The sequence below is a fragment of the Thalassospira sp. CA1 genome, assembly GCF_059052855.1.
In genome coordinates, this window is sequence record NZ_JBZCIA010000001.1 from 57,672 (window position 1) to 114,680 (window position 57,009).

Consider the following 57,009-nt stretch of genomic DNA (forward strand, 5'->3'; position numbering starts at 1 on the left):
GCGGCATGCCTCGGTTGCTTGCGACGATTGATGATCTGCATGCCGCCAGTGCACGATTTTTATTTTCGGGCTTTCGCATGGAATGGGAAGCCCCTACCGATCAGGACCACCGTGCGATCCTTGCCGCACTGCGCAGCAATCAGATTGATGTCGCTGCCGCCACCCTTGCACGGCATGTGAAATGGATTGGTAATAAATCGAGCAAAACGGCGCGCCCGCAAACCCCTGCCTGACGACACGTCCCCGAGATCAAATTTTCTCCATGTCTGCCTGGTTTCCGGCCCCAAAGGGAAGGAACGACGCGCGAAGGTGCCGATTCAGGACGACGCGCACAGAAAATGCGTGTCTCAGCCATCCCTATCGCGCTCGAGCTAAAATTTTATAGATAATATTTATGATGTAAAATCAATGCATTAGATTGCTTATACGTGGATTCAGTGAAGAATCACACCTTTCCTTCGATTTTGCAGTTGATTTCAGCACTCGATCCCTGCGTAATTATCATAGAAAACGTCATTTTATAGATAATTTGAATTCAAGGCGTGCCAGAAGGGATCAGTGATCCCTCGCCGTGCTGGTAATCAGTATCGAAACGGATGCTCGAAATCACATCGCACCGTGATCCTGCTCTGCCAGAAAGGCGCTTTCGGCAAGCCTTGTCGGGTTCAACCCCCGAACCCGTGCCGCCCGCACGGGTTTAATTGGCGAAGCTCTCTATCCGTGGGGGCTTCGCCACTTTTCTTTCGTGATGTCGGGAGAGTTTTTGGCGCCAGCGGGGCGCTGACGGTGCAGTGCCTTAGTTCGCCTCTGCAGTCTCGCGCGGCTGATAGATGAAGCCGTGGGCTGGATACATGCTGCCGAATGTGCCAAGCGTGTTCATCATCCGCACTTCGGACCAGTCATTGTTGGGGGATACATCAACAACCGGCTGGCGGTAGTGCACCTTGCCGCGGGTACGCGAATCGCTGCCCCAATTAGCATGGTTTACAAGGATCTTGCGGCTATCAAGGATGGCTGAAACCACGGCAACGTGGCCCAGTTTCAGTCGCGATGTCTTGCGAAGCGCAAGGACGGCACCGATTTGCGGGCGGTTACCGCGCTGGAAGTTCTTCTGCCCGGCCTGCGCCCACCATGTCCAGGCATCGCCATAAATCTCGATACCGGATACTTCGCGGGCATAGGGCACGCATTGCAGGAACTTGTTGGTCGGGGCGAAACTGTTCAGGCGTGAAGACGGCAGATTGACGCTGGCAAGGGTCTGAACCGTGTCACTTGGCATCGGGCCGGACGCACGTGGTGCCGAGTTACCAGTGCTAAAACACGCCGAAAGCAACAAACACAGTCCGACAATACCAAGCAAACGCATCTGGAAATCCCCGATCCTCTCACAATGAGCCACCATAGGTCGGCAGGCCTTAACAATCCTTTACCGCAATGCACCCGAACGCGCCAGCGCCCCGATGCGATAAAGCCGCCAAAGCCCGACACAGGCCGCACACAGGATCAAAACGCCAGAACCACGCGCCGTATATTGAATGTCACCGGCCTCTGAAATCGCGCCAAGAAGCGTCCCGCCCAGCGCCATGCCACCAAAGCTGGTCGCACTCCAGAAACTCATCACCCGACCCCGCAGGCGATTATCAACCGTCAGCTGCAAGGCTGTTTGCGATCCCACCCCGACAAGGGTCAGACCGCCGCCCGTCAGGGCGACCAACGGCACAGCAAGCTCGTACCACGGCGCAAAACCAAGGCCGGTCATGCCGACGGCGGCGGCAAACGCCCCAAGGATGGTCACCTTTTGATAGGCAATGGCATCTGATGAAATCCGCGACAGGATAAAGGTCGATGTCACCGCCCCGATCCCCGCACTTGATGCCAGCATGCCAAGCCCCGTGACCCCGCGGTCATAAACCGCCTCGGCAAAGACCGGCATCAGTTCAACCATGCCGGTCCCGACCAGCGAGACAAAGCAGGACAGTGCCAGAACCGATCGGATCATCGGGTGATTGAGCGCATAACTTGCCCCATCGACAAGCGATGTCCAGATACGGCGGCTTTTGGCATCGGGCGCGCGTTCCATGTGAATGGTCACCACCGAAATGACAAACACCATCGGAAGATAACTGATCGCGTTGATCATAAAGGCCGCCCCGGTGCCCCAGGTGGCAATCACCACCCCACCAACTGCAGGCCCGACCAGACGTGAGATATTGAAATTCATCGCCGCATAGGCGACCGCGCGGTTCATGAAGGCACGCGGTACAATCACCGGCACCAGCGACAACCGGATCGGCGTCATTGCACTGCCAAGAATCCCCATCGATCCGGCAAGTGTGACCATCCACTGTAAAGTCATCATGTCGGCATAGGACAGCCCCATCAAAAGGAACGAAACCGCAGCCTGCCCAAGATTAAGCAACATGGCCGTGCGCCGCAGATCGACCCGATCGGCCATCACGCCGAAAATAGGCCCAAGGAAAAAGGCCGGGGCAAAATTAAGCGCGGCAATCACACCGGTCCAGAAGGCAGATCCAGTCAAAGACCACGCCAGCCAAGACATGGCAATTTTCTGGATCCACAATCCTTGTGTCGTGATGCATTGCCCGAAAAGAAACAGCACGAAGTTACGATCGGAAAAAATCGATCTTTGTCCGCCATCCTGATCAGAGGCGGGCACAGAATCAGGATTGTTTTGGTCCGAGCCTTTGGATGGATCTGGGGCAGGGTCGGGAACGGGCACAAGGCCTCCAATCATCGGTGGGCGATCACAAACCGGGGTTGCGGTCATCATATTGGTGGCAGAGGATATGACCGGCCCGGATTTGATGGAAACCAGCGGGCAGACTAGCACGCCGATGTTTCATCATACGAAAGACGTGCCGTTCTGACACCAATTCGTGACAAATCGAAGATTGCACGCCTTCCAAAACCGGGGATTGCAACACATATCTATCTTAACCGACACGTTATAAAAAACTGATAAAATCGTCCAAGAAACCAACGCCTTATACTGGGTTAGACCTCCGGCCGGGATATTTCCACGCATGGTTCAGACATTCCGCGATATCGAACGTGAAAAGTTCGCCATCAATCCGAAGACCTGCGAATGGACCCTTCGCGCGATGACGGCTTTGCGGGCCAATATCGACATCAATATCAAGATGCACGGGCCGCGCGACCATCTGTCGCAGGGCGACATTTTCATGTTCAATCACTTCGCCCGGTTTGAAACATTTATCCCGCAATACCTGATCGCGCTTGAAACCGGGGTCTATTGCCGGTCGATCGCATCGGGCGAGTTTTTTGTCCAGGACAATACCTTTTCACGCTATCTCCGGGCGCTTGGCGGGGTTCCCAATAACTATGAGCGCCTGTTGCCGTTTCTGGCCGAGGAAGTCCTGCGGGGTGGCAAGGTGGTTGTCTTTCCCGAAGGCGGCATGGTCAAGGATCGCCGGGTTCTGACCGATATACGGCCACACCCCAAACGCCCTGATTACAGCGTCTATTCCAGATCTGCAGATACCAGGCGCGCCCACCATACCGGTGCAGCCTTGCTTGGGCTTTGCATTGATGGCTTCAAGATCGGCCTATCCACCCTGATTGATCGGGGCAAGACCGACGAACTCAACCGTTGGGCCGACCTTCTGGAACGCAGTGAAGATGACCTGCGCGCGAGCCTTGCCAAGCCGACCTTGATGTTTCCGGCCAACATTACCTTCCATCCGCTGCGCTTTGATCAGAACCTTCTGGCGCGGGCGGCTGACATGTTTACCGGCGGGCTGAGCCCCAAAATGGCCGAGGAAATGATCATCGAAGGCAATCTGATGTTCAAGAAGACCGATATGGACATCCGGTTGGGCGATCCGGTCAATCCGCGCGATCAGTTTAATTGGCTGGACCGCAGGCTGCTTGCCAAGCGGGTTGAGCAGGCCACCTGCATTGATGATCTGTTCAAGCCGGCCAAGACCCTTGAAAAAATCACCGAACGCGTCCCGCAATTTGCCATCACCCGGCATATCAAGCCGCTGCGCGATCATTGCATGTCGGTGATGTATTCCAATCTGACGATCAATGTCAGCCACCTGGCATCGCGCCTGATCATGATGTGGCTTGAGGATGGCGTAACCGAAGTTGATATAAGCCACTTTGACAGAACCCTTTATCTGGCGATCAAGAACATCCAGCAGGCCGAGAATGTCCATCTTCATCGCGGCATGCGCAATCCGGCGGACTATGTCGGTATTTTTGAGCTCAATTGTCCGCAAATCCGCTTCTTTATCGACAGTGCAGTTCAGCTTGGCCTGATTGAACGTCGCGATCAGAAATATTGCTTCCTGCCAAAATTACAGGCGGAGGCGACGTTTGATCAGATCCGCATGGACAACCCCATCATGGTCTATGCCAACGAAATGGCCCCGATCCATGCCGCTTGGCAGGCCCTTGAACGCGCGCGGATCGAGGTCGACCACCTGAGCCCGACCGATATTGCCCATCGCCGTTTTGATGATGAAATTCTGGCTTGGCAGTGGAACCACACCAAGTTCCAGAAACCGAAATATGACGCAATCAACGCCCAGGAAACCGCAACGGCTGACAGCCGCCCCTATTTGCTACTGCCCAACGGACAAAAGCAGTTTACCTGTGGCGTGTTGCTTGTGCATGGCTTTTTGGCATCCCCGGCGGAGCTTCGCGAACTGGGCGAAAAATTTGCTGCCATGGGTCATGCGGTGATGGGGGTTCGTCTTGCCGGGCACGGCACATCACCCCATGAGTTGCAAAAACGCAAATGGCCCGATTGGCTGGCATCGGTCCGGCGCGGCTATGAAATCCTGGCCCCGTTTTGCGATCAGGTGATCATTGTCGGATTTTCAACCGGCGGGGCGCTATCAGTCATTCATGCCGCTGATCACCCTGAAAAACTGCGGGCACTTGTCCTTGCCGGAACGCCGCTTAAATTCCGCAATCGAAATCTGATGTTTGTCCCACTGCTTTATGGTGCCAACAAACTGATGGGATGGATGCCATCCGCGCAGGAACTGCTCAGTTTCCGGCCCAACGAGTCCGAGCATCCCGAGATCAATTATCGCAACATTCCGATCGGCGGACTGCATCAATTGCGCCAGACCGTGGCCGAGATGCAGCGGCGCCTGCCGGATCTCGATTGCCCAACCCTGATCCTGCAGGGCGATGGCGACAAGGTTGTCGATCCGGCCAGCGCAACCATGATCCGGCGTCTGGCAACCAACGCCAGCGACATTGATGTCCAGATGCTGAAATCCGATCGTCACGGCATCGTTAACGAAGACATCGACGGCGCACATGACCGGATTATCGCCTTTGTGCTAAGCCACTGCGGCCTGCAGGACGCTCATACAGAAGCCATCCCCGCAGAGTGATACTGCCGTCTGTTTTTCTTGACGAAAAATCTGACGCATCATAGTTTGGATCCATGGATACAAACTTGATCACAACAGCACTTCGCGAAGAGATCGAAGCTGGCAGCTTGCCCCCCGGCACGGTGCTTAAGCAGGAGAATCTCGCCGCGCGCTTTGGCGTAAGTCGCCAGCCGATTCGCCACGCCCTTGAACGGCTTCACGAATCCGGTTTGCTCGAAAAACGCCCGGATAGAAGTCTTGCCGTCACTGGACTGCGCAGCAAAGACGTGCAGGAGCTTTGTCAGATTCGCATTTCGCTTGAGGTCAGCGCACTTGAGCTGTCTGCACCTAACCTGAGCCCATCAGCACTGCGTAAGGCGCGTCGCCTGAACGAAGATCTGTTTGAAGAAGAAGATCCGGACATGCTGGCAGCGCTTGATCAGGAATTCCACGCGACCCTGTATGGCGCATGCGGCAATCAAAGGTTGCTGTCGATGATCGATGGATTTCGCGGAGAGGCCAAACGTGCCTACGCCCTGCAACCCAAGGGGTCACGACCGCGAAGCGCGTTTTATGAAGAACATCAGCAAATCCTCGCCGCCCTTGAGGCCTGGGACATTGCGACTGCGCGTAAGGTTTTGACCACCCATATCGGCGTCACGGCCGGAACCCTGATCCCGATTGATAAGTCCTGAAGACCAAGGAGCCCCACCATGAGCAGTTTTGGCGCAGAAGTCACCTGGAAGCGCAAGGAAAGCGAGGTTTTCACCGATCGCCGCTATTCGCGTGGTCATGTCTGGCGCTTTGATGGCGGGGTCGAAGTTCCGGCATCTTCATCCCCGCATGTGGTGCCCCTGCCGTATTCCTTGGCAGAAAATGTCGACCCGGAAGAAGCCTTTGTCGCAGCGCTTTCAAGCTGCCACATGCTGTTTTTCCTGCATTTCGCATCCGATGCCGGGCTTTTGATTGATGCCTATGTCGATGACGCCAGCGGCATCATGGAAACGATGGATCGCAAGACCATGATCACCAAGGTCACCTTGAAGCCAAAGGTCACCTATGGTGGCACCGCACCAGATGTTGCGCTTGAGGATGAGCTGCATCACCGCGCCCACGAAGCTTGTTTTTTGGCCAATTCGGTCAAGACCGAGGTCGTGACCGAGCCGGTCCGCTAAACCCAAGTTTTGTAAACATCCTAAGCTTCCAACGGTTTCTGCGCGCAGATGGCATAGCGATGCTGTGCACCGCGTTCCAAGCCCTTGGCGAAGCTGATGTGTTTTTTCTGCGCGCTGTGAATGCGTTTCAGATCGAAATCCACCGCAATCGGATCGAACCCGGTTTGGCGCAGCATTGCCTCAACAGCATCTGCCCGTGCCCCGTTTGAAAAATGCACGCGGGCCAGAATATCTTGATGGGTCTGCATCTGTGCAATCGCCTCGACCGGTTTTCGCAAACCAAGGGTTTCAAGGAAACCAGCCATCGCCTTGTTGAATTTCGTCGCCCAGGTCGGGGAGACAAAATCACCATCAACCACCAGAAGCTTCCCACCGGGTTTCAGTACACGGAACCATTCGGCAAAGGCCACAGCCGGATCAACCAGCGTCCAGACCAGATGACGGGTGACGATCACGTCATAACTGTTATCTGCCTCAAGGGTATTTTCCGCATCACCCAGCAGGAAGGTGATTTTTGATCCGCGTTGCCTTGATTTGGCGCGCGCCTTTTCAAGCATTGCCTCCGACCAGTCCATGCCGGTCACGTTAAATCCAAGATCATGCATCAGATGGCTGATAACCCCGGTGCCACTTGCCAGATCAAGCGCCTTGCGTCCGTCACCCTTGCCGAAATGACGTTCAAACAAGGTATGCCACGCGCTGCGTTCGGCTTCTGAGAAAATCTCGTGGCCGGGTTGCTCGTCAAATGTGGCTGCACGCATTGACCAATATTCCTTGATCTCTTCGCGCAGGTTGAAGTTGCTGGCCTGATTCATGGTCTTGATGCTCTCTTGGCGGAATACCCGGATTTCTGCGGGCTAGTTAAATCTCACAGCGATAATTGCGCAATCACTAAAAAAATGATTTGCATTATCATTGCGAAAAAGATTGATTTTCATTCTCAATAACTGATAAATCGCTCGACAGGCAATCCTAATCTGAGGGAACGGGAATGAAATTTTTGGGTGTATTTGCTGCTCTGACCATGCTGGTCGCAGGCACCGCACAGGCAGCAGAATCGGTCACGGTGACCGATGTTACCGGACGTGAAGTTACAGTCGAAGTACCAGTGCAGAAGGTCATTCTGGGCGAAGGCCGCCTGATCTATGGTCTGGCGACGCTCGACAGTGAAGACCCGTTCCAGCGTGTTGTCGGCTGGCGCGATGACCTGAAGAAGGCTGATCCGCAGACCTACGACATCTATGCTGCGAAATACCCGCGCATTGACGACATTCCGACCTTTGGCGGCATTAAAGACGGCACATTCGACATCGAACAGGCCATTTCGGTTAATCCGGACGTCGTGATCATGAACCTTGAAGCCAAGGCTGCGACCGAAGACGGCGGTTTTGATGAAAAACTCGCTGCTGTTGGTATTCCGCTGGTCTATATCGACTTTCGCGAAGCGCCGATGAAAAACACCGAGACCAGCATGAAGATCCTTGGCCAACTCACCGGCAAGGAAGATCGTGCGGCCGAATTCATCAAGTTCCGTTCTGACAGCATCAAGAACGTGACCGATCGCATTGCCAAGGCAAATCCGGAAAAACCGCAGGTCTTCATTGAACGTGCTGCGGGTTATTCCGATGAATGCTGCATGTCGTTTGGCAACGAGAACTTCGGCACGATGGTCGAAATGGCTGGCGGCGTGAACATCGCAGCATCCATCATCCCGGGCACCTTTGGCACGATCAACCCGGAACAGGTTGTGGCCTCCAACCCCGATCAGTTCGTTGGCACCGGTGCCAGCTGGGAAGCCTATTCCCCGGGTGGTGCGTGGGTCGGTCTTGGACCGGATGCCGATATGGTTGAAGCACGCCGCAAACTGGTTGGCTTGATGGAACGCCCGGCCTTCACCGGCATCAAGGCGGTCGAGAACGGCGAAATTCACGCTGTCTGGCACCAGTTCTATAACAGTCCGTACCAGTTCGTAGTGATCGAACAAATGGCGAAATGGTTCCACCCGGACCTCTTTGCCGATATCGATCCGGAAGCAACCTTCAAGGAACTGCACGAACGCTTCCTGCCGCTGGATTACCAGCCGGGCTACTTCATCTCGATCAGTGATACAGCCACAAACTAATGACGACCAACCAACTCAGTGTCGAAGCCGGGAGCGTGCATTACAAGGCACGCTCCCTGCGTCGTTTCATGCTCCTGCTTGCAATGGCGGGCGCATTATTTCTTTCATTTGCCATCGATCTGGCAACGGGCCCGGCGAACTATCCACTATCCGATGTGATCGCCACCCTGCTTGATCCATCCTCGGCGACTGATCAGTTGCGTGTGGTGATCTGGGATATCCGCATGCCGGTCGCACTCATGGCGCTGACCGTGGGCGCGGCGCTGTCGACCGCTGGCGCGCAGATGCAGACCATCCTTGCCAACCCGCTGGCTAGCCCGTTTACGTTGGGCATTTCAGCCGCCGCCGGGTTTGGCGCGGCGCTGGCGCTTGTACTGGGGGTCGCCCTTCTACCGGCCTTTGTTGAATTCATCATTCCGCTCAATGCCTTCATCATGGCGATGGGCACGGCCCTGATCATTCATTTCTTCAGCCGCATGCGTGGCGTGACGGTTGAAACCATCGTGTTGCTTGGCATTGCGCTGGTCTTTACCTTCAATGCGCTTTTGGCCCTTTTGCAGTATCTGGCAAGTGAACAGGCCCTTGCGGCCGTTGTCTTCTGGACGATGGGGTCACTGGTCAAGGCGACCTGGACAAAGGTGGCGGTAACCGCCATTGCTGTCGTTATCGCCATTCCGCTGTTTGCCCGTCAGGCATGGGCATTGACCGCCCTTCGTCTGGGTGATGCCAAGGCGGAAAGCTTTGGGGTGAATGTGCAGGGGCTTCGTCTGCGCACCATGCTCATTGTAAGCCTTCTGGCCGCCATTCCGGTTTCCTTTGTCGGCACCATCGGCTTCATCGGACTTGTCGGGCCACATATTGCCCGCATGCTGGTGGGTGAAGATCAACGCTTCTTCCTGCCGGCATCGATCCTGTGTGGTGCCCTGATCCTGTCGGCAACGTCCGTGTTGTCAAAGCTGCTCATCCCGGGCGCCATCCTGCCCATCGGGGTGATTACCGCCCTTGTCGGTGTACCCTTCTTCTTCTCGCTGATTTTCGCAAGTCGGAGGAAATCATGGTAACGTTGCGTCTCGAAAATATCGGAACCCGTTATGGCAAGGTGCAGGTGGTATCTGATGTTACCACCCCGACCATCCAGCCTGGCACTGTCACTGCCGTCATCGGTCCGAATGCGGCCGGAAAATCCAGCCTGTTTCGCCGCGTGGCCGGCCTTGCAAAGGGCGATGGTATTGTTGACCTCGGATCACACCGCAAGGAACGCAATACGATTTGTTATATGCCTCAGGATACTGGCTCAACCGCGGTGCTGTCGGTCTATGAATCGATTATTCTGGCCGCCAAGCAGGGATCAAGCCTGCGCGTGCGGGCAGATGAACTGGCACGTATTGATGATATTCTGGCCGCCCTTCGTATTGGCGATCTCGCCGCGCGTAACTTGGGTGAACTTAGCGGCGGGCAACGCCAGTTGGTCGCCATTGCCCAGACGTTGGTGCGTGATCCGAAAATCCTTTTGATGGATGAACCGACATCAGCCCTTGATCTACATCGCCAGATGGAAGTCCTGTCCTTTATGCGTGATGTCGCCAAGGGCCAAAACATCATCGTCCTGATCGCCATTCACGACCTCAACCACGCCCTGCAATATTGCGATCAGGCCATGGCCATCCGCAATGGCAAGATGGTCGCATTCGGTCCGTGTTCTGATGTCATCGACAGCGACCTTCTGCGCGATGTCTATCAGGTTGATGGCCATGTTGAACTCAATTCGCTTGGCCATCCGCATATCGTCCTGCGCGGCCCGAGTGATGAAACCAACAGTCGGCACAACACGGCCACGGCCCGCAAGACCCTGACGGAGGTCGCACAGGCTGCACAATAGAAAGGCGCGCCTTTCCCTGTGATTAAAAACTTTGCATTTGAGGCATTTTCTGGTTCCATGGACAAATGATGATCATGCATCGCAACAGCGTCATGTTTGGCGCTGTTTTCCTTTGCGGACAGGTGCAAAAATCCCTGGCGATGTCTTTCATGCTTCAGGAGGCAGAACTTGCAGACCGGCGCGCCATTCAGTTTTGAACGCTTTACCTTTCCCGATCTGAAAACCCTGTTGGCAAAGGCAAGCCCGCTTCGGTCCGGCGATTTGCTGGCCGGGCTTGCGGCAAGCTCGGATGAAGAACGGGTGGCGGCGCGCTTTGCGCTGGCCGATGTGCCGCTTATACAGTTTCTGAGCGAGGCACTGGTCCCTTACGAGGATGACGACGTCACCCGCATGATCATTGATGATCATGATGCAGATGCCTTTGCACCGGTATCCTCGATGACCGTCGGCGATTTTCGAAACTGGCTTCTGACCGATGACGCCACCCCCGAAGCACTTAAACATCTGGCACCCGGCCTGACGCCCGAAATGGTCGCGGCGGTGTCAAAACTGATGCGTAATCAGGACCTGATCGCGGTTGCCAAGAAATGCCATGTGGTGACGGCCTTTCGCAATACGATCGGGCTGCCCGGCCATCTTTCGGTGCGCCTGCAACCCAATCATCCGACCGATGATCCTGCCGGTGTTGCGGCTTCGATCCTTGATGGTCTGATGCATGGCAGCGGCGATGCGGTGATTGGCATCAACCCGGCCACCGACAGCCCCGAAGCCATGATCGAACTTCTTAAACTCATCGACGAGGTCCGTGAAAGGATCGACATCCCGACCCAGTCGTGCGTTTTGGCCCATGTCACAACGGCAATTGATGTGATGGCGCGCAATGCCCCGGTTGATCTGGTGTTCCAATCCATCGCCGGTACACAAAAGGCCAATGAAAGCTTTGGCATCACCCAAGCCATGCTGGCCGAGGCCGAAGACGCCGCCAAGGGGCTTAAGCGCGGCACGGTCGGCAACAATGTGATGTATTTTGAAACTGGGCAGGGTGCCGCGCTTTCGGCCGATGCCCACGAAGGCATTGATCAGCAAACTGTCGAGGCGCGTGCCTATGCAGTCGCGCGCAAATATTCGCCGCTTCTGGTCAATACGGTGGTCGGCTTCATCGGCCCGGAATATCTGTTTGACGGCAAACAGATCACCCGCGCCGGGCTTGAGGACCATTTTTGTGGAAAGTTGCTTGGCGTGCCGATGGGATGCGATGTTTGCTATACCAACCATGCCGAGGCCGATCAGGATGACATGGACAACCTGTTGACCCTTCTGGGGGTTTCTGGCTGTAACTTCGTCATTGGCGTCCCGGGCGCGGATGACATCATGCTCAATTACCAAAGCACAAGCTTCCATGATGCGATGTATCTGCGTTCGGTGCTGGGTCTGCAACCGGCCCCGGAATTTGCCGCCTGGCTGCGCAAGATGGAAATCCTTGATCAGCATGGCCGAACCCGTCCGCAACTTGACGGGCAGGCAGCGCAAAACCTTCTGGCATGGTCGGGGGCCGCTTAAATGAGCAATCTGACCAACAAGAAAATCCCGAGCGGCCTTGATCCCTGGAATACGCTTCGTGCCCATACCGATGCCCGTATCGGCCTTGGCCGGGTGGGCGACGGGTTGCCGACCGAACGGCTGCTTGAATTCCAAATGGCGCATGCACGCGCCCGGGATTCGGTGCATATGGCCTTTGAACCCAACACCGTGCGCGACCAGCTTGATGGGCTGGATCACGCAATCCTTGATATCCATTCCGCAGCATCAGATCGACCGACCTATTTGCAGCGACCCGATCTTGGCCGGTTGCTGGACGAAGACTCTGTTGCAGCACTTGGCAAGCACGCCGGGGATTATGATGTTGCGTTCATTCTGGCTGATGGCTTGTCTGCCCGCGCCACCCATGACCATGCGGCCAATACCTTGAAGCTGATCCTTGATCACTTGGGGGAAAGCTGGTCGGTCGCGCCGATCACACTGGCCACCCAGTCACGTGTCGGACTGGGTGATGAAATCGGTGCTGCGTTGGGCGCCAAGCTGACCGTGATGCTGATCGGTGAACGCCCGGGGCTTTCGAGCGCGGATTCGCTTGGCTGCTATCTGACCTGGGGGCCAAGGCGCGGGCGATCTAACGCCGATCGCAACTGTGTTTCCAACATCCGTCCGGCGGGCTTAAACCCGGAAAAGGCCGCGAAAAAGATCGCTTATCTGATGGTCGAATCGCGCAAGATGGGTCTGTCGGGTGTGGCGCTTAAGGACAACTCATCCAATCCCGAGCTAATCGATAGGTAGAACATGGGTCTTGGCAGCAAACGCGCCTAGACCTCTAGCGCCTCAAGTCCCTCTGCCACCATCACTGGATCAAACTCGGTGATATGGTAATCGGCCAGATCATGTTGATGGAACGGATCGCGGGTCAGTTCATCTTCCAGTGCAGCACGATCACCCTTGGCAAGGATCACGCCGCCATCGCGCGGTATCTTGCGCCCAGATGCCAGAAACATGCCCTTGGCATAGGCCTGCTTTAGCCACGCGATATGGTCCTCGATATGCGCATCGACCTGTTCAAGCGGAACCTTGTAGGTCAGCGAGACAACAAACATTGCTGATTTTTCCTTTTAGATTCGAAGGGTTGAGGTTGCGCACAATCCGGCGTTTCGTTGCTGATCACAAATCACATTTTGGCGATCAAGCAGCTTTATGCACCGTCGGTTTTGCTCCCCATCCGGGTAAGAAGACGTTCGATGCGATCTGCATGGGCGGCCTCGACCCGTGCCAGGCTTTCAAACCATGCAGCGATATCTTCTAGGCCCTCTTCACGCGCGATGCGGGCCATTTCGGGATAAGCCGTTTCGGCCTCGTCCTTTTCCTGTGCGATCGCCGCTTCAAGGTTCAGGCGGGTGGTGCCCAGTTCTTTGCCAGTCAACGGATCGCCAGCCGTTTCAAGAAATTCCAGATGACCGAATGCATGGCCAGTTTCGGCCTCGGCCGCGGTGCGAAACAGCTCGGCTGCCTCGGTATAGCCTTCGATGTCGGCCTGCTGGGCAAAGTAAAGATAACGACGATTGGTTTGTGCCTCGGCGGCAAAGGCCGCGCGCAGGTTTGCCTCGGTACGTGTTCCCTTAAGCGCCATGTGCGCTGTTCCTTGTTATTGTTCGCCCAATACAGCGTTGTTGTATGAGCCAAAGTCGCAAAAATTAAGGCGACAAAACCAAGTGGTCTTGCCGCCCTTTATGTGTCGTGAAATCCGCCACCGTCAAGCAGAGCAGGGGCAATTGCACTGATCAGGTGTCAGATTTCATCTGCCTGTCACCTGCGCAAGGCTGCGCAAATAACGGCTGCGAGATGTCTTAGGCTGCGTCCTTCGCCGCCTGGTTGCGACGCAGTCGGAATACCAGATCAACCGATGCCAGTTCCGTGCCGTTGGGCATGTTCGGAATGTTGGCGATCTTGACGTCACCGGCCGGGATGTCAGACAGCATGCCGTCTTCTTCGCAATAGAAATGGTAATGCGGTTCGGTGTTGGTATCGAAATAGGACCGACCCGAATCAATCACGATTTCATTGAGAAGGCGCGCATCAGTGAACTGGTGCAGCGTGTTGTAAACCGTTGCCAGCGATACCTTGATATTGTTGCTCATGGCTTCGGAATGCAGCTGTTCTGCTGTGACATGACGATGGCCGTCATCAAACAGCAAACGTGCCAGTGCCAGACGCTGACGCGTCGGACGCAGATTGGCATCCTTGAGCCGGTTAAGCGCGTTGGTATATGGACGCGATGTATGTCCCATAGCTTTGCCCCTTTGTCGTGGTCGGGCCAAAATCATGATGGCCCTAATGAATGCTGGGGACAGACTAAAGAACCCGGACGCGTTGTTCTTTGATTTTGATCAACTATAATCGCGGGATGAAATACTGCGAAATACAAACAAAAAGGGCCGGTAAAAACCGGCCCTTTTTTATTTGGTCTGATGTCAGGATCAGTCGCCCGTCATGATGCGGTCGACCAGTTCCTTCACAGTCGGAATATTGCCGTTGGCGTAGAACGGGTCTTCGCCAAACTTGTAGGCATTGTGACCGGCAAACATCAGTTCATTTTCGACTTTGGCGCCATGGGCAATGCTCTGGAGCGTCTTCTGGATACAGAAGGAACGCGGGTCTGCACGCTTGCCAGTGGTGCCTTCATGCTGTTCCCAGTTGGAGAACTGGCACTGTGACAGGCAACCCATGCAGTCGATCTGATCTTTCTTGATCGTCAGTGCGCTTTCCGGGGTGACAAACACCATGGTGTCATCCGGGGTCGGCATGCCTTCGGTATACCCGGCTTCAAGCCAAGCCTTGACCTTGTCGGCATCGTCTTCACGCACATAGATCGGACGGCCACGACGGCCCAGCGGAATACCGACATGCAGATCCGCCTCGGCGGTACGCGAATAGCGTACCTGACGATCAGAACGCTGATGCAGATCTTCAAGGAACGCATTGCGCACAGCCGAGCTATAGAAGCCAGTCGGGCTGAATTTATGCAGCGACACGTCACCATTCCTAAGACTGGTCAGGCGCTGTTTCCATTCGTCGGAAATCTCGCTTTCCTGGGTCAGAAGCGGACGAGTCCCGAACTGGAAGGCCACCGGGGCCACTTCGGGGTTGTCGATCCAGTCTTCGAAATCACGCAGGAACCAGACACCGCCTGCCATGATGATCGGAACATCATTCAGACCAACGGAATTCATGAATTCACGAAGGGCTGCAACACGCGGGAACGGATCCTCGGGCACCAGCGGATCTTCGGAATTCGACAGACCATTATGGCCGCCAGCGCGCCACGGATCTTCGTAAACCACGCCACCCAGCCATTCGGGGGTCTTTTTATAGGCCCGCAGCCACAATGCACGGAAAGCACGGGCTGACGAGACAATCGGATAATAGTGAACGCCGTATTGCGCAGAAATCTGAGCAATCTTGTAGGGCATACCGGCACCACAGGTTACCCCGTGGATCAGGCCTTTGGCACCTTCAAGAACGCCGTGAAGGATCGGTTCGGCACCGCCCATTTCCCACAATACGTTCATGTGCAGACGGCCTTCGCCGTTCCGCATTTCATGTGCGATCTGTGCTTGTGCAATACCACCACGAATGCCGTAGGCAATCAGTTCCTGATGGCGGTCACTGCGGGTTTTTCCTGCATATTCGATCGGGACCAGATTGCCGTTCTCATCATAAGAATCGGCATTCACAGCGGAAAAAGTCCCGATACCACCGGCAGCAGCCCATGCGCCGGAACTTTTACCCGTCGATACAGCAACGCCTTTGCCACCTTCGATAACTGGCAAGACTTCTTTACCCGACATGACGAGCGGTTTAAGGGCTTTCAAATTCGTCTCTCCCATTCGGCCTTTGCCCGCGATGCTATGGCATCGCGCAGAGTGCCGGACGACGTCGCGTTTTTATCGTCGTCCGGCATCCCGTTTGTTTTATTCGGCGTCGCCTGCGTCGAGGTCGGCACCGGTTTCCTGGTCAACACGTTTCATCGACAGTTTGATTTTGCCGCGATCATCGAAACCGATGACTTTGACCTTAACCTGGTCGCCTTCTTTCACGATGTCCGAAACCTGTTTGACACGCTCAGGTGCCAGTTCGGAAATGTGAACCAGACCGTCACGCGCACCAAAGAAGTTCACGAATGCGCCGAAATCGACAGCCTTAACGACCTTACCATCATAGATATGATTCAATTCAGGTTCCGCAACGATGGATTTGATCCAATCCACGGCCTGCTTGCCTTTTGCACCGTCGGTATGTGCGACAGTGATCGAACCATCATCTTCAATATCAACCTTTGCACCGGTCTCTTCGCAGATTTCGCGAATGACCTTGCCGCCCGAACCGATGACATCACGAATTTTGTCTTTCGGGATCGAGAACTGGGTGATGGTCGGGGCGTTACCCGAAACTTCACCACGTGCTTCCGGAAGGGCTTTGGCCATTTCACCAAGAATGTGCAGACGACCATCGCGGGCCTGCTTCAGGGCGATCTGCATGATGTCCGGGGTTACCGAGGTGATCTTGATATCCATCTGCAGCGAGGTAATGCCGTTTTCGGTACCAGCAACCTTGAAGTCCATGTCACCAAGGTGATCTTCATCACCCATGATGTCTGACAGAACTGCGAAATCTTCGGCTTCCTTGATGAGGCCCATGGCGATACCCGCAACCGGGCGTGCCAACGGAACACCGGCATCCATCATCGCAAGCGAGCTTGCGCAAACGGTTGCCATCGAAGAAGAACCGTTCGATTCGGTGACTTCGGAAACGATACGGGTGGTGTACGGGAAGGCATCCTTGCCCGGCATCAGCGGGTGCAGGGCACGCCATGCCAGTTTACCGTGACCGATCTCACGACGGCCCGGCGAACCCATGCGGCCAGCTTCACCAACCGAGTAGGGCGGGAAGTTGTAATGCAGCATGAAGCTTTCACGGTATTCACCGTCCAGCGCGTCAACGATCTGCTCGTCCTGACCGGTACCAAGGGTAACAACAGCCAGTGCCTGGGTTTCACCACGGGTGAAGATCGAAGAGCCGTGCGAACGCGGCAGGACCGAAACTTCGCCCATGATCGGACGAACGTCAGCACCGGTACGACCATCGATACGCTTGCCGGTTTTCAGGATCGCACCGCGAACGATGTCTTTTTCCAGATCCTTGATGATCGAGGAAACTTTGCCTTTCAGCGCATCGGGAACTTCATCGCCAAGTTTCTCGACGATGTCTGCCTTGGCAGCAGAAACAGCAGCCGAACGCTCCTGTTTGACAACATGTGCATAGGCAGCGGTCAGGCTTTCGGTGCCCAGCGCAGCGATTTTTTCGACCAGTGCGTCGTAGCCTTCCGGAAGTTCTGCAACGTCACGCGGCTCTTTGGCTGCTTCTTCGGCCAGATCAATGATCAGGTCGAGAACGCCCTGGAACTGTTCGTGACCGAACTTCACGGCGCCAAGCATGATTTCTTCGGACAGCTCGGATGCTTCGGATTCAACCATCATCACGCCATCACGGGTACCGGCAACAACCAGATCCAGATCGCTTTCCTTGACCGCTTCGGTCGACGGGTTGAGAAGGTATTCACCATCCTTGTACCCAACGCGGGCAGCACCAATCGGGCCAAGGAACGGCAGACCGGAAATGGTCAGGGCCGCCGAGGTACCGATCATGGCAACCACGTCCGGATCGTTTTCCATGTCGTGCGACAGAACGGTACAAACGATCTGGGTGTCGTTGCGGTACTGCGGGTGGAACAACGGACGGATCGGACGGTCGATCAGACGCGAAACAAGGGTTTCTTTTTCAGACGGACGGCCTTCACGTTTGAAGAAGCCACCCGGGATTTTGCCAGCGGCAAACGCTTTTTCCTGGTAGTTAACCGTCAGCGGGAAAAAGTCGACATCCGGGCGCGGCTGTTTGGCGCCAACAGCAGTACACAAGACAACGGTTTCACCGTAGGTAACCTTGACGGCACCATCTGCCTGACGGGCGATTTTACCGGTTTCGAGAACCAGTTTGGCATTGCCCCACTGCATTTCCTTACGGACGACATTAAACATTATTTTCTCTTCCTCTTACAAACCTCTGGCGGACCCGAAAGTGTACACGAGTTCCGAACACATTACTCATGAGGCTTACATGACAGCGCCATGAGTAATGGGTCCGGCGTAAGCATCGGGTCGGCCCATCCGACCCTGCTTCTCGTGTTCCGATCCGCCGGAACAATAAAAAAACGACGGCGGAGGTCACCCTCCGCCGCAGTTCGATATCAGCGGCGAATACCGAGGCGTTCAATGACGCTCTCGTAACGCGACTGGTCTTTGCGCTGCAGGTACTTCAGCAGACGACGACGCTGACCAACCATCATGAGAAGACCACGACGGCTGTGGAAGTCGTGGTTATGTTCTTTCATGTGCTCGGTGAGGTTCTTGATCCGTTCTGTCAGGATAGCAACCTGGACTTCGGGGGAACCGGTGTCACCGTCTTTCTGACCGTATTCTTTGATCAGCTCAGCTTTGCGTTCAGCAGTAATCGACATCAGGCATCCTTTCGCCTTTAGAGATTAAAAACACGCACAGGCCGAATTTCGCCACCAGTGATCTCAGCCAACGCAACAGCGCGGTCATGGAGCATGGCACAGACGATTTCGTCCTGCACGACGGGGTTTTCAAGGGCATTGCGCTTTGCCACCGGCAACAGCCCGACAGGCTGGCCAGAGGAAAGGCGTTGCGCCTCGACTTCGGTCAGGGCCAGCGCCGGGATGTCGTCCAGCGCGGTCTCAACCGGAAGCAGTTTCTTCATCACCTCGTCCGGGTCCATATCCAGCAGTTCCTGCAGGGGAATGGCGTTCCCTTCCGAAAACGGCCCCGCCGATGTCCGGCGAAGCGCGGCGATATAGCCGACGGTGCCTAGGCGCAGCGCGATATCGCGCGCCAAAGATCGCATATACGCGCCCTTGCCTGACACAACGTCAAACACGGCGTGATCGCGATCTGGCATGTCGACCAGTCGAAGATCCTTGATCAGAATCGGACGTGGCTGCAACACCACATCTTCATCGCGGCGCGCAAGGTCATAGGCACGCTTGCCATTGACCTTGATCGCCGAAAACTTTGGCGGCACCTGCTGGATTTCACCGATGAATTCACCCAGCACAGCCTTGATTTCGTCTTCCGTCGGACGATGGTCGGAGGTTTCGATAACCTCGCCTTCGGCATCGTCCGTACTGCGCGCTTCGCCGAATTTCAACGTCACGCGATAACTTTTGCTGCCATCCATGACATAAGCAACCGTTTTAGTTGCTTCGCCAAAGGCAATTGGCAGAACGCCAGACGCCAGCGGGTCAAGTGTCCCGCCATGTCCGGCCTTGTTGGCATCAAGCAGACGGCGCACCTGATTGACCACGGTTGATGACGTGATCTCCAGGGGCTTGTCCACCGCCAGCCAGCCATTAATGCTTTTACCGCGACGGCGACGCGCCATCAGTCGTCCTCATCTTCCGGGTCGCCCGACCGGTCATCCACAAGATCCTGCGCAACATGCGGGTCGCGCAGCAGGGCACCAATATGGTCAGCGACATCAAAACTCTTGTCTTCGACAAATCGCAATGCAGGCACATATTTCATGTGAACCGTGTGGGCAACATGATTGCGCAGGTGACCTTTCTGACGCATCAACGCCTTCATCGACGTTTCTGCCTCTCCGCCGCCAAGCGGGGTGAAAGATACCATGGCATTGCGCATATCCGGTGAAAGATTGACACCCGTAATGGTTACCGGGCGCCGTGTCAGATCCGGATCGTAAATGTCTCCACGCTCCAATGCCTGCGACAGCGCCTGGCGGATTTCTTCCGCCACGCGGAGCTGTCGCTGACTTGGTGCTTTGGCTGGTTGCTTCGCCATTTCAGTTCCTCACCGTCTTACAGTTCGACGGCAATTTCCTCGTTCTCGAAGCACTCGATCACATCGCCCGACTGGATATCGTTATATTTGGCGAACGACATACCACATTCATAGCCCTCGCGGACTTCCTTGACTTCGTCCTTGAAGCGACGGAGCGTTGAAAGTTCGCCAGAGTGAATGACAACGTTGTCGCGCAGCAGGCGGACGCCTGCGCCACGTTTGACGATACCCTCGGTGACCATGCAACCGGCGATCTTGTTGCCGGAAATCGTAAAGACGTCGCGGATTTCCGCATAGCCCAGGAACTTCTCGCGAACTTCCGGGGACAGCATGCCCGACAGCATCTTTTTGATGTCATCTGCAACATCGTAAATGATCGAATAGTAACGAATATCAACGTTGTCACGGCGCGACTGTTCACGGGCCTGCTGGTTTGCACGCACGTTAAAGCCGATGATCAGTGCATTGGATGCACGCGCCAGTGTGACGTCGGATTCGTTGATACCACCTACGCCGCTATGCAGAACGCGGACCGAAACTTCCTCGTTACCAAGTTTCTGCAAGGTGCCGATAAGTGCTTCGACAGAACCCTGCACGTCACCCTTGATGACGATCGGCAGTTCTTTGAGGTCACCGCTCTGCGAGAACATGTTCTCAAGCGCGGATTTCTTCATTGCAGCGGCCTGGGTTTCACGAATACGGCGCTGACGGAAGTCAGAAACTTCACGCGCCTTGGCTTCGTTTTCAACAACCACAAAGTCATCACCGGCAGACGGTACACCGTTGAGACCATTCACCTCGACCGGCATACCCGGAATGGCTTCTGCGACACGGTTGCCGTGATCATCGATCAGAGCACGGACACGACCCCATTCCGGACCCGTGACAAAGATGTCACCGGTACGCAGGGTGCCGCGCTGGACCAGAACGGTCGCAACCGGACCGCGGCCTTTTTCCATACGAGCTTCAACAACAACACCATCGGCAACGCGTTCCGGGTTGGCTTTTAGGTCAAGGACCTCGGACTGCAGCAGAATGGCTTCTTCAAGTTCGGTCAGGCCGGTGCGCTGTTTGGCCGATACTTCAACGGCCTGAACGTCACCACCCATTTCTTCGACCACAACTTCGTGCTGAAGAAGTTCGGTTTTCACCTTGCTCGGATTTGCACCCGGCTTGTCGATTTTGTTGATGGCAACAATCATCGGAACGCCAGCCGCTTTCGCGTGGCTGATTGCCTCGATGGTCTGTGGCATGACCGAGTCATCGGCTGCAACAACCAGAACCACGATATCGGTAACTTTCGCACCGCGCGAACGCATTTCGGTAAATGCGGCGTGGCCCGGAGTATCGATGAAGGTGATCTTGGAGCCGGTTGCCATGGTGACCTGATAAGCACCGATATGCTGGGTAATACCGCCAGCCTCGCCACCGGCAACATCGGTGGAGCGCAGGGCATCAAGCAACGAGGTTTTACCATGGTCAACGTGGCCCATGACGGTCACGACCGGCGGACGGCCAACGAGCTTCGCGTCATTGTCATCTACACTGACCAGTGACTCTTCAACGTCGGCATCAGATACACGTTTGACGTTGTGACCGAATTCTTCGACCACGAGCTGTGCGGTATCCGGATCAAGCGACTGGTTAATCGTTGCCATGACGCCAAGACTCATCAGGGTCTTGATCACGTCTGCGGCACGTTCCGCCATACGGTTGGCCAGTTCCTGGACAGTAATAACGTCCGGGATTACCACATCACGCACGACTTTTTCCTTCGGTTTTTGCGGGCCCTGGGCACGCGCTTTGGCTTTGGCCTGCTGGCGTTTGATCGATGCCATGGAACGACGGCGACCACCTTCGTCACCGCTCATTGCATTATTGATCGAAAGTTTGCCACGACGACGGCCTTCGTCACCCTTGGTGCGCGCCGCACGGCCGGCTTCTTCTTCGGCACGTTTGCGGGCTGCCACGCGGGCATTTTCCTCGTCAATTTCCTTGCGGCTTTTGGATTTGCCATCTGCCGGTGCGGAACGACGACGTTCTTCGGGGACCAGCGGCTCTGCCGGTTCGCCCTGAATAACGGTTTCTTCGGCCTTCGGTTTGGCAGCCGGTTTCGGCTTGGAAGTCTTGCCTTTTGCCGTCGAAGCGGCAAGGCGCTGTTCGACTTCTTCCACCGAAGGAGAGTCGTTTTCAGACGCAGCAGGTGCTTCTTCCTGTTTGGCTTCGGCAGCAGCCTTGGCTTCTTCTGCCTTGCGTGCTTCTTCCGCGGCCTTGCGCGCAGCTTCTTCGCGGGCGCGGATTTCCGCATCCGCCTCGTCCTGCTTGCGGCGCTCTTCAGCAGCCTTCAAAGCAGCCATACGGGCAGCGCGTTCGCTGTCGGTCAGATTGCCATGATCATCAACCGCCGGACGCGGTTTCGGCTCTTCAACCGGCTCTTTTTTTGCTTCCGGTGCCGGCTTTTCTGCTGCCGGGGACTGTTCTTCAACGAGATCCTTCTTCACCTCACGGAAGCGACCGGATTCGTTCTTTTCGAAGGTACGCTTCTTGCGCACTTCGACGGTCACAGATTTTGACCGTCCATGCGAGAAGTTTTGACGAACCTGCCCTGCCTCGACCGTCTTGCTCAATTCAAGCTTCGATCTGTTGAGGCTCAGCGGTTTCTTCTCCTGATCGCGATCACTCATAATCCGTTCAACTTCCTCATTTCCTGCGGGATCGGGCACATACGCCGATCCTGTCCTGTCCGTCTGGCGCTCGTCTGATCTCAGACAGCGCGAAATCCTTCAAGCCGTTTGCACGAACGCCCCAACCGATTGGCAAGGCCTCCTGGCGCAACGGCCACATGTACTGCTTTTTCGCGACCAAAGGCCGCGCCGATTTCAGCAGCATCCAGAACGGAATAAATCGGCAGATCCCGGGCCTTGGCCTCGATCTTTGATTTTCCGTCTGCGGCACCATCGCGTGCCGCCAATACTAAGGCTGCGCCCTCGGCAATCTGGGCACGGGCCTTTTCAAATCCAGCAACAGCCTGTCCTGCACGCCGCGCCAGCGACAACAGATCGATGCATTTGCGCGTCAGCAGCTCTTCGATCCGGTCTGCAAGTGCGGTGTCGACCACGACTTTTTGTCGGGCCGCCCGGGCAAAGGCGTTCTTTGCACAGGCGGTATTTACCACATCCCGCGACGGGCACAACCATAATCCCCGTCCCGGCAGCCGTTCCTCAAGGTCGGGAACAACCGAACCATCTGGCCCGATCACAACCCTGAGAAGATCTTCCTTGTGCCGGACTTCGCCGGTGACAATGCACCGGCGTTCCGGAACCTCGGCTACCTTGCCGCCTTTACGATGCGACATGGCATCCTCCGATCGGCCTTAGGCCTCTTCGCTTTCCGCGGATTCTTCGGTCTCTTCTTCAAGACCTTCGAACCAGCCAAGCTTGCGACGGGCTTCCATGATCATGTCGTTGGCTTGATCCATGGTAATGGAATCGGCATCCCCGACATATTCGATCAGCTCGTCACTGGCGAGATCCGCGAAATCTTCAAGGTTTCTGACGTCGTTTTCACCAAGGCGAACAACAACAGCCAGCGACAGACCCGGGAATTCAACCAGATCATCGGCAACCTTAAGCTCTTCGCGACGTTTCTGAAGACGCTCGGCCTCTTCGGCAAGGAAGGTACGTGCGCGGTTGCGCAGCTCTTCGGCGATTTCTTCTTCGAAACCTTCGATCTCGGCCAATTCTGCCAGCGGCACGTAACCGACTTCCTCGATCGAGGTAAAGCCTTCGGCGACCAGGAGATGGGCGATAACTTCGTCAACATCAAGCGCCTTGATGAACATTTCCGCACGCTTGCGTGCTTCTTCCTGACGACGTTCGCTTTCGTCTTCCTCGGTCAGAATATCGATATCCCAACCGGTCAGCTGGGACGCCAGACGCACATTCTGACCACGACGGCCAATGGCAAGGCTCAGCTGATCGTCCGGAACGACGACTTCGATACGGTTGGTTTCTTCATCAATCACAACCTTGGTGACTTCGGCCGGGGCCAAAGCGTTCACAACGAAGGTTGCCGGGTCTTCCGACCACTGGATGATGTCGATTTTTTCGCCCTGAAGTTCGGCAACAACCGCCTGGACGCGCGAACCGCGCATACCAACGCAGGCACCGACCGGGTCAATCGAGCTGTCCGAAGACAGAACCGAAATTTTCGCGCGCGAACCCGGGTCACGGGCAACCGATTTGATTTCGATGATCCCGTCGTAGATTTCCGGTACTTCCTGGGCAAACAGTTTTGCCATGAAGGTCGGGTGGGTACGCGACAGGAAGATCTGCGGACCACGCTGTTCACGACGGACATCAAGGATCAGGGCACGAACCCGGTCACCCTGACGAACTGTCTCACGCGGGATCAGTTCTTCACGGCGCAGGATGGCTTCGGCACGACCGATATCGACAAGAACGTTGCCAAACTCGACACGCTTGACGACGCCGTTGATAACTTCGTCGGCACGGTCCTTGTATTCCTCGTACTGGCGTTCGCGTTCTGCGTCGCGCACTTTCTGCACGATGACCTGTTTCGCGGTCTGGGCGGCAATACGACCAAAATCAATCGGCGGCAGCGGATCAATCAGGAATTCACCAAGATTGATGTTCTCGTCACGAATACGTGCCTGTTCGAGCGACATCTGGGTGAAATCGTTTTCGATTTCATCGGTGACTTCGATGTAACGGGCGAGTTTGATTTCGCCGGTTTTGCGGTCGATATGGGCACGAATGTCATGCTCGTGACCATATCTGGAACGGCCAGCCTTCTGGATGGCCTGCTCCATAGCACCGAGAACCTCGTCACGATCAATGCCCTTTTCACGGGCAACGGCATCTGCGACCTGCAAAAGTTCCGGCCGCGGCATTCCCGAAGTTGCTTCCATATCCAACCTCTATTCTGCGTTATCGTCATTCCGGCGGTCGCCGGTGACGTGCGCGATCAATTCATCTGTCAGGACCAATTTCGCTTTTGCGATATCGGCCAACGGCAACAAGACACGTTCGCCATCTACAATCAGGGCGACCGCATTATCTTCAATCCCATCCAGCACACCGCTGAAACGGCGACGACCATCCTTGGCCATCACCAGTTCGACCTTTGCCTCAAATCCCTTCCACACGTCAAAATGCGCGGCACGGGTCAGCGGGCGGTCGATACCCGGGGAACTGACTTCAAGGTGATAGGCACCTGAAATCGGGTCCTCGACATCCATCAGGGCAGAAACCGTACGGCTGATTTGGGCGCAATCTTCGACGTTGATGCTGCCCTTCGCACCCGGACGATCTGCCATGATCTGCAGGATGTTATGGTCCTGACCTGTCATCGAAACCCGAACCAGCTCAAAGCCCAGCGCGTTGATTGACGGCTCGATAATCTCAACGATTTTCGCCATCAACGGGTCTTTTAACTGTTGTCCAATCAGCTCAGCCATAAAGCGATGCCATACCCCAAAAAGCACAAAAGAGCGGGCGCAGGGCCCACTCTTTGTCAGAATTTACAAAAAGCTTGGCGGCCTTATACAGCCGGTTTACGCAAAAATCAAGTCAGGATACCGGCTGCCGATGCCATTCAACCTAAGGATTCCGCCCGTGACAGCAAACCGCGGGCATGCATCACAGACGACACCAAAGCACCCACCCTCCATAGCCCGGCGGACACTGTGCGCTGCCAACCCGGCAAACGCCTGCACAGCCTGACTTTTGTCTCGTTCGAGGACGTCGGACAAAACATGTTTGGGGCGCATAGATACCTCATCCACGTCCAAACCGGTGGGACGAACATGCTTTGCCTATCTTCATGAAACAGTAAAGTCAGGGTGCCGTGATCAACCCGTCATGCCGGAATCGCAGCTCTGCCCTGAACCTGCCGACTCCCGTCAGACAGAATCCAATGCAGGCAAGGATCAGGACTGACGTGGCTTGCGGCGGAACCGGAGATAGTTGCACTTCTTGCCCTGACGCAGCGCCTTTTGCTCATAACGGGTTTTGACCCAATCGCTTGGCGGCGTACGCCAATCATCCGGACCTTCGGCCAGCCATTCGAAGTCCGGATGGTTATGCATGTGCTGCAACGTCCAGGAAATATACTGCATGTCGTCACTGGCGACCCGGAACTCGGCCCCGTCTTTCAGAAGACGGGCAAGCAGCGCCAGATTCTTGGGCCCGATAAAGCGGCGCTCGGCATGGCGCTTCTTCGGCCAGGGATCGGGAAACAGCAAAAAGGCCCGATCAAAACAGGCATCAATCAGCTTATAAAGCAGCGGGCGCGAATCATCGGCCACCACGCGCACATTGGTCAGATTACGCTCATCAAGATGGCGCAGCAGGCTGCCCACCCCGTCCATAAACGGCTCAGCACCAATAATCCCCACCGTCGGATTGGCCTCGGCCTGACCGGCCAGATGCTCCCCACCGCCAAAGCCGATTTCAAGCCACAGCTGTTTAGGCTTGCCAGCAAAATAAATGCTGGGGTCGACCCCGGCTGCGTCGGGATAGGTAATCCCGATCTTAGGCAGCATGGCATCCACAAGGGCCTTGCGAGAATCCTTAAGCGGACGGCTGCCGCGACGGCCATAGAAATTCGGGCGATCAGGGGTCGGAAGCGGACGGTCTTTGTTGCGCATGGTCGTTTCTGTCGATCAGGGTCGGAATTTGTGGATCAGGCGGACTGAAAATCAAAACGGGCGGCCCGAAATGTCCGGGCCGCCCGCCTCTTATCACGTCATGCGATTTTGGCAAATCGCACTTTTTAACGCGCTTTCTGCTAATCAGGCACCAAATGCCGATTTCAGGTCGCTGACCAGATCGGTGCGCTCCCAGGAGAAGCCACCATCTTCGGCCGGCTGACGGCCAAAGTGACCATAAGCAGAAGACGGCGTGTAGATCGGACGGCACAGCGACAGATGCTCGCGAATGCCACGCGGGCTGAGATCCATAAGCTGACGCAGAACATCACCAAGCTTCAATTCGTCAACATTGCCGGTGTCATGGTTGTTAACGTACAGCGCCAGCGGCTTGGAAACGCCAATTGCATAGGCGAGCTGAATGGTGCATTTTTCGGCAAGACCAGCCGCAACGACGTTTTTCGCAAGATAACGCGCAGCATAGGCAGCCGAACGGTCAACCTTGGTCGGATCCTTACCCGAAAACGCGCCGCCGCCATGCGGGGCTGCACCGCCATAGGTATCGACGATGATCTTACGACCGGTAAGGCCGGCATCACCGTCAGGACCACCAATCACGAAACGGCCTGTCGGGTTGATGTAGATTTCATCCGCCGGCGGCATCCAACCTTGCGGAAGGGCTGCTTCGATATAGGGCATAACCAGCTCATGAACATCGCGCTGCGAAAGGCCGTCGGCATGCTGGGTTGATACAACAACCGAAGTTGCCGCAACCGGTTTGCCAGCAGCATAGCGCAGGGTTACCTGGCTTTTGGCATCCGGACCGAACTGCGGCACCTTGCCGGAGTGGCGGTCAGCGGCCATGGCGCGCAGGATACGATGCGAAAACTGGATCGGGGCCGGCATCAGTTCATCGGTTTCGTTACATGCATAACCAAACATGATGCCCTGGTCACCAGCGCCAAGGTCTTTTTCACCAGCGGAGTCAACACCCTGCGCAATATCAGAAGACTGTTCATGCACATGGCATTCGATCTCGGCCGTCTTCCAGTGGAAGCCATCCTGCTCGTAACCGATTTCACGGATTGCCTGACGGGCCTTTTCGATCATGACCTCTTTGGTCACGCTTTCAGGACCGCGAACTTCGCCTGCCAGAACCACACGGTTGGTGGTGGCAAGAGTTTCGACGGCAACGCGCGAATCCTCATCCGCAGCAAGAAAAGCATCAACGATGGAATCGGAAATGCGGTCACAGACTTTGTCCGGATGACCTTCCGAGACGGATTCACTGGTAAATAGATAATCGGAAAGAGACATGATAAGACCTTCTCCGGTAATGGGTTTCCAAAACTGGACCGGAGGGCTCCCGATACGAGGCCGTATCGATAGCGCCCACTTAGCCTTTTTTTGTGTGGTGGCAAGCGGTCCAAATCCGTCCACAATGGTAAGTCCGGGTCGAACTGTCTCGTCGGTTGTGCCCGATCGCTATTTGAAGGTCAAGCATCATTGACGCAAAACCGTAATCCCGATGGCAGTGCATCCGGGGTGGTTGTGCTCAAAAGACAAAGACGTAATTCACGGTCTGTGAAATACGTCTTTTGCCCAAAACCATCGGTCGAACCGACTATTTCTGATCGGAATCAGTGCCCTGCAATGCACCCATCGATTTGACGAGTTCAAAGATTTTCTTGCGCTGGTTCGGATCGGTAATCCGGTAGTAGGCACGCACCAGTTCAAGCGTCTCGCGACGGTTCATCGGATCGTTGTCAAACGGGTCCGGACTTTCCGACATTTCCCGACGTTCATGCACCGATTTCGACGAAATCTCGTCGGGCATGTCGTCAAAGAAGAATGATACAGGCACTTCAAGAACCCGCGACAGGTCATACAGACGCGATGCACCAACGCGGTTGGCACCACGCTCATACTTCTGTACTTGCTGGAATGTCAGGCCGATCGCTTCACCAAGCTTCTCCTGGCTCATGCCAAGAAGAGTCCTGCGCAAGCGAACACGCGCACCAACGTGAATATCGACAGGATTTGGAGCACCACTTGCGGTCCGGCCACGGCCCCGACCGCGTGTGTTCTTTACCATCTTAGTTTCATCCTTAGGCGACATTTTATGGCAGTTCCTTCTCTCACTCCGGCCTATCCGTCCTTGTTTTGAGGGACAATTTCTGGACGGTTTGGCAAAATTTTCAGCCGCCTAGAGGGATTTTGCGTTGCGTTTATATCCCATAGCGAGAACGGCAAAGAAGGTAACAATACCGTAAAATAGCAAGTCACGCCACAAATAATATACTGTTGTATGGTTTTTGTTACTCGAAAGGGGGTGCACCAAGATTCCCCTCTCTCCTAAACCCAAGTCAGTAAGCTTGCGCCCGTAGGCGTCAAAGACAACCGATACCCCGGTATAGGCTGCCCTTACTAGGGGGCGACCCTCCTCAATAGTCCGAAAACGGGCTGCGGCCATATGTTGATATGGGCCTGCGCTGCGCCCAAACCACCCGTCATTGGTGACATTTAAGAGCCAGTCGGGTTGATGATCGTCGTCAATCACCGCTCCCGGGAAAATAACCTCATAGCAAATCAGCGGCGAGAAACTCGGCATACCGTTGACAGACAAGGTCTGCGGCCCCGGTCCGGCCGAGAAATCCGTCCGCCCCGCTGTTAGTTTCGGGAATGGCAGGATGGATCGGAACGGTACATATTCACCAAACGGAACCAGATGAAACTTGTCAAAGCTGGCGACAATATGTCCGGTGGCATCAATTACCTGAATGGCGTTCCAGACCTTGTATTCATCCGTGTCACGCGGATAGGTCCGGGGTGCCCCGGTAATCAGGATGTCATCAGGCCCCAACACACCGGCCATCTGCATGCGGGCCTGTGTCTGGGTCTCCACAAAAAAGGTCGCGGCCGTTTCCGGCCAGATCACGATGCGCTTTTGATCCGGACGCAGGGTTTCCGGTCGGCGCGACATATCAAGCAGCAGTGAGAAATGCTGGCTTTGCAGTTCGGGCAGCCATTTTTCCCGCTGGGGGATATTGGGCTGAACAATTTGCAAAATCGGCACGTCGGCTGGCAGCTCTGAAAGGGTCACCTCGGTCTCTGCGGGCCCAACCATCATCAGGCGCACCGCCCCGCCACCCCAAAGGGCCACCGCAATCATGACCCCAGCAAGCGCTGCTATCTTGCCGGACTTTCCGGCAACAAAGGCCGCGGGCAAGGTTGCAAAAAGGGCCGTGATGAAGGAAAGGCCATAAACCCCGACAACCGAGGCAAACTGCATGGGTGCCGCATCAATGGCCCAAACATGGCCCAAAAGGTTCCATGGAAAACCGGTCAGGATATGACCGCGCAGATATTCCGCAAGCACCCAGAAAACGGCCAGCAACACGGCACGCCGGATCAGGCCAGTCCCCAAACGCCAGCTCGCCCAAACGGCCAGCATCGGAAAAATCGCCAAACCGCCGCCAAGCCCCAAAAGCGCAAACGGGATCATCCAGCCATAGATTTCGGGCTGCACCAAAAAGGCATGACTGACCCAGTAAAAACCGGCGGCAAAATGGCCGGTGCCAAACCACCAGCCAGCAGAAAGCGCCCCCTTGTTGCAACGGACACCCTCAAGGCTCCAGAGCAAAACCGCAAAGCAAATTGGTAAAACCGGGAAGATAAAGAAAGGCGGCAGCGCTAAAACCGCCACCGCACCGGACAACAACCACACAAAACGCCTGCGCCAGCCTGAAAGACCGGCAAGTCGGCGCGCCATGGCCTCAATCATCCGCTTTTTCCTGCTTTTCGATGGCTGCGGCGGGATCCTCATCCTCCCGGCGTATCATATGAATACGCAGGCGACGGATGCGCCTTGGATCGGCATCAAGAACTTCGAACTGAATACCGCTTGGATGTTCAATCAACTCTCCGCGCGCCGGAACGCGCCCGGCCAACGAGAAGACAAGGCCACCAAGGGTGTCGATGTCTTCATCTTCATCCTCGTCAAGCAGTCCAAAGGACAGCTTCTCCTCAAGGTCTTCAACCTCGAACCGGGCATCAGCGATATAGCAACCATCCGAAAGGCGGATCAGTTTGGGGGTCTGGTCGATATCGTGCTCGTCATCAATCTCGCCAACGATTTCTTCCACCAGATCCTCGATGGTGATCAGTCCATCAATCCCGCCAAATTCATCAACGACAAGCGCCATATGCGTGCGCGACAGCCGCATTTCCGACAATAGATCAAGCACCCGAATGGCCGGCGACACGAACAAAACCCGACGCAGCAGTGACTGCAGGCTGAATTCCCGACCAGCAGCAACACAGCCCAGCACATCCTTGATGTGAACCATGCCGGCAATGTCATCAAGGGTATCGCCATACACCGGAAGCCGCGAATGGGCCTTCTTGACCATCACCTCGACCAGTTCTTCAAGTGCAATGGTCTTGGGAACTGCCACAATATCGGCGCGCGGGATCATGACGTCTTCTGCCGTCATGTCGCGAAGTGCAATGATGTTTTCAAACAGGGAACGTTCGTGCAGCGAGACCGGCTCTTCATCCTGTTCGGTCCGCTCGGCGAGTTCTTCAAGCGTATCGCTGAGCGAAGCTTCGCCGTTGCGGGACTTGCCTCGCTTGAACCCCAAGGCCGAGGCCACGTTATCCCATAAGGAGCCGTTTTCAGCGTCCTGAATTGTATCCTCGCCTGTGCGAGGGCGCATACTCTCGTGGTCGTCGTCGCGTTGACTAGAGTCGTTCATGGGTCGGTTTCGACATCCTATAATTCAAACAAACCGTGTGCAGGGCTACTAAACCGGTTCATCTTCAATCGGTTCGTAGGGATCATCAATCCCAAGTCCGGCAAGAATTTGACGTTCAAGTTCTTCCATCTCTTCGGCTTCATCATCAACCATATGATCGTAGCCGACAAGATGTAGCGTGCCATGAACGGCAAGATGAACAAGATGATTTTTCAATGGCTTTTGTTGTTCGATGGCTTCGCGCGCACATGTTTCGCGCGCAATCACGATATCACCCAGCATCAAGGGCATATCTGGCGCCATCATAAATGCATCGGCATCCTCGGCACTTTCAAGCGCGGCAAAGGACAACACATTGGTCGGTTTGTCCTTGTCGCGATAATCACGATTAAGGATCTGAACCGATGCATCATCTGACAAACGCACCCCGATCTCGATCACCGGGGCAACCGATAGAAGCGATGCACCATCGCCTTCATCTTCGGTCCCGTCGGTCGGCACCGCGTTGTCATCCCAAAGGGCACCGTCGCCAAGCGCACCATCCAGGGCCGCGATCACGGCGGCTTCGATGGCCGCGATCTCGTCCTGATGCCAGTCGCCCGCTTCAACCTCAAGGTCCAGTTCAAGCGGTGCCGTCATCACCCGCATCCTTGCCAGCGCTGTCCTTTTCACCGCGATAGCCCTTTTTCAGGCGATCACGCAGGGCATCCGCCGCGTCATAGGCTTGGACAATCTTGGTCACAAGGTGATGGCGCACCACGTCCCGCTGATCGAACTTGATCGTGGCAACGCCTTTGACATCACCAATGGTTTCAAGTGCATCGCGCAAACCTGATTTCGTGCCATCGGGCAAATCGATCTGGGTCATGTCGCCGGTCACCACCATGCGCGATCCTTCGCCCAGGCGGGTCAGGAACATTTTCATCTGCATCGGGGTGGTGTTTTGCGCCTCGTCCAGAATGACAAAGGCGTGCGAAAGGGTACGACCACGCATGAAGGCCAACGGGGCGACTTCGATCTCGCCACTTTCCATGCGCTTGATCACGACATCCCCCGGAAGCGTGTCATGCAGCGCGTCATAAAGCGGGCGCAGATACGGATCGACCTTGTCTTTCAGATCGCCCGGCAAGAAGCCAAGGCGTTCACCGGCTTCGACTGCCGGACGCGACAGAATAATACGATCCACCTGACCCAGAATAAACGCCTGCACAGCCATCGCGACCGCAAGATAGGTTTTGCCCGTACCAGCCGGGCCGATGCCAAAGATCAGCTCGTTATCAAGGATCGCCTCGACATAGTCCTTCTGGCGTTTGGAGCGCGGCGAAATCCGGCGTTTTTTGGTCTGGATCGTCAGACGCGATCCACCAAACATATCCTTGGTCTGGCCGCGCCAGGGATCGGTGTCGTCCGGTTCGGAAAGACGCACCGCACCTTCTACCGTTTCGACATCGATATGATCGATTTCCTTATCACGCAGGCGCGCATAAAGCTGTGCGAGAACCTTTTTGGCCTGTGCAACCTTGGCCGGATCACCGGCCAGCATCACCACAAGGCCGCGGCTTGAAACCTGAACACCGGTCCGTTCAGACAAACGCGTCAGGTTTTCGGCCTGCGGGCCGTACAACACTTGCGCAATCGCGTTGTCCTGAAACTCGATCTGATCGGAATCCTTGGGGGCGTGTTTGGTTTTGGTGTTGGTCTTGCTTTTCGTGGGGGTGCCGCTCACGCAACGTTCCTTTCAGATTTCTGGCCGTTTCGGGTGGCGTCGACCAGTTCGCCGCCAAGGGAATTAGGCAGCGCTTCGGTGATTTTCAAGCGAACGATCTGTCCAAGGGCTGATTCAGGCAAACCGCTGACATGAACCGGCTGCATATAGGGGCTTTTGCCCACCAATTGGCCTTCATACTTTCCCCGGCGTTCCAGAAGGACATCCATCTCCTTGCCGACACTGTTCTGGTTGAACACCAACTGCTGTTCAGCCAGCAGCGCCTGCAGGCGCATGATGCGTTCGGTTTTGACTTTTTCAGGCACCTGCAGCTCCATCGCCGATGCCGGGGTACCTGGACGCGGGCTGTATTTGAAACTAAACGCCTGAATGAAGGTGATGTCGCGCACGATTTCCATCGTGTCTTCGAAATCCTTGTCGGATTCACCGGGGAAGCCGACGATAAAGTCCGAAGACAGCGCAAGATCAGGGCAGGCATCCTTAAGCCGTGCGGCGATATCACGGTAATCCGAATTGGTATGTTTGCGGTTCATCGCCTGCAAAACGCGGTCGCCACCGGCCTGAACCGGCAAATGCAGGAACGGCATCAGCTTCTTAAGATCGCGATGCGCCGAAATCAGATCCTCATCAACATCGCGCGGATGCGACGTGGTGTAACGGATACGATCAAGCCCGTCGATTTCGGCCAATTCACGCAACAAACGGCCCAGCGTCCATTCGCCGCCATTCGGTGCTTCGCCGTGATAGGCATTCACGTTCTGCCCCAAAAGGGTTAGTTCACGCGTGCCATGGGCGACAAGTTGCTTGGCTTCGCGGATGACATCGGCACCGGGGCGCGAATATTCTGCCCCGCGGGTATAGGGCACAACACAGAACGTGCAGAACTTGTCACAGCCTTCCTGAATGGCCAGAAACGCTGAATAGCCCTGTTTGGAAACCTGCTCTGGCAGATGATCGAATTTTTCTTCAGCCGGGAAGTCGGTATCGACGATGCGGTTGCGGCCAACTGCGCGATTGGCGCGCGCAACCATTTCCGGCAGGCGATGATAGGTCTGCGGGCCAAACACCATATCGACCATCGGTTCGCGCTTCATCAATTCGGCCCCTTCGGCCTGCGCGACGCATCCGGCAACGGCGACAATCATCTTGTCGCCGCCATTGGCTTCCTTGGCTTCCTTGTGCTTGCGCACGCGGCCCAAATCAGAAAATACCTTTTCGGCGGCCTTTTCGCGGATATGGCAGGTATTGAGGATGACCATATCGGCCCCCTCGGCACTGTCGACCGGCTGGTAACCCAGCGGCGCCAGAACATCCTGCATGCGCTGGCTGTCATAGACATTCATCTGACAGCCATATGTTTTTACAAAAAGTTTCTTCGGTTCAGTCACGCCAGATCCGTTTCGCTCTCTCAAAACGCCGAAAAGCGGTGTGATCACTCACACCGCGCCTGAGTTCCGAACAATCGGTGATCGGAACTCCTCGGACATCTCGTTATCTGAAATCCCGGTCAGGTGAAACCGAATTTCACATCAACCGGGGCATTATACGGCAAAACGGTCAGGAGCCGAACTGTCGATCCGGACCAAACAGTCGAAAATCTTCCGAAATGATCGCAAGTGGCGAAAACCCAATCAGCTCGCCCGACAGATCACTGTCAATCAACTGAACCGGCACACCCTGATGCAAGCCACGCAACGCTGCCTGATGTCCCTGGGCAACACGGGCTTCACACATCCGGGCAAGTTCCTTGCGTGATCCGGCTGCATCTGCCAGCGTCACAGGCGGATGGACAACAATCTCAACCGTCACCTTGCCGAGCGCGAGAAACTGCCACAAATGCGGGGCCAAGTCCATATCCCCGTACCAGGAATAAAATGCCCGCAAGTCGCGACCGATCGGCGCACCGTCAAGACGGGTGGCGGCAATCGAAATCGGCTGGAATTTTACCGGCGATCCATCCGGCATCACACGCTCTGCCGCGGCAAACAGGGTCGACTTAAACGGCAACACACGGTTGCCGTCGTTGCTTGTCCCCTCCGGGAACAGGATCAGCTTGTCTCCATCGCGCAAACGCGCGCTCAGTTGATCGTTCTGTTCGCGAGATCGGGCCGCACGGCGTTCGATAAAGGTGGTGCGTGAAAGTTTGGCAAGCATACCAAACACAGGCCAATCGGCGACTTCGGTCTTGGCGACAAAGCTGCCACGGGTCAAAGCACCCAGCACCGGGATATCAAGATAGGATGCGTGATTGGCAACGATCACACCCGGCCCGTCCATCATGTCAACACCCGAAACCCGGACTTCGATATGCAGGATGCGCAGGCAAAGGGCGTGATAGAAACGCGGCAATTCTTCAGCCAGCTTCAATCGTGCGGCAATTGCCACCATCTGCACCGGCAACAAAACCAGTGTCAGAAGCACATAGGCCATCAGGCGGATGGCAGCGCACACATAGCAGTTCACGATACCCTCGCGGTGCGTTCGTAATGCTTGTAATAGCGATCGGTTACCTTTTCAGTCGGCAACACGATGCAGATGTCGGTGGTGTTGAACTGATGGTCGACCACTGCCCCGTCACCGACAAAACCACCCAGACGCAGATAGCCCTTGATCAGCGGCGGCAGATCACGAAGTGCCTGGCGCTGATCAATGCCATCGATCTCGGCACGCATCATCGGCTCGTAACGATCGGCAATCGCACGCGGACGCATATCTTCGGGGGCAAGGTGATTGTGATGCAGATAGGTCAGGACATCCTTGAAGGCATCCGGATCGGTGCCATGGAAGGATGCGCAGCCAAACATCAGTTTGATGTCGTATTTGAAAACATAGGCCGCAATCCCCTGCCACAAAAGCTGCAAGGTCGGCATGGTGCGGTATTCGGCTTCGACACAGGAACGACCCAGTTCCATGATCTCGCCGGTATCTTTCACCGCATTAAGCATGCTTTCGATATGGTATTCATCAGCGCTGTAAAAGCCGCCATGCTCGTTGGCTACTGACTGGCGCAACAGGCGATAGGTCCCAACAACCGCATCGGCACCGGCACCGCGATTGTGATCAAGAACAAGCAGATGATCGCAGAGCGGATCATAGTGATCGAAGTCGCGCTTTTCGGCTGCCATTTCCTCGGTCGGTTTGGCGCCGCGTTCTTCATAGAACACTTTGTAGCGAAGCTTCTGGCTGGCGAGAATTTCGTTTTCATTCTCGGCAAGGCGAACCTCAAGCCGCTGAAGCTGTTTTTCGTCACGCATGACAACACCCTTTCGTTCAACTGCACGGATTTTGCGCAAGAACGGCGTGAAGAGCGAGTGAAGGCTTTGTGAAGAACAGGTAACAAAATTATGAAGGCCACTTGCCTGTTTCAGCAAGTGGCCTTGAAAACTGTAAGTTCAGTGCGCGATTGAACGACGGAATTACTTGCCGTCTTTCAAAGGAACACCGTAAAGCTCAAGACGATGCCCCACCAGACGGAAGCCCAGTTCCTTAGCGATCTCTTCCTGAAGCTTTTCGATTTTGTCGTTCGAAAACTCGATCACCTCGCCCGAACGCATGTCGATCAGGTGATCGTGATGTTCTTCGGTCAGTTCCTCGTAACGCGCACGGCCATCGCCGAAATCGTGTTTTTCAAGGATGTCTGCCTCTTCGAACAGGCGCACGGTGCGATATACGGTCGCAATCGAAATCTTCGGATCAATGTCGGTCGCCCGACGATAAACCAGTTCAACGTCCGGGTGGTCTTCGGACTCAGAGAGCACACGGGCAATCACCCGGCGTTGGCCCGTCATTTTCAGGCCCGCGTCGATGCATTTCTGCTCGATAGTTGATTCTGCAAGCATTGTCTTGTTTCTCGTTTCCGTTTCCGGTTCCACCTGTCCCCAGCCGAGACGTGTCTCTGGCGTCGATCTCTTGTGGCTCAATATTGAAAAATCCGCCACATATCGCAAGGTTGAATTCGCGATAAATTCCGCTTCCTGTAGATCACCGGTACTAACACCCTGCAATCACAATCATATCGGCATTCTTCTGGCCACTTGCTACCTGCGATGAAGGGCGCTACTTCAAAGTTACGCATCAAGGCAGGAGACCAACATGGCCACCGCAACCCCCGACCATAAAATAGACATCACAAACGACGTCTGTCCGATGACATTTGTGCGCACCCGCCTCAAACTCGAAACCATGACACCGGGTCAGGTTCTGGAGGTTACCCTTGGCGCTGGTGAACCGTTGAAAAACGTTCCGCGCTCGGTAACCGAGATGGGCGACGAAGTCGTCGAACTGGCCGAAATCACTGATACACCGGGAACCTACAGGCTCATAATCCGCAAGGGATCATAAAACCGCCAGTTCCGATGCAGGCTTACACTACAACAGGTTGGCGCTCAAAACCACACTCATTATGTGGGTATAATCGATTAAAATTGTTCCAGATTACCTAACACCCTATTGGCAAACAAAAATTCCTGCCATGGATCGAAAAGGTCACCGACATCGAAAAAATTATCTAGATCAGTCGCTCGAGGACCAAGGCATCAACTTTTCGGCCACCGGGCCGGGCATAGTAGCCCTTGCGACGCCCGATTTCGGCAAAGCCGTTCTGACGATAAAGCGCAATCGCGCCATCATTATCGACTGCTACTTCCAGCAAGATACGGGTAACACCCGCCACCTCGAGGCGATCCTTGACCGCATCAAGCAATGCCCGTCCCACACCCATGCGCCGGGCATCCGGGGCAACCGTGATGGTATTAATCTCCGCCTCATCGAGAACAGTCTGCATCAGAACAAAGCCAAGTGGCTGGTCTTTCGCATTTTTGGCCTGATCACCGGGTCGATAAGCCAGAATGCCAAACGCACCGGGCACATCGAGCAACCGGATAATCGCATCCTCATCCCAGGCATCATCAAACCCCTTGGCATGTAACGCACTTGCCACCGTCGCAAATGCCGCCGTCAAAGGCACCAGCACAATCTGCGAGGCGTCATAACCAGAACTGCCATCGTTGGATTTGGCCGGGCTCATTTCTTTTTCTGCGGTCCCTGATCTTCAATGCGTCTTGCATCGGGGGCGCGCAGGTAAAGCGGCACCGGCGCCAGGTTTTCACCGGTTTCCCAACGCGCGGCCGCGATCCTTGCCACATTGCCCGCCCGCGGCAGGCCCGGTGCCGTGCAATCATAAAAGGCGTCCGGCGCATGGGCAGCAGCTGTCAGAAGGCGTGGGGTCGCATCCCCGGCAAGCAAGGTATCACCGGGTGGCGCCATCATCAGGGCCTGACGCGGGGCGACACATTCAGCATTGCTAAGCGGGCGTTTTTTACTGTCAAAAGCCTGGGCAAAGATTTCGTTTCGTTTGCTATCAAGGGCGACCAGGATATTGCGACCCTGATGATCGCGCTCCGTCACGCCATAGGCGACAGCTTCAAGCGAACTGACGCCGACCACCGGGATCTTGCGCGCCAGACCAAGCGCACGCGCCGTCGAAATGCCGATCCGCATACCGGTAAACGCCCCCGGACCAACCGTTACCGCAATCCCGTCAAGATCGGCAAAGTCGACTTTCACGATCTCAAGCGTCTTGGCAATGAAACCCATCAGATGCTCGGCCTGACCACGTTCCATATCTTCATAAAGTTCGCCTTTGACCTCGCCATTTATCAAGACGGCCGTCGAAAGCGACGTTGATGCCGTATCAATCGCCAAAATTGTCGGACCGGACTTTTCCGCCTTTGTCTTTGCGGCGTCTGATGCGCTATGGTCGGCGCCATCTGATATGCGCGACTGTCCAGTCAGCATCTTCTTTATGTAATCGGTGAACGACAAGAACAGGGAGCCTCCGGCGATGGCGCTGGTCGAAATTACGCCTTACGAATATGATGTCGAAATTGATATCGTCTATGCCACGGATCGCAATTTCACCGGGGCACCGATTTATACACGACCTGCCTGCTATCTTCACGCGGATGCCGCTGCCTGTTTGAAAAAGGCCGCCGCCATGGCGCGTCGTCAGGGGGTGAAATTGCGCATTCTCGATGCGTTTCGTCCCCAGGAAGCCCAACGGGCCCTTTGGAACCATTCGCCCAACCCCGATTTCGTCGCCAATCCGGATTTCGGATCGCCACACGGTCGTGGTGTGGCCATTGATCTAACGCTGATTGATCAAAACGGCAAGGAACTGGATATGGGGGCAGGGTTTGATGAAATGCATATCCGGTCCTATCACGGCTCTGATTTGATCTCCAAAGAAGCCGAAGCCAACCGCTTCCTGCTACTTGGCATCATGGTCAGCGCCGGCTTCGAATATTACGATCACGAATGGTGGCACTATCAGTTGCCCAATGCCCGCGCGCGCTATCCGCTGTTTTCCGACAGTTCGCTGCCCGAACCAATGATGGTCAAATAAACAAAATGGCGGTGCCGCAATGCACCGCCATTTTTCAAATCCAAGGCCCGCAAATGCATAAACTCAGCCGTGCAAAAGTGCCTTGCCCTTTTGCAGATCAAAAAGCGACATCCGCGCACCATCAATCACGACCCCGATATCTGATCCCGACTTGAAGGCGTGTTCCGGCCCGCTTCGGGCAGTCATTTCCGCACCCGCCACCGCCAAACGCACATATTGATCGGGGCCGGTCGGCTCCGCCAGCACGACACGCGCCGAAATTCCGGCGTCATCAAACATCAAATGTTCCGGCCGTGCGCCCAGCGTCATCGGACGCCCGAGCAGATCGCTGGCCTCGGCGGGGACATCAACCAGCGGCAATTTCCCGTTACCGGTATCGAAAAAGACCTGATCACCATCGCGAACAAGAGTGCCATCGACGAAATTCATCGTGGGCGCCCCGACGAAGCTTGCGACAAACCGGTTTGCCGGGCGGCGATATACATTTTCCGGTGTGTCGGCCTGCTGGATGCTGCCACGATCAAGGACGACAACCTTGGTTGCCAGTGTCATTGCCTCGATCTGATCATGGGTGACATAGACAATCGTGCGGCCAAGACGTTCATGCAGACGCTTAAGCTCGATCCGCATATCGGCACGCAGCTTGGCATCAAGGTTCGAAAGTGGCTCGTCAAACAGAAAGACTGCGGGCTCACGCACCAATGCACGGCCAATGGCAACACGTTGCTGTTGCCCGCCCGAAAGCTGCGATGGCTTGCGATCCAGAAGCGGCGTGATCTGCAAAAGTTCGGCCACTTCGTTCACCCGTTCTTCGATCTCGGGCTTGGGCATGCCCGCCATCTTAAGGCCAAAGCCGATATTCTTGCGCACCGACATCGTCGGATAGAGGGCGTAGGATTGAAACACCATCGCGATATCGCGCTCATCCGGCTCAAGTGCTGTTACATCGCGCCCGTTAATATCGATCGCGCCCCCCGTCACTGGTTCCAGACCGGCGATCATGTTCAGCAATGTTGATTTGCCGCACCCCGATGGCCCCAATAGCACCAGAAAATCCCCATCGGCGATTTCCAGATTGATGTTTTCCATCACCGTGATCCCGGCATAGGCCTTGGTCACATTGCGCAGTTCAACGCCATTCATTCCCGTTATCCTTTCACTGCACCTGCGGCAATGCCGCGCACAAACAACCGCCCGGACAGCAGATAAACCGCCAGTGTGGGCAAGGCCGTTAGCATGGTTGCAGCCATATCAACATTGTATTCCTTCTCGCCGAACTGGGATCCGACAAGGTTGTTCAGTGCCACCGTCATTGGCTGGCCGGAACGCCCGCCAAATGTCAGCCCCAACAGGAAGTCGTTCCAGATGTAGGTGAACTGCAAAATCATCGCGACACCCAGGATCGGCAGCGACAAAGGCAACATCACATGCCAGAACAATCGCCAGAACCCGGCACCGTCAATGCGGGCTGCCTTCAAAAGGTCCTGCGGAACGGTTTTGAAAAAGTTTCTGAACATCATCGTGGTAAATGCGACACCCCAGATGACATGCACCAGAATAAGACCCGGAATGGACCCGAAAATCCCCAACTCACGGATCATGATGATCAGGGGATAAAGCGTTACTTGCGGGGGAATGAACATGCCCACCAGAAGGGCTGCAAACATCACATTCGCCCCCTTCATCTTCCACACCGCCAGCGAATAGCCCGTCACTGCGCCCAGCCCGACCGACAGGAACAAGGCTGGGATGACGATCTGTACCGAGGTCATGAACGACGATGACAACCCGCCGCATTTTTCGCCAAGTGTCTGGGTGCAGTCACCAAACCAGGCTTTGCTCCAGGCGGCAAAGCTTGGGTCGGCTGGCAAGGTAAAGATGCTGCCATTCCTGATTTCATCCATTGATTTCAGCGATGTCGAAATCATGATGAACACAGGGGCCATAATCATAATGGCCGCCAGGCAAAGCAATCCGTAAAGGGCCCATCGATTATATCGCATGATCAATGCCCCCGCCCGCCGCGCTCTTTTTTGAGCTCGAAATAGATATAAGGGGAAATCACGGCAATCACGGTGCACAGCAAGACAAACGCACCGGCGGCCCCCAGACCAAGTTCCTGACGGTTCAGGATATGATCGACAACAAACCGTGCCGGCAGATCCGATGAGAAGCCCGGCCCGCCGCCGGTAAGGGCGACGACCAGATCAAACGCCTTCATCACAATCGCACTCATCAGAATAAAGACGGTGAAGAAAACCGTGCGCATCATCGGGGTAATGATGTGCAAATAAACCCGCCATACCGGGATGCCATCGACGCGCGATGCTTTCCAAATATTGGGATCAATATTGCGAAGACCGGCCAGAAACAGCGCCATGCACAACCCGACCTGTTGCCAGATTCCGGCAATCGCCAGCGTATAAATCGACCTGTCGGGGCGCACGATCCAGTTGAATTCAAACCCGGTCCAGCCAAGGGCACGCACGGCCTCTTGCAGGCCAAGCCCCGGATTCATCACCCATTGCCAAATCACACCGGTGACAATGAACGACATAGAAAGCGGCAACATGAAGAGGGTACGAAACATCCCCTCTGCCTTGACACCACGATCAATCAGAATCGCCAGAAAATAGCCAAAAACAACGCATCCGCCGATAAACAGGAACCCGTGAATTGCCAGGTTTTGCATTGCCGTCCACCAGCGTTCATTGGCAAACAGCCGGACATACTGCTCAATGCCGGTGAATTTATAGACAGGCAAAAGCCGTGAACGGGTCAGTGAAATGACGAAAGTCCAGATGATGAACCCGTAAAAGCAGACAATCGTGATTGTCATCGCCGGGATCAGCGCCATCCCCGCACTCCATTGCGGCCGCCAACGCTTTTTTCCAGACTTGAGTGTGAGTTTTCGATCTTCGGAACGCTGCAACACGTCCGGTGCCGGTTCGGCCATGACATTCTCGCCTATTTATGGAGGCGCCGCTGCACCCACATCCGTGGTTTCAGCGGCGCTTTTCCGCAATATCCGGAATTTCGCAAAATCGTTATTTTGCGTAGGAAATCGCTTGCTGGAATTGTGCCTGACCCTCTTCGGGGCCCATATCTGCACTGTTCCAGAAATTGGAGATGGTGTCATCAATCGCACCCGAAACCGCACTTGGCACACCGAACAAACCGGTGCTGACAAGGTGGGTTTTCTTGTCCTGAAGGGTTTTGATGGCGGTTTGGGCACAGACATCAAAGCTGTCAGCCGGCACATCAAGACGGGCCGGGATTGATCCCTTTTTCTTGTTAAAGGCAATCTGGACGTCCGGCTCAAGCATCACCTGTGCCATCAAGGTCTGTGCAGGCGTCGCGTCTTCACCATCCATGGCCGAGAAGGCAAAGGCATCGACCGTCATGATATAGGCGGTATCAATCGCCGGGGCGAAGGCACATCCGACTGTCGTGCCGGGTTCAATCCCGGCTGCGATGATTTCACCCTTGGCCCAGTCACCCATGAACTGGAAGGCGGCCTCGCCCTTGGCGACCATGTTGGTCGCTTCGTTCCAGTTACGCCCCGGGCTTGCTTCGTCAACAAACGGCTTGAGCGCGGCAAATGTTTCAAACACCTTGCGCATGGTATCGGATTTCAGAAGGTCATCATCAAGCGTGCTGTAAAGCTCGGCGTAAAACTCACGACCGGCAACACCCAGAAGCACACTGTTGAACATGATGCGTTCCTGCCAGGGCTGACCACCCAGGCCAATCGGGATCACGCCCGCGGCCTTTAGTTTTTCTGCCGCAGCAATGAAATCATCCCAGGTTTTCGGAACCTCGATCCCGGCCTCTTCAAGAACCGCCGTGTTGTAGAACATCCAGTTTTCGCCATGGATGTTGATCGGTGCTGCAATGTAGTTGCCATCATATTTCGCGGCTTTGACGATCAGCGGCGGCAGCTTTTCATCCCAGTTTTCTGCCGTGGCAACGTCGCCGACATTGGCCAGAAGCCCCTGATCAGCCAATTCACGCAATTGCTGACCAATGGAAAACTGAAATACGGCGGCCGGGTCACCACCCAGCATACGGTTCACGGCCGCTGCACGTGCATTGCCGCCACCAGCAATCGGGGTATCGACCCAGGTGCCGCCTTTGGCCTCGAACGCCTTGCGGATTTCGCCAAGGGCCGCCTGTTCACTTCCCGAAGTCCACCAATGCAGAACTTCGGCAGTCTGGGCATGAAGTGCACCGGCAGATACACCGACGCTCAGAAATGCCACACTTGCGGCAATCTTTGAAAATTTCATCATAACGGATGTTCCTCCCTAATGGACACGATCACGCCCGGCTTCTTATTAAGTGATATGACCGGAAAATCGTAACGTTACGATTTTTTTGATAAGCGCTTTATTCACCCTTGTCAATCACGAAAACCTTACCATAATAGGCCAAGATAAAAGTACGGAAGCTTTTTTGCTGTGCTTTTCGAAACGTTACGATTTTGGATGCGTTAAATAAAAGACATCCAAAGCTAGGGCAAGGAAGCGAACATGACCAAATCATTTCCTGACGGTTTCCGCTGGGGAGTCTCGACATCAAGTTATCAGATCGAAGGCGGCGCAAAAGATGACGGACGCGGTGCCAGCATCTGGGACACATATTGCGCAACACCGGGCCGCGTTGCCAATGGCGATGATGGCAGTGTCGCGTGCGACCATTACCATCGCTGGGCCGAAGACCTTGATCTGATCAAAGGATTGGGCGCAACCCATTACCGGTTTTCGGTGATGTGGCCACGCGTGATGCCCGAGGGCACCGGCAAGGTGAACGAAACCGGCATTGATTTTTACAGCCGCCTGATTGACGGCATGCTTGAACGTGGCCTGGATCCTTGGCTGTGCCTCTACCACTGGGACCTGCCGCAAGCGCTTCAGGATCGTGGTGGCTGGACCAACCGTGACATTGTTGACTGGTTTGGCGACTATACCGAACTTCTGGTCACCCGACTTGGTGACCGGGTGAAATCATGGGTCACCTTCAACGAACCGAATGTCGTTGCCTGGGTCGGCCATGAAGAAGGCCGCCACGCACCGGGAATTACCGATCCGCGTGCGGCAATGCGCGTTGCCCACCACCTTAACCTGTGTCATGCGCGTGCAACCCGGGTGATCAAAAACCATTATCCGGATGCGCCGGTCGGTTTCGTGTTGCCGATGCACAAGGGCTATACGCTTCCGCACCGTCGTGAACAGGATGCGCATCTGATTGACCTGTTCGAAGCCAAATGGAACGGCATCTTCTTGGACCCGGTATATTACGGCCGCTATCCGGAACTGATCATCGACCGGATGGAGCCCCATATTCAGGATGGTGATCTTGAAGCCATCAAGACCAAGGTCGATTTCCAGGGGTTAAACCAGTATTTCCCAAGCTACATTCACGCCGCCGAAGGCGCTGCTTGGCCGTTCAAACATGCCCAGCCGCCAAACTATTTCCGCCGGACGGAAATGGGCTGGGCGATTGACGGGGATTGCTTCTATCAGACCATGAAGATCCTTCAGGATGATTACGGCAACCCGCCTGTTTTCATTACCGAAAACGGTGGCGCCTTTACCGATATCCCGAAGGCAAACGGCCAGATAGACGATCAGGACCGCATCGCCTATTACACCGAATATCTCGAAGCCCTGCTTCGCGCGAAGTCCGAGGGTGCCGACATTCGGGGCTACATGCCATGGTCGCTTCTGGATAATTTCGAGTGGGCATATGGCTATGAAAAGCGTTTCGGTCTGGTGCATGTTGACTACACCACGCAGAAACGTACCCCCAAGGCATCCTATGATTTCATGCGCAAGGTGATTTCACAGAACGCATTGCCTTAGGCCAACCGGGCGCTTAGATTGTCCGAAATTTGAATGGAACGGACCTGTATATGCCTGCTGCTCGCCCCAATTTGCGTACGATTGCCGATCGCCTTGGTCTATCGATCACGACGGTATCGCGTGCGCTTAAAGACGGGCCGGAAGTCAAACCCGACACCGTCGCCCGCGTAAAGGCCGCCGCAGCAGAAATCGGTTATCAGCCAGATGCCCGTGGCGTCATGCTTCGAACCGGCAAAACCATGCAGGTTTGTTCCATTCTGTATTCCCCCGAAGTCGGTGATTACGGCGACCCGGGCTTTCTGGCACAGGTCGAAAGCCTGACCCAGGGTCTTGAAGCCGATAACTATTCCCTGTTGGTGCTGGCCCAGACCCGCGGCGAAGATCCGCTTGATCCGGTGCGCAAGGTCCATACCCAACGCCTTGCCGATGCCGTGGTATTTTCACGCACAACCTTGCAAGACAGTCGCGCGAAATACTGTCTGCAACATGACTTTCCGTTTGTCAGCTTTGGCCGCACCGAACTTCTGACCCCGCATGCCTTTGTCGACCACGATGACGAACAGGCTGCCTATGACGCGGTAAAACGGCTGCTTGATGATGGCCACCGCAATATCGGCATGATCGACCCGCCCGAAGCCCTGACCTTTTTCGGATATCGTAAACAGGGGGCCCGCCGGGCCATGGTTGATGCGGGGCTTGATCCCGACAGCCTGATCTGGATGCCGTCGGAAATTTCCGTGCGGGCTGCGCGCGAATCAACAACACGGCTTTTTGCCAATCAGCGCGATGTCACGGCTGTCGTCTGCGCAAGTCAGATGACGATGATCGGCGCGCTTGAGGCATTGATGGAACTTGGCATGGACACCATCCGCGACGGAATTGGTGTTGTCGGCTTTGGCGGCATGCCGTTTCGCATGCTTTCGAAACAAAAACTTGCCTATTACTACCAGCCGCAACGCCATGTCGGCGAAGTTCTTGCCCGCCACCTGCATGACCTGATGAACGGCACACCGCCCGAAAATCTTCAGACGCTCCTGCCCTATCACCGCATTGACGACCTTGCCGCCTTCCGCGAGGGCGAGGATTTTTAAGCGCAAACCCGCCAAGGCGGATTACCCCAACTGCCCGCTAGCTCTCCTTGGCGTCCTTGGCGGCCTCTGAATTGCCGACCCAGCGCACCAGCATGAGTTCGACCGGTTTCAGCGCTACCAGGATAATAAAGGTCAAGACGGTTGCAATAATCACGATATGCCAGGCCGCAAGCGCACAGGCGATGCCAAGCGCTGCCGTCATCCAGACGGTCGCAGCAGTGGTAAGCCCCGTGACCGACATGTTTTTTGGCTCGCGCAAAATAACACCGGCACCAATGAAACCGATCCCGGTCAGAACACCTTGCAAAATCCCCTGAACCACACGTGAAAGCGCATCGGGATGATCAATCAGATCCTGAAAATGGACCGCCACGACCGACACCACCGCCGCACCAAGTGACACAAGGGCAAGGGTGCGCATGCCGGTTGGCTTGCCATTCACATCACGGTTCAACCCGATCAACATGCCAATGACTGTTGCCGCAACCAGACGCGCAATCATATCGATCACGCCAATATCAAAGTATTTTTCCGCCGTGGCGAAATAGGGAAGGTCGGTCAGCATGCGATAAACCCTTGCCATTCAAACAATCCCCAAACGCTTGGCACGCAATCAATGTTCCGAGCTGATGCGCGGCCAACCAGTTCGCTGATCACAGTCAGGCTGGTGATATGGCATGCTCCATGTCAGTTGCCTTGGCCATCAACCAGTCAAAAAACAGCGCAACCCGCGGGTCACGCTTGGGCGGATCAAGCGTGATCAGGACATAATCATAGCCCGTCGGGGCCATGCCATGCGGCGCTATCAGCCGTCCGGACGCCAGATCATCAGCCACAAGCGGCAAGGGACCGATCGCCGTGCCAAGCCGGTTCACGGCTGCCTGCAGGGCGAAAAAGAAATGATCGAAATACTGCTCGCTTGCCGGGGTTGCCGTACTACCACTTGTGCGTTTCCAGTCATCCCAGGCATCGGGACGCGTTCGCGTATGAAGCCAGCGGGCGTTGGACAAATCCCTTGAAAGGATGGTTTCCCAGCATTCCGGATCGCAAACCGGCCCTGCATATTCCGGCCAAAGTCGGGTGGTGATGTAATGCTCGGAAATACCGTAATCCGCACGCCGAATGGCAACATCGCAGCCATCCGCCAACAAATCCACCGGCCCGCCCGCCAGCCTCAGATCAATATTCAGATCCGGGTTGGCCTCGCGAAAGTCGCCAAGACGCGGCATCAACCAACGCATCGCAAGGCTGGGCTCGCACGATACGGTCAATATCGGGGACGACTTGTCATGGCGATGGATATCCTCAATCGCCTGATCAAGCCCATCAAGCGCAACCGTTGTTGCCTTCAACAACCGCTCGCCTGCGGCCGTCAGCCAGACACGCCGATTGCGCCGAACAAACAGCTTAACGCCCAGACGTTCCTCGATTTGTGCGACCGCGCGACTGATTGCGCCGTGCGTCAGATTGAGCTCATCCGCCGCACGCGAAAAGCTCTGATGGCGGGCTGCGGCCTCAAAGGCGGGCAGGGCTGCCAAGGGTGGCAAACTGCGTTTTCTGTGAATATTACTCACAATAAATACCAGTATTTTTCGATTTTCCGGCGATCTGAACAGTTTGATACTGAATTCACTCACACATCAAATGAATTCATCATTCACAAGGGATCACATCATGCCGGAATGGACAGGCGATATCTTATCGATGGAAATCATTGCCGTTGGCATCATCACCGTTCTCGCCGTGATCAGCCCCGGTCCGGACTTTGCGATGGTGACCCGGATCGCCCTTGCACGCGGACGGCAGGCAGGCGTGCTTTGCGCCATCGGGATCGGCACCGGCGTTTCGGTGCATCTCGGCTACACGCTGATCGGGCTTGGTGTTGTTTTTGCCAGCAATATCTGGGTTTTATCGGCTTTGCGCTACCTTGGGGCGGCTTATCTGATTTGGCTTGGCGTATCGGCCCTTTGGCCAGATATTCGACGCCTGCTCGGCAGGCCGGATCACAGCAAAAGTGCTTCGAACGTCACAAACTCTGATCCGTCGGATCAAAACCAAACCAATCCGGCACAAAACAGCGGGTCGGCGTTTTGGATCGGTTTTGCCTGCAATGCGTTAAACCCCAAAACCATGTTGTTTATCGTATCGCTGTTCAGTCAGGTGATTTCACCAAACACCGCGGTGGCGCAGGAAGTCGCGTATGGGGTTTATATCGCGGCATGCCACATGATCTGGTTTGCACTTGTCGCAACAGCCCTGACCCTGCCATCGGTGCAGGCGCGCATTGCCGCGATCAAATCATGGATCGAACGTGGTGTTGGCATCTGTCTTGCCGGCCTGGGCGTCAAGCTTCTGGCAAGCTAGCGCGAACGTGAAGCTTAAAGATCAGATAAACAGCATCTCGCCATTCTGCTTGGCATCATTCAGGAACGTAACAACACCGCCGGTCTCGATTGCCAATTCTTCACGCTTTGCCTGATTTTCAAGGCCAAGGGCGCGCAGGCCCATCTCGCAGATCATGAATTTGGCATTGAGGCTGGCACAGGCCGACAACAGTTCTTCGAAAGTGCCGATGCCGCGCGTCGAATAACTGAGATCAATCGAGGTCGCCGTTGCCCCGTCAACCTCTGTGCGCAGATGGCGCCAACCCGACGGTGCAAACAGCGCCCGGCTGGCATCCATGGTGAAGAACAGTGTCACTTCACGGCCAGATGCCAAGGCGGCCGACGCCATTACGAGGGCGTAATGAACCTTTTCATAGGTCCCGGAAAACACCACCAGGGAGAGCTTTTTGGGCGTATCAGACTCAGTGCTCATGAATAGACAGGTCCTTGATTGTGGCGTTTTCTGAACAGGTCGGGCAGCCCGGATCGCGGGGCACCTTGATCTTGCGAAACGAGGCGGACAGCGCATCAATAATCAGAAGCTGCCCGGAAAGGCCATCACCAATGCCCATCAGTTCCTTAAGCACCTCTGTCGCCTGAATGCCGCCAACCATGCCAACGACCGATCCCAAAACGCCGCCCTGCGCACAGGACGGAATGGCGTCTTCGGGTGGCGGGGCGTGATAAATGCAGCGATAACAGGGATGCGGCGCGCCAAGATGGGCCTTAAAGGTCGATACCTGCCCGTCAAAGCGAAGGGCGGCACCGGAAACCAGCGTCTTGCCCGCCATATAGCAGGCATCGTTAAGCAAAAAGCGCGTATCGAAATTATCCGACCCGTCGGCAATCACATCATAATCGGCAATCAGATCCATGACGTTGCTGGCATCAAGTCGGGTGTTATGGGCCTGCACGGTGACTTCGGGGTTCATATCGCCCATGGTCGCCTTGGCACTATCGACCTTGGGCGTTCCGATATCCTTCATGCCATGCGCGATCTGGCGTTGCAGGTTTGAAAGTTCGACCGTGTCGGCATCGACAATGCCAATCGTGCCGACCCCGGCAGCCGCCAGATACATGGCAAGTGGGGAGCCCAGCCCGCCAGCGCCGACGATCAGAACCCGTCCGCGCTTGAGCTTCATCTGCCCCGTGCCGCCAACCTCCTTAAGGACGATATGGCGGGCATAGCGTTGCACTTCATTTTCGCTGAAATCGAAATCACTCACGCGGGCGGGCTTCCTGTCAGAACGTCGGTCATCAGATCAGATGGTAATCCGTTAGGCTTTTGCATATAGCCCATGGAACAGTGGCCTCAAGCAAAGATTTCATATTTATATCGAAACGAAATGCCTTGCTTGCTTAATCAGCCAAGCCAGAGCCCCGCATTCCACCAATGAAAAAGGCCCGGCACATCGTGCCTAACCCTTTGAAATCTTTGGTCTTTCAGGCTGCTTACTGCAGTCCTTCGAACAACGGGGTCGAAAGATACCGTTCGGCAAAGCTCGGTATGATCACAACAATGCGCTTGCCTTCGTTTTCAGGCAGCTGGCCAAGCTCGATCCCGGCCGCAACCGCTGCACCGGACGAAATACCGGTCGGCAAACCTTCGATGCTGGCAAGCTTGCGCGCAGTGGCAAAGGCGGTCTCGTTGCCGATGGTCATGACCTTGTCGATAACATCGATATTGAGGTTGCCCGGAATGAAGCCCGCACCAATGCCCTGAATTTTATGCGGGCCAGGTGCGCCACCGGAAATGACCGGGCTGTCTTCGGGCTCAACAGCAACGATCTGGATGTTCGGGTTATGCTTTTTAAGCACTTCACCAACCCCGGTTAGGGTCCCGCCAGTCCCGACACCGGCAACAAAGATATCTACCTTGCCGGCGGTATCCTTGATGATTTCCTCAGCCGTGGTGTTGCGGTGGATTTCCGGGTTGGCCGGGTTGTCAAACTGCTGAAGCATGACGGCACCGTCAATTTCCGAAACCAGTTCCTCGGCACGGGCAACCGCACCCTTCATGCCCTTGGCTGCCGGGGTCAGATCAATCTGCGCACCCAGAAGCATCAGCATCTTGCGACGTTCCAGCGACATGCTTTCAGGCATGGTCAGGATCAGCTTGTAACCCTTGGCCGCCGCCACAAAGGCCAGGGCAATACCGGTATTGCCCGAGGTTGGCTCCACCAGGGTTGCGCCCGGCTTGATCTTGCCGGATTTCTCGGCATTCTCGATCATCGCCAGACCAATACGGTCCTTGACCGAGGCCAGCGGGTTAAAGAATTCAAGCTTGCCGATCAGGTCGGCTTTGACACCTTCGGCCTTTGCCAGTCGCGAAAGGCGCACTAGCGGCGTTGCGCCAATGGTGTCGATGATGCTGTCGTAAATCTTGCCGCGAAACTCAGTCATGTTTTCCTCGCACGTTTCTGTATTTTTGCCATCAAGCACATCTTTGATCTGTATTTATCTCGCTATTTATCCGGGTCAAACGGATTGAAAGATTTTTTACAGATCCTGTGACGGGCAACGTTCCATAAACTTGTAGTTTTACCTTCAATAGCAGCAGTTTCTTGTGCAATGACGATACACCAAACCGCTGCACCCCGATAAGATCAAATGATGAAATCCGGGGACTCTTCAATCCCGCTGCGCAGGCCCGCATCACGCGCGCGATTGCACAGGTCTTCGACCGTGATTTTTTCAAGCTGCTTCATCATTTCGTCCTGCAATTCCCGCCACAGCGGACGGACGACTTCCTTGCCCAGTGGCGATCCTGCCGGATCCTCGATCGGGTCATCGGAAGTTTCCATCGACCGGATCACCGACACGATATCGGCAAGCGTGATGCGACGGCGTTCACGCGCCAGCCGATATCCCCCGCGTGGGCCACGCACGCCCACCAGAATGTCGGCACGCACCAACTGCTGCAACGTCTGTTCAAGGTATCGTTTCGGAATGCCCTGACGCGCGGTGATATCCCGGCTCTGGACCGGCTCACCCGCCGCGTTATAGGCAATGTCCACGACCGCCTCGATCGCAAACAGCATCTTCTTAGAAAGCTTCAGCATCTTTTCACTCAACTCCCCTTGCGGTTCAGCCATCCCCCCAGACGGCATAACCAGATAGCGTCAAACCGGATCGACCAGCATGCTTTCCCTGGCCTATCGGGCCGGGCTGGCTGTTCCTGTCGAACCGAAACCACCCGCACCGCGCGCGGTTTCATCCAAGTCTTCTAAGGCATTCCATGTCACTTGCGTCACCGGTGCGACGACCAGCTGGGCAATGCGCATGCCGCGCTCGATTTCAAAGGCTTCGTCACCATGATTGATCAGGATCACTTTGATCTCACCGCGATAATCGGCATCAATCGTGCCGGGGCTATTAAGGACCGTGACCCCGTTTTTCGCAGCCAGGCCTGACCGCGGACGCACCTGTGCCTCAAACCCGGCGGGCAATGCGATGGCGATACCGGTTTCGACCATGGCACGTTTGCCGGGTGCCAGAACCAGCGTCCCGTCAATCGCGGCCTGCAAATCAACCGCGGCTGACTGCGCGGTTGCGTATTCCGGTAACGGCAAATCCGCCCCATGCGGAAGCTGTTTTAAATCAACGCTTAAAAGCGACATCGTCTATCCTTGTCTTGTCCCGGCAGGATCATCTGCCGGTCTAATCGTTCTGTCTGCCTTCCGGGCCAAGGTCCAAGCCAAACCCGTCAGGAAAAATGCTTGATAATGCGCGCACTTAACGCACGGGCAACCCCGGTCTTGCTTTGGCGTTCCCACCGTTCATCACTGGTTTCGTCATCGCCTGAAATCAGGCAAATCTCGTTATCATCACCGCCAAAGGTCCCGGTCGCGGGCGCCACATCATTGGCCAGGATCCAGTCACACCCCTTGCGTGCCCTTTTGGCGCGGGCATGGTCGGTTACATTTTCCGTCTCGGCGGCAAATCCGATCACAAGTCCCGGTCGCATTGGCCCGGCCTTGCTGATGGTCGCCAGAATGTCCGGATTTTCCGAAAGCTTCAGGTCCGGGATCACCCCCGATCCATCTTTCTTAAGCTTCTGACCGGCTTCATCAGCCGTGCGCCAATCGGCGACCGCCGCGGCACAAACGGCAATATCAGCGGGAAGGGCGGCCTGCACGGCACCCAGCATCTCGCGTGCGGTTTCGATGCGCACGACCTTCACCCCTGCGGGATCGGGCAGGGTCACCGGACCCGTCACCAGCGTCACATCGGCACCAGCCTGTACCAGCACCTCGGCAATGGCATGGCCCTGCTTGCCTGAGGACCGGTTGGCGATATAACGCACCGGATCAATCGGCTCGTGCGTCGGGCCGCTGGTGACCACTGCCTTTTTACCGGCAAGGGGTTTGGGCGCGTCTTGCTGTTCCAGGAAATCAACAACACTTGCGATAATCTCGGCCGGTTCGGCCAAACGGCCCGATCCAAACTCACCACAGGCAAGGTCGCCAGACGCTGGGCCGACGCGCAACACGCCACGGCTTTCAAGGGTGGCGATATTGGCTTGCGTCGCCGGATGGTTCCACATCTCGACATTCATCGCGGGCGCAATCATCACCGGCTTGTTGGTCGCAAGTAACGCAGTTGTCGCCAGATCACCGGCCTGTCCGGTGGCCATCTTGGCCAGAATATCGGCACTTGCCGGGGCGACCAGAACAAGGTCCGCCTCACGCGACAGGCGGATATGGCCCATTTCCGCTTCATCGGTCAGGGAAAACAGATCCTGATAGACCTTGTTTTCGGTCAGTGCCGCAACCGAAAGCGGTGTCACGAACTCGGCCCCGCCCTTGGTCAGGATGGCGCGGATATGGATCCCGCGATCACGCAACCGACGGATCACCTCAAGCACCTTATAGGCGGCAATGCCACCCGAGATGATCAGAAGGACACTCTTTCGATTTAAGTCACTTGGCACTGTGATTACCAATTAATTACGGTTAAGAAGTGTGGTTAACCTACATTGTCCCCTAATCGGGCGCAAGAACCCAATCAAGAACAGGATGAAAGCGGCACGATTGTTTGAAAAACGCCATGCCCGGTATCTGGACATGGCGTTGGTTTTATTTGGATTTCAGATCCCGACGTTGATTATCGGGTTTTAAGCCATCAAGCGGTTGCTTATGGAACGGTATAAAGCATCCCGAACCAGCGCCAGCGTGAATCTGGCCCCATGGCGGTGCAGTTGATCCGCCAGCGTCCGCTTGAAACCGGACCATCAAGGCGGATTTCAACCCGTTCTTCGCCAAGGCGCGACATGGTCGGCTCCCCTTCGGACGGATAACAGTTCATCGACGGAGCCGGTTCTGCCAGCGTAAAGCCAAAGGCCGGCGGATTGCGGGTCAGGGTGTAATCAGCCGGTGTGACATCACTGACCACAAGCGGCAGGGAATTCGCCGCCAGATTAAACCGGTCCATCGCGCCGTAATGCTCGTTTAGGGCATAACGCGGCAGATACATGAAATCGGATTCGCTATGCATTGCACCGCTTTGCTGGCCAAAGGCGGCGCGATACCCGGCTTCCTTGACCGCGGCAATCACCTCGCCATTGGCCTCCCCATAAGGATAAGCAAAGATTTCCGGCACATAGCCGAGTTCTTCCTCGAACCGGGCGGCAGAATTGGCGAGCTCTGCCTTGACGCGATCAATGTCGAAATCAGGCAGATGGGCGTGATTCTGGCTGTGACCACCAATCGTCACACCCGCCTTGGACAATTCGCGCACCATGTCCCAGGTCATGTAGTTGGCATAGCCCGAATCAAGTTGTTCGGTGGAAACAAACACGGTGAAGGGCAGGTTGTGTTCACGAAATACCGGCCAGGCCTTTTCGTAAACCGAACGATAGGCATCATCGACCGTAATGCCGATGGTGCGATCCGGAAGCCCCTTGCCATCGGCAAGCGCACTGACAATCTGCGGAACGCCCATGACGGTATAGGGGCCACTGGTCAGTTCTTTGACGTGCTGGTCGAACTGTTCCATCGTGATGTTGGTCGAAGGATATTCGCCCTCGCCAAAGCGATGATACATAAACACCACGGCCGATGTCGCGTCTCCGCTTGGCGCAACCATTTCCTGATCCGCATTTTGCGGCGCATCGGACTGGGTCGCGTCCTGTGCTGTTGCCTCGGTCGTCGGTACGTCCGGGGTTTCCGGGGTTTCGGCACCATCTGCACCCGTTACCGCAGGCTCCGCCGTGGTCGCCTCAACCGTTTCATCTGTTGCAGGTGCGCTATCCGACGCGATCTGGGCAAAGCCCGCCGTAGCACCAAAAGTAAGCCCAACCGCGAAGGAGACACCGACAATAAGGCCGTGCATCCTGCGCGGCGGTTTCACCCGCATCACTGCCGAAATTGCGCTGTGCCCTTTGGTCTCAACTGCCATATCTGTTTCCAGTATCTTGCGATCCACCCACGCCGGGGCGCAACTCATTCGCGCCCTCGGATCTCCCCCCAGTAGAAAACCCGGCTCCTGCCCCACGCAATGCGTTTTGCAGGGTCATTTTGACTTCGAAAATACCAGTGAACCGATTGTTTTTCCACAGTTCATATCAGCTCTTGCCAATTGTCCGCCACATTACAAATCTAATGGTAACCATATCGAACTTTTGGCAACCACTTCTGATTGACGAGGATGCATGCTTAATTCTGATGGACTTGACCTTCTTTTTCACAATGGCCGCACCCACAATGTCTGGCACGACAAACCGGTTGACCCGGCACTTCTCAAAAAGGCCTGGGAGCTGACCGTATTGGGGCCGACAAGTGCCAATTGCGAACCGATGCGCATTACATTTGTCACCACCGACGAGGCCCGTGCACGCCTTAAACCCTGCCTGGCAGAGGGCAATATCGAAAAAACCATGACGGCACCGGTGACTGCGATCATCGCCCATGACATGGAATTTTACGAAAAACTGCCCGATCTGTTCCCCCATACCGATGCCCGGTCGTGGTTTGCCGGCAAGGAAGAGGCCATCAAAACCACCGCATTTCGTAATGGCACGCTGCAGGCAGGCTATTTCATCCTCGCCCTTCGGGCCGTTGGCCTTGATTGTGGCGGGATGTCGGGCTTTGATAACGCCAAGGTCGATGCCGAATTCTTTGCTGGCACCCCGTATAAAAGCAACTTCCTACTCAATATCGGCTATGGCGATGGCAGCAAGCTGTTTGAACGCCAGCCGCGCCTGAGCTTCGACCAGGGTGCTGAAATCATCTGATCAGGCTTTTGATCACAACAAACATAGACCTGACCGGCGGGCGTTAAAACACCCGCCCGCCGGTTGGCGCAAACCGATACGCTCCCCACATGAGCATCTTGCCCAAAGGCGTTGGGCAGAGGACGGCATCGCCACGCACCCGACAGATATTTTCAATCACTTCAGTGCTTAGAAAACTGTCATCAAAGTTTTATTTGATCTTTACTGGCCCATAACCATTTTAGGTCCACTTTTGATCACACGCGTGATAAACCGCCGTCACCCCGTTTAAACAGGAGCGTTAATTGGGTTTCCGCCAATTGATACTTACGGCTTTGGCCGTTGCCTTTCCGGCAGGTGTTGTCTTTGTCGTCCTTGCGGCGATGGAGCAGCTTGGCTGGGGCACAGCGATCCTGTCTGCGACCGCCGCGTGGCTCGGGGCTGCGGCGATCTTGCGCATCTATTTTGGCGATCTGCGCCGGGTGGCACGCTATGCGACCGATCTGCGCGACCGCTATAAAGGCACCCCGCCGCAACGTATCAGCTTTGCCGCCGCGTCCGAGCTTTCATCGCTCTATACCCAGATTGCCACGGCATTTCGTGATCGCATCGCCCTGCTTGAGGCACAAACCAGCACCGATGCCGAAATCCTTGATCACCTGCCCAACCCGGTGGTGATGGTCAATCGCCATCGCGTGGTTACCGGGTTTAACCGGGCGGCCAAGGGCCTGTTTCATAACCTTGAAACCGGCCGTGATCTGACGCGCTTTATTCGCGACCCGATCCTGCTGGATGCCTTTGATGATGTCGCAAGCGCGCGCGAAACCATGAAGCATGCGGAATTTGTGCTGGCGGCTGACGCGCACCG

Annotated in this window: 57 protein-coding genes (2 of these 57 running past the window's edge); 16 read left to right on the top strand and 41 right to left on the bottom strand. The window is 55.6% G+C overall.

All coding sequences use genetic code 11. The annotated features are described in order from the left end of the window. Nucleotides 1-233: the 3' end of a GntR family transcriptional regulator gene (locus tag AC5Q5A_RS00260; protein WP_493893927.1), read on the top strand. The gene continues 421 nt to the left of window position 1, outside the view; the window shows 233 of its 654 coding nt (coding positions 422-654); its start codon lies beyond the left edge, outside the window; the stop codon is at nucleotides 231-233. A 563-nt stretch (nucleotides 234-796) separates the two neighbouring features. Here AC5Q5A_RS00260 and AC5Q5A_RS00265 read toward each other — a convergent pair. Both AC5Q5A_RS00265 and AC5Q5A_RS00270 read right to left on the bottom strand, forming a co-directional pair. Then, a complete protein-coding gene (locus tag AC5Q5A_RS00265; protein ID WP_063086066.1) occupies nucleotides 797-1,366 on the bottom strand; it encodes a CHAP domain-containing protein in 570 nt (189 codons plus the stop codon). Nucleotides 1,367-1,426: 60 nt separating this feature from the next. Next, nucleotides 1,427-2,677, bottom strand: coding sequence for an MFS transporter (locus tag AC5Q5A_RS00270; protein ID WP_493893928.1), 1,251 nt, complete (start codon nucleotides 2,675-2,677; stop codon nucleotides 1,427-1,429). A 367-nt stretch (nucleotides 2,678-3,044) separates the two neighbouring features. On the opposite strand from AC5Q5A_RS00270, the gene AC5Q5A_RS00275 reads away from it, so the two are divergent. From AC5Q5A_RS00275 to AC5Q5A_RS00285, 3 genes are all read left to right on the top strand, one after another. Next, on the top strand, nucleotides 3,045-5,396 hold the full coding sequence (locus tag AC5Q5A_RS00275; protein ID WP_493893929.1) for an alpha/beta hydrolase: 2,352 nt from the start codon (nucleotides 3,045-3,047) through the stop codon (nucleotides 5,394-5,396). A gap of 65 nt (nucleotides 5,397-5,461) precedes the next feature. Continuing rightward, a complete protein-coding gene (locus AC5Q5A_RS00280) occupies nucleotides 5,462-6,070 on the top strand; it encodes a GntR family transcriptional regulator (protein WP_493893930.1) in 609 nt (202 codons plus the stop codon). A gap of 18 nt (nucleotides 6,071-6,088) precedes the next feature. Next, nucleotides 6,089-6,550 (top strand): OsmC family protein, encoded by a 462-nt coding sequence (locus tag AC5Q5A_RS00285; RefSeq protein WP_210516063.1) that lies wholly within the window; start codon nucleotides 6,089-6,091, stop codon nucleotides 6,548-6,550. Between the two features lie 20 nt (nucleotides 6,551-6,570). On the opposite strand, the gene AC5Q5A_RS00290 is transcribed toward AC5Q5A_RS00285, so the two are convergent. Next, nucleotides 6,571-7,365 (bottom strand): class I SAM-dependent methyltransferase, encoded by a 795-nt coding sequence (locus AC5Q5A_RS00290; protein WP_493893931.1) that lies wholly within the window; start codon nucleotides 7,363-7,365, stop codon nucleotides 6,571-6,573. A 176-nt stretch (nucleotides 7,366-7,541) separates the two neighbouring features. Between AC5Q5A_RS00290 and AC5Q5A_RS00295 the strand changes: the two genes are divergently transcribed. The 5 genes from AC5Q5A_RS00295 (at nucleotide 7,542) to eutC (ending at nucleotide 12,885) form a co-directional block, all read left to right on the top strand. Next, nucleotides 7,542-8,672 (top strand): ABC transporter substrate-binding protein, encoded by a 1,131-nt coding sequence (locus tag AC5Q5A_RS00295; RefSeq protein ID WP_493893932.1) that lies wholly within the window; start codon nucleotides 7,542-7,544, stop codon nucleotides 8,670-8,672. Further along, nucleotides 8,672-9,733 (top strand): FecCD family ABC transporter permease, encoded by a 1,062-nt coding sequence (locus AC5Q5A_RS00300; protein WP_493893933.1) that lies wholly within the window; start codon nucleotides 8,672-8,674, stop codon nucleotides 9,731-9,733. The genes AC5Q5A_RS00295 and AC5Q5A_RS00300 overlap by 1 nt, the downstream gene beginning before the upstream one ends. Continuing rightward, nucleotides 9,727-10,551 (top strand): ABC transporter ATP-binding protein, encoded by an 825-nt coding sequence (locus AC5Q5A_RS00305; RefSeq protein WP_008888883.1) that lies wholly within the window; start codon nucleotides 9,727-9,729, stop codon nucleotides 10,549-10,551. The genes AC5Q5A_RS00300 and AC5Q5A_RS00305 overlap by 7 nt, the downstream gene beginning before the upstream one ends. Before the next feature lie 168 nt (nucleotides 10,552-10,719). Then, the gene (locus AC5Q5A_RS00310; protein WP_493893934.1) at nucleotides 10,720-12,111 is read left to right on the top strand and encodes an ethanolamine ammonia-lyase subunit EutB; all 1,392 of its coding nucleotides are present in this window, start codon (nucleotides 10,720-10,722) and stop codon (nucleotides 12,109-12,111) included. Continuing rightward, entirely contained in the window at nucleotides 12,112-12,885 is a 774-nt protein-coding gene (gene eutC, locus AC5Q5A_RS00315; RefSeq protein ID WP_493893935.1) for an ethanolamine ammonia-lyase subunit EutC, read from the top strand. Between the two features lie 26 nt (nucleotides 12,886-12,911). Here the strand turns inward: eutC and AC5Q5A_RS00320 are convergent, their stop codons facing one another. The 23 genes from AC5Q5A_RS00320 to AC5Q5A_RS00430 all read right to left on the bottom strand — a co-directional run bounded on the left by AC5Q5A_RS00320 (nucleotide 12,912) and on the right by AC5Q5A_RS00430 (nucleotide 37,025). Then, entirely contained in the window at nucleotides 12,912-13,196 is a 285-nt protein-coding gene (locus AC5Q5A_RS00320) for a YciI family protein (RefSeq protein ID WP_493893936.1), read from the bottom strand. Between the two features lie 95 nt (nucleotides 13,197-13,291). Next, on the bottom strand, nucleotides 13,292-13,726 hold the full coding sequence (locus AC5Q5A_RS00325) for a rubrerythrin family protein (protein ID WP_064787992.1): 435 nt from the start codon (nucleotides 13,724-13,726) through the stop codon (nucleotides 13,292-13,294). Nucleotides 13,727-13,943: 217 nt separating this feature from the next. Then, nucleotides 13,944-14,384 (bottom strand): iron response transcriptional regulator IrrA, encoded by a 441-nt coding sequence (gene irrA / locus AC5Q5A_RS00330; protein ID WP_063086087.1) that lies wholly within the window; start codon nucleotides 14,382-14,384, stop codon nucleotides 13,944-13,946. A 189-nt stretch (nucleotides 14,385-14,573) separates the two neighbouring features. After that, nucleotides 14,574-15,968, bottom strand: coding sequence for an NAD(P)H-dependent flavin oxidoreductase (locus AC5Q5A_RS00335; protein ID WP_493893937.1), 1,395 nt, complete (start codon nucleotides 15,966-15,968; stop codon nucleotides 14,574-14,576). Between the two features lie 99 nt (nucleotides 15,969-16,067). Beyond that, entirely contained in the window at nucleotides 16,068-18,191 is a 2,124-nt protein-coding gene (pnp, locus tag AC5Q5A_RS00340) for a polyribonucleotide nucleotidyltransferase (RefSeq protein WP_064787991.1), read from the bottom strand. 209 nt (nucleotides 18,192-18,400) lie between these two features. Further along, on the bottom strand, nucleotides 18,401-18,670 hold the full coding sequence (gene rpsO, locus AC5Q5A_RS00345) for a 30S ribosomal protein S15 (RefSeq protein ID WP_008888875.1): 270 nt from the start codon (nucleotides 18,668-18,670) through the stop codon (nucleotides 18,401-18,403). 17 nt (nucleotides 18,671-18,687) lie between these two features. Beyond that, the gene (truB, locus tag AC5Q5A_RS00350) at nucleotides 18,688-19,614 is read right to left on the bottom strand and encodes a tRNA pseudouridine(55) synthase TruB (protein ID WP_064780279.1); all 927 of its coding nucleotides are present in this window, start codon (nucleotides 19,612-19,614) and stop codon (nucleotides 18,688-18,690) included. Beyond that, on the bottom strand, nucleotides 19,614-20,033 hold the full coding sequence (rbfA, locus tag AC5Q5A_RS00355; RefSeq protein WP_008888873.1) for a 30S ribosome-binding factor RbfA: 420 nt from the start codon (nucleotides 20,031-20,033) through the stop codon (nucleotides 19,614-19,616). Before rbfA ends, truB begins: the two co-directional genes overlap by 1 nt. A gap of 17 nt (nucleotides 20,034-20,050) precedes the next feature. Beyond that, entirely contained in the window at nucleotides 20,051-22,717 is a 2,667-nt protein-coding gene (infB, locus tag AC5Q5A_RS00360) for a translation initiation factor IF-2 (RefSeq protein ID WP_493893938.1), read from the bottom strand. Nucleotides 22,718-22,797: 80 nt separating this feature from the next. Continuing rightward, complete coding sequence (locus AC5Q5A_RS00365; protein ID WP_008888871.1) at nucleotides 22,798-23,388, bottom strand: RNA-binding protein; 591 nt, start codon at nucleotides 23,386-23,388, stop codon at nucleotides 22,798-22,800. Between the two features lie 18 nt (nucleotides 23,389-23,406). Beyond that, entirely contained in the window at nucleotides 23,407-24,963 is a 1,557-nt protein-coding gene (gene nusA / locus AC5Q5A_RS00370; protein ID WP_493893939.1) for a transcription termination factor NusA, read from the bottom strand. A 9-nt stretch (nucleotides 24,964-24,972) separates the two neighbouring features. Beyond that, nucleotides 24,973-25,473, bottom strand: coding sequence for a ribosome maturation factor RimP (gene rimP, locus AC5Q5A_RS00375; protein WP_008888869.1), 501 nt, complete (start codon nucleotides 25,471-25,473; stop codon nucleotides 24,973-24,975). 510 nt (nucleotides 25,474-25,983) lie between these two features. Beyond that, complete coding sequence (gene trmB / locus AC5Q5A_RS00380) at nucleotides 25,984-26,703, bottom strand: tRNA (guanine(46)-N(7))-methyltransferase TrmB (protein ID WP_493893940.1); 720 nt, start codon at nucleotides 26,701-26,703, stop codon at nucleotides 25,984-25,986. Between the two features lie 144 nt (nucleotides 26,704-26,847). Further along, nucleotides 26,848-28,020, bottom strand: a complete 1,173-nt coding sequence (gene metK, locus AC5Q5A_RS00385; protein ID WP_493893941.1) for a methionine adenosyltransferase — start codon at nucleotides 28,018-28,020, stop codon at nucleotides 26,848-26,850. A gap of 307 nt (nucleotides 28,021-28,327) precedes the next feature. Next, entirely contained in the window at nucleotides 28,328-28,798 is a 471-nt protein-coding gene (locus tag AC5Q5A_RS00390; protein ID WP_008888859.1) for a helix-turn-helix domain-containing protein, read from the bottom strand. A gap of 111 nt (nucleotides 28,799-28,909) precedes the next feature. Then, complete coding sequence (lnt, locus tag AC5Q5A_RS00395; RefSeq protein ID WP_493893942.1) at nucleotides 28,910-30,487, bottom strand: apolipoprotein N-acyltransferase; 1,578 nt, start codon at nucleotides 30,485-30,487, stop codon at nucleotides 28,910-28,912. Further along, nucleotides 30,480-31,421, bottom strand: coding sequence for a hemolysin family protein (locus tag AC5Q5A_RS00400; protein WP_338187009.1), 942 nt, complete (start codon nucleotides 31,419-31,421; stop codon nucleotides 30,480-30,482). The genes lnt and AC5Q5A_RS00400 overlap by 8 nt, the downstream gene beginning before the upstream one ends. A gap of 87 nt (nucleotides 31,422-31,508) precedes the next feature. Continuing rightward, nucleotides 31,509-32,099: an rRNA maturation RNase YbeY gene (gene ybeY, locus AC5Q5A_RS00405; RefSeq protein ID WP_063086106.1), complete on the bottom strand. Its 591-nt coding sequence runs from the start codon at nucleotides 32,097-32,099 to the stop codon at nucleotides 31,509-31,511. Next, nucleotides 32,083-33,186: a PhoH family protein gene (locus tag AC5Q5A_RS00410; RefSeq protein WP_493893943.1), complete on the bottom strand. Its 1,104-nt coding sequence runs from the start codon at nucleotides 33,184-33,186 to the stop codon at nucleotides 32,083-32,085. Before AC5Q5A_RS00410 ends, ybeY begins: the two co-directional genes overlap by 17 nt. Continuing rightward, on the bottom strand, nucleotides 33,183-34,574 hold the full coding sequence (gene miaB, locus AC5Q5A_RS00415; protein ID WP_493893944.1) for a tRNA (N6-isopentenyl adenosine(37)-C2)-methylthiotransferase MiaB: 1,392 nt from the start codon (nucleotides 34,572-34,574) through the stop codon (nucleotides 33,183-33,185). Before miaB ends, AC5Q5A_RS00410 begins: the two co-directional genes overlap by 4 nt. Before the next feature lie 169 nt (nucleotides 34,575-34,743). Further along, a complete protein-coding gene (locus tag AC5Q5A_RS00420) occupies nucleotides 34,744-35,649 on the bottom strand; it encodes a lysophospholipid acyltransferase family protein (RefSeq protein ID WP_493893945.1) in 906 nt (301 codons plus the stop codon). After that, nucleotides 35,646-36,440, bottom strand: coding sequence for a l-ornithine N(alpha)-acyltransferase (olsB, locus tag AC5Q5A_RS00425; protein ID WP_040822534.1), 795 nt, complete (start codon nucleotides 36,438-36,440; stop codon nucleotides 35,646-35,648). The genes AC5Q5A_RS00420 and olsB overlap by 4 nt, the downstream gene beginning before the upstream one ends. A gap of 162 nt (nucleotides 36,441-36,602) precedes the next feature. Further along, nucleotides 36,603-37,025, bottom strand: coding sequence for a Fur family transcriptional regulator (locus AC5Q5A_RS00430; protein ID WP_008888851.1), 423 nt, complete (start codon nucleotides 37,023-37,025; stop codon nucleotides 36,603-36,605). Between the two features lie 253 nt (nucleotides 37,026-37,278). Between AC5Q5A_RS00430 and AC5Q5A_RS00435 the strand changes: the two genes are divergently transcribed. Then, entirely contained in the window at nucleotides 37,279-37,527 is a 249-nt protein-coding gene (locus AC5Q5A_RS00435) for a sulfurtransferase TusA family protein (protein WP_063086111.1), read from the top strand. A gap of 166 nt (nucleotides 37,528-37,693) precedes the next feature. Here AC5Q5A_RS00435 and rimI read toward each other — a convergent pair whose 3' ends face one another. Further along, nucleotides 37,694-38,212 (bottom strand): ribosomal protein S18-alanine N-acetyltransferase, encoded by a 519-nt coding sequence (gene rimI, locus AC5Q5A_RS00440; protein WP_493893946.1) that lies wholly within the window; start codon nucleotides 38,210-38,212, stop codon nucleotides 37,694-37,696. Then, on the bottom strand, nucleotides 38,209-38,982 hold the full coding sequence (gene tsaB, locus AC5Q5A_RS00445) for a tRNA (adenosine(37)-N6)-threonylcarbamoyltransferase complex dimerization subunit type 1 TsaB (protein WP_493893947.1): 774 nt from the start codon (nucleotides 38,980-38,982) through the stop codon (nucleotides 38,209-38,211). Before tsaB ends, rimI begins: the two co-directional genes overlap by 4 nt. Nucleotides 38,983-39,028: 46 nt before the next feature. On the opposite strand from tsaB, the gene ddpX reads away from it, so the two are divergent. Continuing rightward, complete coding sequence (ddpX, locus tag AC5Q5A_RS00450) at nucleotides 39,029-39,589, top strand: D-alanyl-D-alanine dipeptidase (RefSeq protein WP_063086120.1); 561 nt, start codon at nucleotides 39,029-39,031, stop codon at nucleotides 39,587-39,589. Nucleotides 39,590-39,652: 63 nt separating this feature from the next. Here ddpX and AC5Q5A_RS00455 read toward each other — a convergent pair whose 3' ends face one another. The 4 genes from AC5Q5A_RS00455 to AC5Q5A_RS00470 form a co-directional block, all read right to left on the bottom strand. After that, nucleotides 39,653-40,732 carry an ABC transporter ATP-binding protein gene (locus AC5Q5A_RS00455; RefSeq protein WP_493893948.1) on the bottom strand — a complete coding sequence of 360 codons (1,080 nt, stop codon included), beginning with the start codon at nucleotides 40,730-40,732 and terminating at the stop codon, nucleotides 39,653-39,655. Between the two features lie 5 nt (nucleotides 40,733-40,737). Further along, nucleotides 40,738-41,541 (bottom strand): carbohydrate ABC transporter permease, encoded by an 804-nt coding sequence (locus tag AC5Q5A_RS00460; protein WP_493893949.1) that lies wholly within the window; start codon nucleotides 41,539-41,541, stop codon nucleotides 40,738-40,740. 53 nt (nucleotides 41,542-41,594) lie between these two features. After that, the gene (locus AC5Q5A_RS00465; protein ID WP_493893950.1) at nucleotides 41,595-42,545 is read right to left on the bottom strand and encodes a carbohydrate ABC transporter permease; all 951 of its coding nucleotides are present in this window, start codon (nucleotides 42,543-42,545) and stop codon (nucleotides 41,595-41,597) included. Nucleotides 42,546-42,636: 91 nt separating this feature from the next. Next, a complete protein-coding gene (locus AC5Q5A_RS00470) occupies nucleotides 42,637-43,881 on the bottom strand; it encodes an ABC transporter substrate-binding protein (protein ID WP_493893951.1) in 1,245 nt (414 codons plus the stop codon). A 240-nt stretch (nucleotides 43,882-44,121) separates the two neighbouring features. Between AC5Q5A_RS00470 and AC5Q5A_RS00475 the strand changes: the two genes are divergently transcribed. Then, entirely contained in the window at nucleotides 44,122-45,453 is a 1,332-nt protein-coding gene (locus AC5Q5A_RS00475) for a GH1 family beta-glucosidase (RefSeq protein ID WP_493893952.1), read from the top strand. Nucleotides 45,454-45,503: 50 nt separating this feature from the next. Next, the gene (locus AC5Q5A_RS00480) at nucleotides 45,504-46,544 is read left to right on the top strand and encodes a LacI family DNA-binding transcriptional regulator (RefSeq protein WP_063086132.1); all 1,041 of its coding nucleotides are present in this window, start codon (nucleotides 45,504-45,506) and stop codon (nucleotides 46,542-46,544) included. Between the two features lie 37 nt (nucleotides 46,545-46,581). Here the strand turns inward: AC5Q5A_RS00480 and AC5Q5A_RS00485 are convergent, their stop codons facing one another. Together AC5Q5A_RS00485 and AC5Q5A_RS00490 are read right to left on the bottom strand one after the other, a co-directional pair. Beyond that, nucleotides 46,582-47,127, bottom strand: a complete 546-nt coding sequence (locus AC5Q5A_RS00485; protein ID WP_008888840.1) for an MgtC/SapB family protein — start codon at nucleotides 47,125-47,127, stop codon at nucleotides 46,582-46,584. 76 nt (nucleotides 47,128-47,203) lie between these two features. Beyond that, nucleotides 47,204-48,118, bottom strand: a complete 915-nt coding sequence (locus tag AC5Q5A_RS00490) for a LysR substrate-binding domain-containing protein (RefSeq protein ID WP_493893953.1) — start codon at nucleotides 48,116-48,118, stop codon at nucleotides 47,204-47,206. Between the two features lie 100 nt (nucleotides 48,119-48,218). On the opposite strand from AC5Q5A_RS00490, the gene AC5Q5A_RS00495 reads away from it, so the two are divergent. Next, nucleotides 48,219-48,908, top strand: a complete 690-nt coding sequence (locus AC5Q5A_RS00495; protein ID WP_493893954.1) for a LysE family translocator — start codon at nucleotides 48,219-48,221, stop codon at nucleotides 48,906-48,908. A gap of 21 nt (nucleotides 48,909-48,929) precedes the next feature. Here the strand turns inward: AC5Q5A_RS00495 and AC5Q5A_RS00500 are convergent, their stop codons facing one another. From AC5Q5A_RS00500 to AC5Q5A_RS00530, 7 genes are all read right to left on the bottom strand, one after another. After that, nucleotides 48,930-49,361: a DsrE family protein gene (locus tag AC5Q5A_RS00500; RefSeq protein ID WP_008888837.1), complete on the bottom strand. Its 432-nt coding sequence runs from the start codon at nucleotides 49,359-49,361 to the stop codon at nucleotides 48,930-48,932. Then, nucleotides 49,351-50,154 carry a HesA/MoeB/ThiF family protein gene (locus tag AC5Q5A_RS00505; RefSeq protein ID WP_493893955.1) on the bottom strand — a complete coding sequence of 268 codons (804 nt, stop codon included), beginning with the start codon at nucleotides 50,152-50,154 and terminating at the stop codon, nucleotides 49,351-49,353. Before AC5Q5A_RS00505 ends, AC5Q5A_RS00500 begins: the two co-directional genes overlap by 11 nt. 226 nt (nucleotides 50,155-50,380) lie before the next feature. Continuing rightward, entirely contained in the window at nucleotides 50,381-51,331 is a 951-nt protein-coding gene (cysK, locus tag AC5Q5A_RS00510; protein WP_493893956.1) for a cysteine synthase A, read from the bottom strand. Between the two features lie 203 nt (nucleotides 51,332-51,534). Then, on the bottom strand, nucleotides 51,535-51,990 hold the full coding sequence (locus tag AC5Q5A_RS00515) for an RrF2 family transcriptional regulator (protein ID WP_008888834.1): 456 nt from the start codon (nucleotides 51,988-51,990) through the stop codon (nucleotides 51,535-51,537). 93 nt (nucleotides 51,991-52,083) lie between these two features. Beyond that, the gene (dut, locus tag AC5Q5A_RS00520) at nucleotides 52,084-52,548 is read right to left on the bottom strand and encodes a dUTP diphosphatase (RefSeq protein ID WP_493893957.1); all 465 of its coding nucleotides are present in this window, start codon (nucleotides 52,546-52,548) and stop codon (nucleotides 52,084-52,086) included. A gap of 86 nt (nucleotides 52,549-52,634) precedes the next feature. Further along, nucleotides 52,635-53,861 carry a bifunctional phosphopantothenoylcysteine decarboxylase/phosphopantothenate--cysteine ligase CoaBC gene (gene coaBC / locus AC5Q5A_RS00525; protein ID WP_493893958.1) on the bottom strand — a complete coding sequence of 409 codons (1,227 nt, stop codon included), beginning with the start codon at nucleotides 53,859-53,861 and terminating at the stop codon, nucleotides 52,635-52,637. Between the two features lie 203 nt (nucleotides 53,862-54,064). Continuing rightward, nucleotides 54,065-55,327 (bottom strand): polysaccharide deacetylase family protein, encoded by a 1,263-nt coding sequence (locus AC5Q5A_RS00530; protein ID WP_493893959.1) that lies wholly within the window; start codon nucleotides 55,325-55,327, stop codon nucleotides 54,065-54,067. Nucleotides 55,328-55,580: 253 nt separating this feature from the next. Between AC5Q5A_RS00530 and AC5Q5A_RS00535 the strand changes: the two genes are divergently transcribed. Further along, nucleotides 55,581-56,162 carry a malonic semialdehyde reductase gene (locus tag AC5Q5A_RS00535; RefSeq protein ID WP_493893960.1) on the top strand — a complete coding sequence of 194 codons (582 nt, stop codon included), beginning with the start codon at nucleotides 55,581-55,583 and terminating at the stop codon, nucleotides 56,160-56,162. A 284-nt stretch (nucleotides 56,163-56,446) separates the two neighbouring features. Next, on the top strand, nucleotides 56,447-57,009 hold the beginning of the coding sequence (locus AC5Q5A_RS00540) for an ATP-binding protein (RefSeq protein ID WP_493893961.1). 847 nt of this gene lie beyond the right edge of the window; 563 of the gene's 1,410 nt are visible here — the first part of the coding sequence; its start codon is at nucleotides 56,447-56,449; the stop codon falls past the right edge of the window.

What these genes read in the sequence shown, in the direction of transcription:
- AC5Q5A_RS00470 (WP_493893951.1), bottom strand. Translation starts at nt 43,881, where the DNA reads ATGATGAAATTTTCAAAGATTGCCGCAAGTGTGGCATTTCTGAGCGTC.
- AC5Q5A_RS00530 (WP_493893959.1), bottom strand. Translation starts at nt 55,327, where the DNA reads ATGGCAGTTGAGACCAAAGGGCACAGCGCAATTTCGGCAGTGATGCGG.
- irrA (WP_063086087.1), bottom strand. Translation starts at nt 14,384, where the DNA reads ATGGGACATACATCGCGTCCATATACCAACGCGCTTAACCGGCTCAAG.
- dut (WP_493893957.1), bottom strand. Translation starts at nt 52,548, where the DNA reads ATGTCGCTTTTAAGCGTTGATTTAAAACAGCTTCCGCATGGGGCGGAT.
- AC5Q5A_RS00390 (WP_008888859.1), bottom strand. Translation starts at nt 28,798, where the DNA reads ATGGTAAAGAACACACGCGGTCGGGGCCGTGGCCGGACCGCAAGTGGT.
- AC5Q5A_RS00460 (WP_493893949.1), bottom strand. Translation starts at nt 41,541, where the DNA reads ATGATTATGGCCCCTGTGTTCATCATGATTTCGACATCGCTGAAATCA.
- AC5Q5A_RS00455 (WP_493893948.1), bottom strand. Translation starts at nt 40,732, where the DNA reads ATGAATGGCGTTGAACTGCGCAATGTGACCAAGGCCTATGCCGGGATC.
- AC5Q5A_RS00495 (WP_493893954.1), top strand. Translation starts at nt 48,219, where the DNA reads ATGCCGGAATGGACAGGCGATATCTTATCGATGGAAATCATTGCCGTT.
- AC5Q5A_RS00435 (WP_063086111.1), top strand. Translation starts at nt 37,279, where the DNA reads ATGGCCACCGCAACCCCCGACCATAAAATAGACATCACAAACGACGTC.
- AC5Q5A_RS00485 (WP_008888840.1), bottom strand. Translation starts at nt 47,127, where the DNA reads ATGGCAAGGGTTTATCGCATGCTGACCGACCTTCCCTATTTCGCCACG.
- AC5Q5A_RS00535 (WP_493893960.1), top strand. Translation starts at nt 55,581, where the DNA reads ATGCTTAATTCTGATGGACTTGACCTTCTTTTTCACAATGGCCGCACC.
- ddpX (WP_063086120.1), top strand. Translation starts at nt 39,029, where the DNA reads ATGGCGCTGGTCGAAATTACGCCTTACGAATATGATGTCGAAATTGAT.
- truB (WP_064780279.1), bottom strand. Translation starts at nt 19,614, where the DNA reads ATGGCGCGTCGCCGTCGCGGTAAAAGCATTAATGGCTGGCTGGCGGTG.
- AC5Q5A_RS00275 (WP_493893929.1), top strand. Translation starts at nt 3,045, where the DNA reads ATGGTTCAGACATTCCGCGATATCGAACGTGAAAAGTTCGCCATCAAT.
- olsB (WP_040822534.1), bottom strand. Translation starts at nt 36,440, where the DNA reads ATGCGTGACGAAAAACAGCTTCAGCGGCTTGAGGTTCGCCTTGCCGAG.
- AC5Q5A_RS00465 (WP_493893950.1), bottom strand. Translation starts at nt 42,545, where the DNA reads ATGGCCGAACCGGCACCGGACGTGTTGCAGCGTTCCGAAGATCGAAAA.
- AC5Q5A_RS00300 (WP_493893933.1), top strand. Translation starts at nt 8,672, where the DNA reads ATGACGACCAACCAACTCAGTGTCGAAGCCGGGAGCGTGCATTACAAG.
- eutC (WP_493893935.1), top strand. Translation starts at nt 12,112, where the DNA reads ATGAGCAATCTGACCAACAAGAAAATCCCGAGCGGCCTTGATCCCTGG.
- pnp (WP_064787991.1), bottom strand. Translation starts at nt 18,191, where the DNA reads ATGTTTAATGTCGTCCGTAAGGAAATGCAGTGGGGCAATGCCAAACTG.
- nusA (WP_493893939.1), bottom strand. Translation starts at nt 24,963, where the DNA reads ATGGAAGCAACTTCGGGAATGCCGCGGCCGGAACTTTTGCAGGTCGCA.
- AC5Q5A_RS00320 (WP_493893936.1), bottom strand. Translation starts at nt 13,196, where the DNA reads ATGTTTGTTGTCTCGCTGACCTACAAGGTTCCGCTTGAACAGGTCGAT.
- trmB (WP_493893940.1), bottom strand. Translation starts at nt 26,703, where the DNA reads ATGCGCAACAAAGACCGTCCGCTTCCGACCCCTGATCGCCCGAATTTC.
- ybeY (WP_063086106.1), bottom strand. Translation starts at nt 32,099, where the DNA reads ATGACGGCACCGCTTGAACTGGACCTTGAGGTTGAAGCGGGCGACTGG.
- cysK (WP_493893956.1), bottom strand. Translation starts at nt 51,331, where the DNA reads ATGACTGAGTTTCGCGGCAAGATTTACGACAGCATCATCGACACCATT.
- AC5Q5A_RS00400 (WP_338187009.1), bottom strand. Translation starts at nt 31,421, where the DNA reads ATGCGCCCTCGCACAGGCGAGGATACAATTCAGGACGCTGAAAACGGC.
- AC5Q5A_RS00295 (WP_493893932.1), top strand. Translation starts at nt 7,542, where the DNA reads ATGAAATTTTTGGGTGTATTTGCTGCTCTGACCATGCTGGTCGCAGGC.
- rpsO (WP_008888875.1), bottom strand. Translation starts at nt 18,670, where the DNA reads ATGTCGATTACTGCTGAACGCAAAGCTGAGCTGATCAAAGAATACGGT.
- AC5Q5A_RS00365 (WP_008888871.1), bottom strand. Translation starts at nt 23,388, where the DNA reads ATGTCGCATCGTAAAGGCGGCAAGGTAGCCGAGGTTCCGGAACGCCGG.
- AC5Q5A_RS00430 (WP_008888851.1), bottom strand. Translation starts at nt 37,025, where the DNA reads ATGCTTGCAGAATCAACTATCGAGCAGAAATGCATCGACGCGGGCCTG.
- AC5Q5A_RS00480 (WP_063086132.1), top strand. Translation starts at nt 45,504, where the DNA reads ATGCCTGCTGCTCGCCCCAATTTGCGTACGATTGCCGATCGCCTTGGT.
- AC5Q5A_RS00285 (WP_210516063.1), top strand. Translation starts at nt 6,089, where the DNA reads ATGAGCAGTTTTGGCGCAGAAGTCACCTGGAAGCGCAAGGAAAGCGAG.
- rbfA (WP_008888873.1), bottom strand. Translation starts at nt 20,033, where the DNA reads ATGGCGAAGCAACCAGCCAAAGCACCAAGTCAGCGACAGCTCCGCGTG.
- rimP (WP_008888869.1), bottom strand. Translation starts at nt 25,473, where the DNA reads ATGGCGAAAATCGTTGAGATTATCGAGCCGTCAATCAACGCGCTGGGC.
- metK (WP_493893941.1), bottom strand. Translation starts at nt 28,020, where the DNA reads ATGTCTCTTTCCGATTATCTATTTACCAGTGAATCCGTCTCGGAAGGT.
- AC5Q5A_RS00265 (WP_063086066.1), bottom strand. Translation starts at nt 1,366, where the DNA reads ATGCGTTTGCTTGGTATTGTCGGACTGTGTTTGTTGCTTTCGGCGTGT.
- tsaB (WP_493893947.1), bottom strand. Translation starts at nt 38,982, where the DNA reads ATGCTGACTGGACAGTCGCGCATATCAGATGGCGCCGACCATAGCGCA.
- infB (WP_493893938.1), bottom strand. Translation starts at nt 22,717, where the DNA reads ATGAGTGATCGCGATCAGGAGAAGAAACCGCTGAGCCTCAACAGATCG.
- lnt (WP_493893942.1), bottom strand. Translation starts at nt 30,487, where the DNA reads ATGATTGAGGCCATGGCGCGCCGACTTGCCGGTCTTTCAGGCTGGCGC.
- AC5Q5A_RS00475 (WP_493893952.1), top strand. Translation starts at nt 44,122, where the DNA reads ATGACCAAATCATTTCCTGACGGTTTCCGCTGGGGAGTCTCGACATCA.
- AC5Q5A_RS00325 (WP_064787992.1), bottom strand. Translation starts at nt 13,726, where the DNA reads ATGGCGCTTAAGGGAACACGTACCGAGGCAAACCTGCGCGCGGCCTTT.
- AC5Q5A_RS00500 (WP_008888837.1), bottom strand. Translation starts at nt 49,361, where the DNA reads ATGAGCACTGAGTCTGATACGCCCAAAAAGCTCTCCCTGGTGGTGTTT.
- AC5Q5A_RS00515 (WP_008888834.1), bottom strand. Translation starts at nt 51,990, where the DNA reads ATGCTGAAGCTTTCTAAGAAGATGCTGTTTGCGATCGAGGCGGTCGTG.
- AC5Q5A_RS00290 (WP_493893931.1), bottom strand. Translation starts at nt 7,365, where the DNA reads ATGAATCAGGCCAGCAACTTCAACCTGCGCGAAGAGATCAAGGAATAT.
- AC5Q5A_RS00305 (WP_008888883.1), top strand. Translation starts at nt 9,727, where the DNA reads ATGGTAACGTTGCGTCTCGAAAATATCGGAACCCGTTATGGCAAGGTG.
- rimI (WP_493893946.1), bottom strand. Translation starts at nt 38,212, where the DNA reads ATGAGCCCGGCCAAATCCAACGATGGCAGTTCTGGTTATGACGCCTCG.